This is a genomic window from Flavobacterium sp. CSZ, assembly GCF_015350725.1.
Taxonomy (GTDB): domain Bacteria; phylum Bacteroidota; class Bacteroidia; order Flavobacteriales; family Flavobacteriaceae; genus Flavobacterium.
Window position 1 is genome coordinate 115,344 of sequence record NZ_JADKPQ010000015.1, and the last position, 50,813, is coordinate 166,156.

Below are 50,813 nucleotides of genomic sequence, written 5' to 3' on the forward strand. Positions count from 1 at the left end.
ATGGCGGAAATTCGTGGCTGACCTCTCAGATTTATTTGCAACGCAACAATACCTCAGATTTGCTTTGCAGCGGAAGAAGTATTACCAGAAAAGTTTTGAATACCATGACTTCGGACACAGATAAACCAAAGACAGAATTGGATAAAATCGATGTAAAAATAGACTTTGATCCAGAGGGAAATAATAAAACCATTATTACTGAATTATCGAACAGATTATTATTCAAAGTAAATGATTCCATGCAAAAGGATATGGAGAATTTACTGAAATATGATTTTGACCCAAAAGAAGCACACGCCAATTTTGCCGTAATACGACTTTTTGATTATATCACGAAACTGCCCGAATATCAATTAATTTAGAAAGCTACAGCTATGAACAGAAGGAATTTTCTAACGCTTACAGGAACTTTTACCGGCGGAATGCTGGTGCTTCCTGATTTTTTACATGCTTTTGGTTCGCAAAATAATTTGGTTATCGGGGAGCAATGTATTGTGTTTGTTCAGTTGAATGGAGGAAATGACGGATTGAATACTTTTATTCCGTACGACAATCCGTTGTATTATGATTTACGGACTAAAATTGCTTTGAATAAAGATGTCGTTATCGGAAAAAATAACGGAATGGCATTTCATCCTTCGTTAAAAGATTTTGCTCAAATGCAGCAAAACGGAGATTTAACCGTGATTCAGAATGTTGGATATCCGGAACCAATTCGGTCGCATTTTCGCAGTCAGGAAATTTGGCAAACCGCAGCTGATTCGAATAAATACATCAACGAAGGCTGGTTGGGACGTTATCTCGATTTGCAATGCAACGGGCATCAGGCAACGGCAGGAATCAATCTGGATTCGATCGATAATCTTGCATTAAGAGGATTAGAGCCTAATTCGATAACGGTAAAAGATCCAAACCGATTCAAAGTAAAATCAGAAAAAGAAGAAAATGTAACCTTATCAGATAATCCGCAATTAGATTTTGTTCGAAAAATAGCCAATTCCGTTACCGAAGGATCAGATGAAATTCAGAAAGCCCTGGCGAAATCAAAATCAGAAATCAGTTATCCTAAAACCGAGTTATCTAAAAACTTAGAATGGATTGGCCGATTGATCAAAGGAAATCTAAATTCAAAAGTCTATTACACTTCGCTTAGCGGATTTGATACACATGACAATCAACTTGCGATTCACGAGAAAAAATTAGCCGATTTAAATAATGCCTTGTACAGTTTTTACCAAGATTTAAAACAAGCACAATTGCTTCAAAATGTTACAATAGTAGTATTCTCTGAATTTGGGCGACGAGTAAAAGACAACGGAAACGGAACCGATCACGGAACTGCTGCGCCAATGTTTATAATTGGAGGAAATAACAAAGGAACAATTTTAGGTAATAATCCGGATTTATCTAATCTTGATAATGGTGATTTAAAATATGAAATTGATTTCAGAAGTGTGTATGCTTCATTATTGCAACAAAAAATGAATTTCGATTATTCTAAAATTGGTATTTCGAATAAACCTGTTTCGGGACTCTTTTGAGTAAGAGCTAGCCACGAATTCACGAATTATTTGAATCTATAATTTGTGAAATTTGAATTAAATAACCACAATGATTTGCGCTAATTCGTGAATTCGTGGCGAAAAAAATGTGCTTTCTTATTAAACTCAATGCATCGTAATTTTTGTTAAATTTGTTACATTGATAATATTAGTAATACTGAAAATATGGAAATCAAAAATTTATCTAAATATAGTAATGCTGAAAAAATTGTTTTGGCAGAACAATTGTGGGATAGTGTTTCTAAAGAGAATTTAGAAGTTTCTGATGATGTGAAGAGAGAATTTGATATTCGTATTGAAAATTTAGAAGAGGGAAAAACTGAATTATATACTTGGGATGAGCTTAAGGCTCATTTAAGATCGATTAGATAATGCATAGAATTAGGTTTGTCAAAGAAGCATTATTTGATGTTGAAGATGTTATTATTTGGTATGAAAAACAAAGAATAGGACTTTCGTATGATTTTGAACTTTGTCTGGAAGCGGGACTTGATGAAATTTCAAGAAACCCGAATGCTTTTCAGAAAAAATATAAAAATGTAAAAATGTAAAAATTAGATTTATATCAAGATTCCCTTATGGAATTCATTATCGGTTTGAAAAAGATGAAATAATTGTTATCGGTGTTTTTCATACTTCTCGTTATCCTAAAAATTGGACAAAAGATTAAGCGATAAGTGAAAAACTTAAAAACTTAGCGACTCAGAATCTTAGCATCTTAGAAAACCCCATTGTAAATATCTCATTTTAAGTCCATATTTTTATATTATCATACAAAACCTGCTAAATTTGTTAAGAAATCCTTTTTTGTTTCATAAAATGCAATATTTTTTTTGGTGCACTGAAATTAATTTATACATTCGCAGAGAATTTATTGAAAAACACAAACAAAATGTCTAATAACCGTTTTTATTTTAGCAACTCTTTTTATTTCTTCTTTAGTAGAAGTGAGGATTGTGCTATGGTTATTTGAGAAAATTTAAAAGACAAATAAAACTAATATACAATCCTGATGAAAATCAGGATTTTTTTTTGAATATATGACAACTAAAATTGCAATACAAGGTATTAAAGGTTCTTTTCATCATCAGGTAGTGAAAGAGTATTTCTCTGAAAATGTGGCTATTGATGAGTGTTTGTCTTTTGAAGAATTGGTTGATAGCCTGCTTTCAGGAAAATCTGATCAGGCAGTAATGGCGATAGAAAATTCGATTGCAGGGCCAATTATTCCGAATTATGCCTTGATTGATAAGAATAATTTACACATCATTGGAGAGCATTATCTAAATATTAGTCAAAATTTAATGACGCTGAAAGGGCAGAAAATTGAAGATGTAAAAGAAGTTCATTCGCATCCAATGGCAATTTTACAATGTATGGATTTCTTAAAACAATATCCGAACATTAAGTTGGTTGAAGACAAAGATACCGCTGAAACAGCAAGAAGAATTCAGGAAAAACAATTAACCGGAATTGCTGCCATTGGAAGTAAAGTAGCTTCAGAAATGTATGATCTTGATATTATTGCGCCGGAAATTCAAACGATCAAAAACAATATGACCCGTTTTGTGATTATCAAAAAGCAAAATTCATTTTTGCCTGAAAACGAAATCAACAGAGCGTCAATCAAATTTGAATTGGATCACAAAAGAGGAAGTTTAGCAGCAGTTTTGAATGTCATGAGCGATTGTAAACTGAATTTGACAAAAATTCAATCATTACCAAAAATTGAAACTCCCTGGAAATATTCATTTTTCGTAGATGTGACATTTGAGAAATACGAAGATTTTGCAAAAGCCAAATCGTTATTGAATATTATGGCAGAATATTTTAAAGTATTAGGAGAATATAAGAATACTAAGCCTTAAAAAAAGGAAATTCCAATTGTCAGGCTGAGCGAAGTCGAAGCCCGAAAAGTTATAAAATAAAAAAAAGCCTAAAGCATACAGCTTAAAGCCTAAAGCAAATTTAAAAATGATTACAACAGCAAAAAGATTAGATACAGTTGAAGAATACTACTTCTCCTCAAAATTGAGAGAAGTTCGTCAACTGCAGTCTGAAGGAAAATCTATCATCAATATGGGAATTGGAAGCCCTGATTTGAGTCCGTCGAAAGCAGTAATTGAAGCGGTTGCCGCAGCAATTCAGGATGAAAACGGGCATGGTTATCAGAGCTATCAGGGATTACCGGAATTGAGAAAAGGGATGGCAGATTTTTATCAGAATCAGTTTGGTGTTGAATTAAATCCGAATAATGAGATTTTGCCTTTAATGGGTTCGAAAGAAGGAATCATGCATATTTCGCTTGCATTTTTAAATGAAGGTGATCACGTTTTAATTCCGAATCCGGGTTATCCAACGTATACTTCGGTAACTAATTTGGTGGGAGCAGTTCCGGTTTATTATGATCTGAAAGAAACAAATGCCTGGGAACCGGATTTTGAAGCTCTGGAAAAATTAGAGCTCGAGAAAGTAAAAATTATGTGGCTGGGATATCCGCACATGCCAACAGGAGCAAGAGGAAGTTTAGCGTTATTTGAAAAATTGGTTGCTTTTGCTAAAAAACACAACATATTATTGGTTAATGATAATCCGTATAGTTTTGTTTTGAATGATAACCCAATGAGTTTATTGCAGGTTGAAGGCGCAAAAGAAGTGGCTTTAGAATTGAATTCACTTAGTAAAACGTTCAACATGGCTGGCTGGAGAGTGGGAATGGTTTTAGGAAATCCTGAAATTATCGATGCAGTTCTAAAAGTAAAAAGCAACATGGACAGCGGAATGTTCTACGGAATTCAGAAAGGTGCTGTTGCAGCGTTGAATTGTGATAAATCATGGTTCGAAGACCAAAACAAAATTTACAGACGCCGCAGAGAATTAACAGAAAAATTAGCAGAAAAATTAGGCTGCGAAGTTTATAAAGAAGGAGTCGGGCTTTTTGTCTGGGCAAAATTGCCGGAAGGAATTGAATCAGCAGAAAAGTTCATTGACGAAATATTATACGAGAAACATATCTTCATAACACCGGGAACAATCTTCGGAAGTAATGGTGAAGGATATATCAGATTCTCGTTGTGTGTGAAAGAAGAAAAAGTACAAGAAGCGATTGACCGATTTTAAATTTTAGATTTTAGAATGTCAGGCTGAGCGAAGTCGAAGCCCGTTCCAATTGGAATTTGGAATTTTAAAATTTTGGAATTTATAAAGAAGCTTTACTTCTAATAAAAAGAATTATGAAAGTATACGTAATAGGAATAGGGTTAATAGGCGGTTCGATGGTGCTGGACATCAAAGACCAACATCCTGATGCCACTATTTTTGGAATAGACAATAATGAAAAACACTTGCAGGAAGCAATTGATTTAGGTGTTATTGATCAGGCAGGAAGTTTTGAAGAATTGGCCGATGCTGATTTTGTAATTGTTTCGGTTCCTGTGGATGTGGCGCTGGTGGTTTTACCTAAAGTGTTGGATTTAGTTGGAGATAAAACAATTGTTTTTGAAGTAGGTTCGACTAAAAAAACAATTTGTGATGCTGTTGCCAGTCACCCAAAAAGAAGAAATTTTATTGCAACGCATCCTATAGCAGGAACGGAGTTCTCAGGACCTTCGGCAGCGATAAGAGGTTTGTTTAAAGGAAAGACAAACATTATTTGTGAGGTGGAAAAAACCACTTTTAAATTGCAGGAAAAGGCGTTAAAGCTTTTTAGCGAAATAGGAATGAGGATTCGATATATGGACCCAACTTCGCACGACAAACATATTGCTTACGTTTCGCATTTGTCGCATATTAGTTCGTTTATGCTCGGGAAAACGGTAATGAACAAAGAAAAAGACGAGCAGGATATTTTTGATATGGCCGGAAGTGGATTTGAAAGCACGGTTCGTTTAGCAAAAAGTTCGCCGGCAATGTGGACACCAATTTTTAAGCAAAACAAAGAACATGTTATCGAAACATTAGAAGAATATATATCAAATCTGAGTCGGTTTAGGGATTTGTTAAAAGACGAAAATTACAATGCCATTTTTGAAGAAATGGAAAGCACGAATAAAATCAAAGAAATATTAAACGGATTAACAACAACTAAGAAATAAATTAAAATTAAGATGGAAAATAAGAAAGAAATGAGAAAGTGGTTAGAAGATTTCAATTTAAATCACCCACTTGTGATAGCAGGACCATGTAGTGCAGAAACAGAAGATCAGGTATTGAAAATTGCTCATGAATTGAAAGATTCAAAAGTTAGTGTATTCAGAGCTGGAATCTGGAAACCAAGAACGCGTCCGGGAGGATTTGAAGGTGTTGGAGAAATTGGTTTGAAATGGTTACAAAAAGCTAAAGCTGAAACTGGTTTATTAATGGGTACTGAGGTTGCAACTGCAGCGCACTGTAAACTGGCTTTAGAACATGATATCGACGTTTTATGGGTTGGTGCCCGTACAACTGCAAACCCTTTCGCAGTTCAGGAAATTGCTGATACTTTGAAAGGAACTGATAAAATCGTTTTGGTTAAAAACCCTGTAAACCCTGATTTAGCTTTATGGTTAGGTGGTGTTGAGCGTTTACACATGGCTGGAATCGAGAAATTAGGAGTTATTCACAGAGGTTTCTCTACTTACGAGAAAACAAAATACAGAAACATTCCGGAATGGCAAATTGCTATCGAATTGCAAAATAAATTCCCTGATTTACCATTAATTATCGATCCATCTCACATTACAGGAGATCGTAAAATGATTTTCGAAGTAACACAAGAGGCTTTAGATTTGAACTACGATGGTATGATTATCGAAACGCACTACGATCCGGACAACGCTTGGTCTGATGCTGCTCAACAAGTTACTCCTGATGCTTTGAAACAAATCATTAAAGATTTGACGATTAGAAAAACAGATGATACTACAGATGAGTACAGTTCAAAAATGACTAAACTAAGAGCTAATATCGACGTTCTTGATGCTAACTTATTAGAGTTATTAGGAAAACGTATGAAAGTAGCTGACGAAATTGGTCAGGTGAAAAAAGATGCAAACGTAGCGATTCTTCAAAACAACCGTTGGAACGAAATCTTAGGAAAAATGATTCTTGAAGGGGAGAAAAAAGGTCTTACTGAAGAGTTCGTTTTAAGAATGTTCAAAGCAATTCACCAGGAAAGTATTGGTCACCAGGAGAAAATTTTCAATGCATAATTTTTTCTAAACCATATAAGTGATATAAGTTAATTTAAGTTTTATTAAAACTTTTTTAAAATTTTCTTATAGCATTATTTAAAAATAGATTGTTTTTTTTAAGAATCTCCGGCACTTTGTACAAAAAGTGTTGGAGATTTTTTATTTTTTTTAAAAGTTGTAAATCAGTATTTTATATATAAACATAGCCCCCGGTTTCAACCGTGGGGACGCAATGCATGTTCGCAATCTTTTGTGAGCGCATTGCATATTGATAATCTTTGTCACCACGGTTGAAACCCGTGGGCTATATTTTACAAGGTTTTTAATTTTAATCTTAGGCTAATATTTTCTTATATAACTTATATGGTTTAAATTTTTTATAACCCATTCCAACCTTTTTAGATTTTATGTTCTCTATACAATTATAGAACCTTAACTCTCGTGTTATGAAATCAAAATTATATTTATCTCAGCCAGGAATTTTTCAAGTAAACTTGAAAATGTTATTTTATTTGATATTGTTTTTAGGAACAAAATCCTTTGCACAAAGCCCCGAACTTAAAGTAAAAGGTGATGAAGCTGAAAAGGTTAGAATGAATAAACTAATTGTGAATGTAAAAGTGGTGGGAAATATTGCTTACACCACTGCCGAAATGCATTTCTTTAATTCAGGAGCCCGCCAGATGGAAGCGGAACTTATTTTTCCGTTGCCCGAAAATGTTTCGGTTTCTAGATATGCTATTGATATTAATGGTAAAATGCGTGAAGCCGTTCCGGTAAATAAAAACAAAGGGAAACAGGTTTTTGAAGCGATCGAGCATCGTCGTGTCGACCCGGGATTACTGGAGAAAGTAGACGGAAATAATTTCAGAACCAGAATTTATCCGTTGATGCCGAACGGAGAACGAACTGTAATCATTGGCTACGAAGAAGAACTTTCTGCTTTTGATAAAGAGAATCTGGCGTATCAATTAGTGAGTCGTTATCCTAAAAAACTGGATAATTTCGAAATGAATGTTTCGGTTTTAGCAACTGCAGCATCACCAACAGTGGCCGAGAATTCCGGTGATGAAATTGCTTTTTCAAAATGGAATCAATCTTTTCAGACTTCCATCAAAAAAGAAAATTATCAGCCTTCTGAAAAATTAGTTTTTAAAATTCCAATTCAACAAAATACGCCAAGTGTTATCATGCAGAATGTTGGCGGACAGCATTATTTTTACGGAAATACTTTTATCGAAGGAAATAAAATAGCCAAGAAAAATCCAGCTTCGATTGGTTTAATTTGGGATAATTCACTGAGTTGTAAAACACGAGATTTCAAAAAGGAATTGGCTTTGCTTGATGCTTATTTTCAGAAAATAAAAAACACAAAAGTTACTTTGTATTTTTTAAATTATGGTTTTGAAAAGCAAAATGAATACGTAATTACCAACGGAAACTGGGGAGCATTAAAAGCTGTTTTAGAAAATACCAAATACGATGGAGGAACTCGTTTTTCACAAATAAACTTTACAAATAACGACGAATATTTGTTTTTTTCTGACGGATTTTCGTCTTTAAGTGACAACGTTTTGCCAAAAACTAAAAAGCCTCTTTATACTATTACTTCATCCGTTTCTGCTGATTTTTCTTTCTTGAACTATTCATCAATGCAAACAGGCGGTAATTTTATCAACTTAAATCAGGTAAATCAAGAAAATGCTTTAGATAAATTGGTAAATACAAATTTGAAGTTTTTAGGAATAAAAGAAAACTATACTGTGAGCGATTTGTTTCCTATTGAAGGGACTTCGGTTTCAGAAAGTTTTAGTTTTTCAGGAATTTCTTTGAATCCAAAAAATGAAGTCACCTTATTATTTGGTTATAATAATGAAGCTGTTTTAGAGCGAAAAATAACGCTGGATGCTGCTGTTCAAAATACAAATGATGTGAATGTTGAAAAACTTTGGGCGCAGAAAAAAATAGCCAATCTTGATTTTCAGTATGCTAAAAATGCTGATGAAATTGAACTTTTAGGAAAGAAATATGGCATTATAACCAAGAATACCTCGTTGATTGTTCTGGAAGATATTCGGGATTATATTTCTTACGATATTATACCGCCGGCCGAATTGCGTGCTGAATTTGACAGAATTAAAAAACAGGAAAACGTTAATAATCTGGCGCAACAAAAGAATAATTGGGAAAGTATTGAAAGTTATTTTGAAGGTTTAAATAATTGGTGGAAAAAAGATATCAAATATTCAATTCCAAAACCGTTGCCAAAGCCCAAAGTTCAAAAAAATAGAAGATTAGTTAATAATACGTTAAGCAGAAATTCACGCAGAAGTGCAAGTCCAGTTTCAACCAGAAGTACAAATGTTGCAGCGGGTAAAGTTGAAGGGACTGTTTTAGATCAGCAAGGAATACCTTTGCCGGGTGTAACTGTAACATTAAGAGGAGAAAGAGAAGGAGTTTATACTGATTTTGATGGTAAATTTGTAATTATAGCAGCCGAAAATAGTACGCTTAACTTTAGTTATATTGGTTTTGACTCTTATCAGTTGAATACAGGAATGAATAATAAGTTTACAGTAGTATTGCGAGAGAATTCAGTACAATTAGAATCTGTTGTTGTAACGTCATCCAGAAGTATTAAAGGCGATGCTGATGCTGTGATGACAGTTGATGAGCCAGTTGGTTCAGGACCTGTAATGAATATAGTGGAAGAAGCTTCGGCAGCTGTAGAGTCTTCAGACAAAAAAGCAGAATCTGAGTTAAAAGAAGTGACTGTTGTAGGTTATGGAACGGTTAAAAAAGCTGAGGTCTCTTATTCTGTACAAACAATTTCGTCTGAGAATATTTCTAAAAACACCAATGTATCCCAGGCGCTTGCGGGTAAAGTTGCAGGAGTTCAAATAAGTCAAGCGACAGAAGGTGATACAACTTTAAATAAAGAAATTTTATTAAGTGAAGATGCTAAAAAAGATTTGATTGTAGAAAGTAGCGATTCTAATGTAATCGAAAATCAGCCTAAAACCTGGAATCCGGATCGATTATATCTTAAAGCTTTAGCATCGGCACCAAAAGATAAACAGTACGAATTGTATTTTGAATTAAGAAAAACGCAGGAAAGAAACCCGAGTTTTTATTTTGATGTAGCACATTTTTTCTACAATCAGGGAGACACTAAAAAAGCATTGCAGGTAATTAGTAATATTGCCGATTTAGGTTTGGAAAATCATCAGCTTTATAAAACGCTTACCTATACTTTACGTCAATGGAAATCTTATGAGGATGCATTATATACAGCAAAACAAATTGCTAAATGGAGAGCGCACGAACCACAGAGTCTAAGAGATTATGCATTGGCTCTGGAAGATGCAGGAAAGTATCAGGATGCTTTTGATGAATTGATTAAAGCACTGGAAGTAAATTATTACGGAGAAATGAGGGGGCAGTACGAAGATCTAGAAGATATTATTATAATGGATATTAATCGATTAACAATCCAACACAAAGGTTTGAAAACAGGTAAACTTGATGAAAAATATTTGGAGAAAATGCCGGTTGATATCAGAATAATTATGAGCTGGAACCAAATGGATGTCGATCTTGATTTACATGTTATTGAACCAAATGGAGAAGAATGTTACTACAGTCATACCGAAACAGAAGCAGGAGCAAGATTCTCAAAAGATTTTACAGAAGGTTATGGGCCGGAACAATATTTAATTCGAAATGCTCTTAAAGGAAAATATCAAGTTAAAACTAATTATTTTGGCGAAAGAGAGTTAACCGAAAGTGGTCCTGCAAGCGTTATGGTAGAAATTTATACTACAAGAGCAGGGAAGATTACAAAAGCTTTAAAGACAATTCAGTTAGGAAAAATCAAAGAAAATGAAATTTTAGCCGAAATTGTTTGGTAAATGAGTCAGTTTTAGAGTCAGTTTTTTAATTTTAAAAGGCGAAGTTGCGTTGTTCAATTCTAAAAACGTAATTTTGCCTTTTATTTTTTAGTTCGAAGAGCAATCTAAAATCTAAAATCAAAAACCTAAAATTAAAGAATGACAGGACTCGTATATAAATCTACAGGAAGTTGGTACACTGTAAAATCTGAAAATGGCGATTTTATAGAATGCCGTATGAAAGGGAAGTTTAGGATGAAAGGTATCAAGAGCACCAATCCCATTGCTGTAGGCGATATTGTCGATTATGAACTCGAAGAAACCTCTGATGCCTTGACCGGAACGATTTTTAATATTCACGAAAGAAAGAATTATATCGTTCGTAAATCGGTTAATTTATCACATCAAATGCATATTATCGCGTCGAATATTGATCGTGTATTCTTATTGATTACGATAAATAATCCGCCCACAACTTTCAACTTTATAGATCGTTTTTTGGTAACTGCTGAAGCCTATAATATCGAAACAATTTTGGTTTTTAATAAAATAGATACTTTTGATGAGCCAACGCTAGAAGATCAATTGTATATGCAATACGTGTATCAGCAAATTGGGTATAAATGTCTTCGTGTTTCTTCTACCGAAATGAAAGGTGTTGAGGAATTAAAAGAAATGATGATTGGTAAGGTAAGCATGTTCTCCGGACATTCAGGTGTTGGAAAATCGACTTTGGTAAATGCGATGGAGCCATCTTTACATCTTAAAACCAAAACCATTTCAGAAGCCAGTAAACAAGGTCAGCACACGACTACTTTTGCCGAAATGTATGATTTATCTTTTAATGCCAAAATTATCGATACACCGGGAATCAAAGGTTTTGGAATCGTCGATATGGAGAAAGAAGAAATCAGTGGTTATTTCCCTGAATTTTTCAAATTAAAAGATCAGTGTAAATTCAATAACTGTCTGCATAAAGAAGAACCTCATTGCGCTATAAAAGCTGCTTTAGAGAGAGACGAGATCGCCTGGTCACGTTACAATAGTTACTTAAAGATCTTAGAAGGCGACGACGAAAATTATCGTACAGATTCGTATGATGAAGATCGTAAAGCGAGTGATGAATTGAGGAAATAAAAAATAAATTCCAATTTCTTAAAATTGCTTCGCCTGTTCGTTAACGCTCGGGTCCAAATTCCAAATCAAAAATTATCGACAAAGTTTGAATGTAGAGATACACAGCAGTGCATCTAACACTAAGAATTTAAAATCTTTAATCCGTGTAATCTGTGGCTAAATAATTCACAATTTATAATTCACAATTCATATGAAAGTTGTTCTTCAAAGAGTTTCTCAGGCATCAGTTACAGTTGATGAAAAAAAAGTAGCTGATATTCAAAAAGGTTTATTGGTTTTGGTGGGAATTGAAGATCTGGATACTCAGGAAGATATTGATTGGCTGGTGGGGAAAATCATTAAAATGAGAATTTTTGGCGATGAAAACGATGTCATGAACTGCTCGGTTCAGGATATCGACGGCGATATTATCGTGGTGAGTCAATTTACGCTTCACGCTTCTACAAAAAAAGGAAACCGACCGTCTTACATCAAAGCAGCAAAACCTGAATTTTCGATTCCAATGTATGAGAATTTCGTAAAATCTTTAGAAAAAGAATTCAAGAAAAAAGTACAAACCGGAATTTTTGGTGCCGATATGAAGGTTAGTCTCTTAAATGACGGGCCTGTAACGATTTTAATTGACAGCAAAAACAAAGATTAAAAAATCATTAGACGAGTGTTAAAAATTTCTAAAAATAATATATATTTGGCGAAATTACTTACTAATGAAATTTACTTTTTCGGGATTATTTTTTTTCTTATTTACCCTTATTCTTTCAGCTCAAAAGAGCGAATATGCTGTAACAGCGATTTCTGATAGTCTTAAAGAGAATGCCAATGCTGTTGTTCGTTTGGATCAAATGGACATTGCTATTGTTTCGCAGAGAAGCATGAATATCAAAGTACAGCGAGTTGTGACGGTTTTAAATGAAAAAGGCCTAAGCAATATTGGTGCTTATCAGCACTATGATAAATCAACAGGAGTAAAAAGTATCGAAGCAGTTGTTTATGATATATCGGGCAAAGAAATCAAAAAAATAAAACGAAAAGATTTTAAGGATCAAAGTGCGGTAAGCGGTAGTACTCTTTTTTCGGATAACCGTGTACTTTATTTAGATTATACTCCAATTTCATATCCTTTTACTGTTGTTTATACCAGCGAAATCGAAAGTTCAACTACTGCTTTTATACCCCGATGGTATTTTTTAAGTGATTATAATCTGAGTGTGGAGAAATGTATTTTAAATGTTTCTTTTCCAAATGATCTTGGATTTAAAAAGAAGGAGTTTTCTTTTTCTGACTTTAATATAAAGAAAACTATTGATACCGATACAAAACTAAGTTATCTTGCTCTTAATATTTTAGCCAGAAAAGTAGAAGATTACAGTCCGTCTACTGATGATCTTTTTCCGAAAGTAATGATGGGCTTAGAAAAATTTCATTTAGAAGGTGTTGATGGTACTGCCACAACATGGGAAGCATTTGGTAAATGGTATGGTGATAAAATCTTAACAGGAACAACTACTTTGCCTGAAGAAACAAAAACTAAAATAAAAGCACTAGTTGGAGATGAAAAAGATCCTATAAAAAAAGCAAAGATCATTTACGATTATGTACAAAAAAAATCAAGATATGTAAATATTGCTGTAGGTATTGGTGGTTGGAAACCAATGCTTGCCAGTGATGTAGATCGTTTAGGTTACGGAGATTGTAAGGCATTATCTAATTATACAAAAGCGCTTTTACAGGTTGTAGATGTTCCGTCGTACAATACTATTTTATTTGGAGATCGCTACAAATCAAATATTCAGTCTGATTTTGTTTCGATGCAGGGAAATCACATGATTTTGGCTGTTCCAAATGGAAATCATTATACATGGTTAGAATGTACAAGTCAGGATGATCCTTTTGGATATCAGGGAACTTTTACAGATGATCGTGATGTTTTGATTATTAAACCGGAAGGCGGAGAAATCGTGAGAACCAAAGTGTATGAAGATATTGGAAATACCCAGATAGATAAAGGAACTTATACGATAGACGAAAACGGCAATTTTTTCGGCTCGATTATAATAACTTCAGAAGGTTCTCAATACAGTTCGAAAACTAAAATCGAAACATTACAGCCAACAGAAAAGGAATCTCATTATAAAGACTATTGGAGTAATATCAATAATTTGAAATTGGGAGAAATAACTTTTAGCAATAACAAAGAAAATGTACAATTTACTGAAAATGTACAAGTAAGTGCAATAAACTATGCGTCAATTTCTGCTAATAAAATGATTTTTACGGTAGACGCTTTCAATCAAACTTCCGGGAATATAAAGAGAATCCGCAATAGAAAAAATCCATTTCAAATTCAGCGTGGATATTTAGATACAGATGAAATCGAAATTAATTTACCAGCAGGTTTTTCGATAGAATTTTTGCCTTCAAATTTTGAATTGAAAGGAAAATTTGGAGAATACAAAACCGAAATCATCAAAAAAGAAAACAATAAACTGATGTACAAACGCTCTATGTTTTTAAATAAAGGGAAATATTCTAATAAAGAATACGATGAATACCGTCTTTTTATGGAGCAGGTTTCAAGAAACGATAACGCCAAAATTATTTTAACTAAAAACTAATTAAAACCAGAACCAACCAATGAAAATTACCAAACTTTTTAGTCTTTCACTTCTATTGCTGTTTATTACGAATGTAAAAGGGCAGGAATTTAAATTAGGAAAAGTATCTATTGCAGAATTAGAGCAAAAGGTACATCCCAAAGATTCATCGGCAGTCGCCGCAATTTTGTATAAAAAGGGAAAAACCAGAATAGAATATGATGTAAATAATGGTTTTGTGACCGTAGCAGAAGTAGAGACCAGAATTAAAATTTATAAAAAGGAGGGTTACGACTGGGCAAATCAAAATGTTTGGTATTACAACCAGTCTGATTTTAAAGAGAAAGTGAATTTCTCTGATGCGGTTACTTATAATTTAGTTGATGGTAAAATTGAAAAGACAAAACTAAAGAGCGAAGGAGTTTTTGATGAAGTTGTAGATAAATTTAGAGGTCAGAAAAAAATAACAATGCCTAATGTCAAAGAAGGTTCTGTTATTGAATTTAGCTATACGATAAAAAGCCCAAATGGTCAGATGATTAGAGAGTGGAATTTTCAAACCAGTATTCCGGTGAATTATTCTGAGTTTTCAACTTATATTCCAGAATATTATGTCTTTAATGCAAGACAAAAGGGATATGCTTTTCCTAAGAAAACTGAAGTTACAAATCAAAGATCTATTGTTTTTACAAATAAAGATAGAGATAGTGAGTATATACATACCAAAACAACATTTTCTACAAGTAAAGTAGATTATAAAGAAACGCAGACTACATATCTTGCTGTAGATTTCCCGGCGATGAAAGAGGAAGCTTATGTGAATAATATTGATAATTATACCTCAAGTATTCAGCATGAATTATCACTAACAAAATTTCCACAGGCAGAGGTGAAAATGTATTCTGTAGATTGGGAGTCAGTGGTGCATACAATTTATAAGGATATTGGTTCTGAGTTGAATAAGACCGGATATTTTGAGGAGGATTTGAAAAAGAAATTAGAAGGGAAAAATACAAGCGAAGAAAGAATATTGGTGGTTTTAGATCATGTAAAAGCAAATGTAAAATGGAATGAATATTTAGGATATAGCTGTGATAATGGTGTTAAAAAAGCATACAAAGAAAAAACAGGAAACATTGCTGATATCAATCTAATGCTAACCGCTATGTTGCGTTACGCAGGCTTAACCGCAAATCCGGTTTTGGTAAGTACACGTTCTAACGGAATCTCAATTTTCCCAAACAGAACTGCTTTTAATTATGTTATTGCGGCGGTTGAAACTCCAAATGGAAGTATTTTATTAGATGCCTCTGATAAATTTTCAACGCCTAACATTTTGCCACTTAGAGCTTTAAATTGGTATGGTCGATTAATTAGAAAAGACGGAAGCTCTGAAGAGGTGGATTTGATGCCTAAAAAATCATCAAACGACGTTGTTTTTATGAGTTATAGTATTGATCCAGAGGGAAAGATAACAGGAAAAACCAGAAGGCAATGTACCGATTATAATGCTATGATCACAAGAAAAAACATTAATGGATTTAAAGAAGAAGAGTATTTAGAAAAACTAGAAAATAGTAATAACAAAATAGAAATTAGCGACTATTCAAGAACAAACGAAAAAGAATTATTGTTGCCTACAATGGAAACATACTCATTTACTGGAAATAATTTGTGCGATGTTATTGGTGGGAAAATTTATGTAAATCCTATGTTGTTTTTTACAAACGAAAAAAATCCTTTCAAGCAAGATGTGAGAGAATACCCGGTCGATTTTGGATTTCCTTTTACAGACAAATACAACATAACTCTTCAAATTCCTGAAGGTTTTACAGCAGAAGTTTTACCTGCGCCAGCGATTATTAATATGGAGGATAATTTAGGGAGTTTTAGGTTTAATATTGCTCCAGCAGGAAACTCATTGCAAATAATTATTCAGCATCAAATTAACGAGGCAATTGTATCTACTGAAAAGTATGAAATGCTTAAAGAATATTATAAAAGCATGATTGCAAAGGAAACGGAGAAAATTGTTCTAAAAAGAATCTAATATGAAGTTTCAAAGCTTATTGATAATTGTTTTTCTACTTCTGGGAATTTCAAAAAGCAGCGCTCAAAATTATGAGTTGGGAAAAGTTACTGTTGCTGAATTAAAGGAAAAAATAAACCCAAAAGATACAACTGCGCCTGCTGCCATTTTGTTTAAAAAAGGAAAAACATTTTTTACGTTTACTAAAGACAAAGGTTTTTCTGCCAATCATGTTTATGAATTTAAAATTAAAATTTATAAAAAGGAAGGACTAAATTGGGCGGATCAAAAGGTGCGTTTTTATATTGGTTATGAAAATTTAAGCGAAGACCGATTAGAGTTTTCAAACGCAGTAACTTATAATTTAGAAAATGAAGCAATTGTTAAGACAAAACTAGGCAATCAGGGAGCTTTTACGAAAAAAGTAAATAAATTTTGGGACGAAAAAATAATAACGCTTCCTAATGTAAAAGTAGGATCGATTATAGAATACAAGTACATTTTAAAATCGGATAATATTGTAAAACTACCCGATTTTGATTTTCAATATGATATTCCGGTAAATTACTTCGAGTATAAAACAGATATTCCGGAATATTACATTTATAAACCAATTTTGGTAGGAGGTCATAAAGTTGAAACAGATTCAAAATTGACCAACGGCAGTCAAAGTTTTGAAGATGATTATAACAAGACAAAAAGCATATCCTATAAACAAATAAGCGCTTTTTATACAGGAAATGATATTCCGGCACTGGCGAAAGAGCCATATATCGATAATATTGATAATTATAAAGGATCTATTCAGCACGAATTAGAGAGAGTACGTTATCCGGATCAGCCTGTAAAAGACTATACGATAACCTGGGAAGGTGTTGCAAATACTATTTTTAAAGATAAAAGTTTTGGAAAAGAACTTAATGACAGGGATTTTTTACTCGAAGATGTTAAAAAATTATTGACTAATGTTGAATCACAAAAAGAGCGATTGAACATCATTTTTAAATTCGTTCAGAACAAAATGAACTGGAATGAAGAGAATGATTATTATACTCAGAAAGGGGTAAAAAAAGCTTACGCAGATCAAACCGGGAATGTGGCAGAGATTAATTTTATATTAATCAGTATGCTAAAATTGGCAGGAATAGAAGCGAACCCAGTATTGGTCAGTACTACACAAAATGGAATTCCGGTTTATCCCACAAGAACAGGTTTTAACTATGTAGTAGCTGCTGCTCAAATTGAAGACAAACAAATTTTACTAGACGCAACACATAAATTTACATCGCCCGGAATTTTGCCTTTAAATGTTTTGAACTGGAAAGGAAGATTAATAAAAGATGATGGAACTTCAGCAGAAATTGATTTAGTACCCAGCACAATGTCAAAAGAATACTCCAGTTTGATGGTCAAAATAGATAATCTTGGGAAAATAGAAGGTAAGATCAGAATTCAAAGAACAGATTATGATGCCTATCTTTTCAGAGTTGAAAATGCCAATAAGAATCAGGAAAATTATCTTGAAAAATTAGAAGAACAATTTGGAGATTCGAAAATTTCAAATTACACCATCGATAATAAAAAAACGAATATTCAGGAACCTGTTCTTGAAACATTTTCTTTAAATGCAGACAATAGGGTAGAAATTATTGAAGGTAAAATGTTTATCAATCCATTGTTGTTTTTTACCAGATCTAAAAATCCGTTTACTCAGGAAGTTAGACAAATGCCAGTTTATTTTGGTTACCCGACTCAGGAGAAATTTAATTTGAATATCGAAATCCCTGAAGGATATGAAATAGAATCTTTGCCCACTCCTGTTAAGATTTCGTCAGAAAATAAAGAGATCGTTTATATGTTAAATACATCTGGCGAAGGAAACAAAATTCGAATAATTAGTTCAAAAGAAATTAACAATAGTATTTTTGCAGCAGATCAGTACAATGGATTAAAAGATCTTTTCCAGAAGATGATTGCCAGTCAAAATGAAAAAATTGTTCTTAAAAAAATATAACTATGGACTTGAAAAATGCACAACTTGATGTAGATACCTGGATTAAAGAACACGGTGTTCGCTACTTTAATGAACTGACAAATATGGCGCAACTTACGGAAGAAGTAGGGGAAGTAGCCAGAATTATTGCCCGTCGTTACGGGGAACAATCAGAAAAAGAAAGTGATAAAAACAAAGATCTTGGCGAAGAATTGGCAGATGTTGTTTTTGTAGTTTTATGCCTTGCCAACCAAACCGGAATAGATTTGCAAGCCGCTTTTGATAAAAAAATGGACTTAAAATCGGTTAGAGATAAAGATCGTCACAAAAACAACGATAAATTGAAATAATTGTGAAATATCACTCATAAGTTTTGAATTATGAGTTTTGAATTTTGAATTATGAGTGGGGAGTGGTAAATTGCGTGGCGAATTACGTTTCTAACCATTCATAATTCATAATTTCAATTTACCATTAAAAAAATGAATTTACTACTTCAAACAACTCAACATAATTTACAAGGACAAATTGCAGTAACAGGATCAAAAAGCGAAACCAATCGCTTATTGTTGTTAAAAGCATTGTTCCCAAATGTTACACTGGCGAATACATCAAACTCCGATGATAGCGAGGTAATGCAAAAAGCCCTGATTGGTAATGACGAAATTGTAGACATTCATCATGCAGGAACAGCAATGCGTTTTTTAACTGCGTATTTTGCGGTAAACGAAGGCCGTGAAGTGGTAATGACTGGTTCAAGCAGAATGCAGGAACGTCCGATTAAAATTTTAGTTGAAGCTTTGGGACAATTGGGAGTGGAAATCTCTTATGAAAAAGAAGAAGGTTATCCACCAATCAGAATCAAAGGAAAAAAAGTAACTGCTTCAAAAGTTACTTTGGCAGCAAATGTAAGCAGCCAGTATATTTCGGCACTTTTACTTATAGCTTCAAAATTAGAAAATGGTTTAGAGTTGACTTTAGAAGGAGAGATTACTTCGATTCCATATATCAAAATGACTTTGGCTTTGCTAAACGATTTAGATATTCAGACTAGTTTTGAAAGAAATGTGATTAAGGTTTATCCAAATGCTGAAGTAGCTTCGAAAGAAATGGTTGTAGAATCAGATTGGAGTTCAGCATCGTACTTTTTTAGTTTAGTGGCTTTGGCCGATACAGCTTCCATCACATTGAGTAGTTATAAAGAAAATAGTTTACAAGGAGATTCTGAATTGGTTTCGCTTTATGAAAAGTTAGGAGTTCAGACTACGTTTCAGGACAATAAAATGACGTTGGTAAAACAAGAGAATTTTAAATACGAAACCGTAAACTTCGAGTTAAACAATACGCCAGACATTGCACAAACCATTGTTGTAACCTGTTTAGGTCTGGGAATTGGTTGCCATTTGACTGGTCTTCATACGTTGAAAATTAAAGAAACAGACAGACTTGAAGCACTTAGAATTGAATTGACAAAATTAGGTGCCAATATCTCGGTAACGAACGATAGTCTGACTTTGGTAGCTTCAGAAAATATCAATCATAATATAAAAATAGGAACTTACAATGATCACCGTATGGCAATGGCATTTGCACCTTTAGCCTTAAAAGTGCCGATTATTATTGAAGATGCTGAAGTCGTTTCTAAATCGTATCCTGATTTCTGGAATGACCTGAAAGAATTAAACTTCGAAATTTCAGAATTGTAATAGAAAAAGATAGCCACAAATTCACGAATTATTTTTAAGTTTCATTTTCAAATTAATTCGTGAATTCGTGGCGAAAAAAATACATAGCCTCCAGTTTTAACCGGAGGTTTTTTTATGCGCAAACTTCTTGGCTTTAGCCAAATAAAAACACCAGCAATTTTTAAAGATTCCTGATTTAAATGAACTTATATCACTTATATGGTGAAATCTCATTTTTTTATGTCACCAAAACACCACTAAATCAGCGACTTTTGAAAATAAACATCAAAACACTTGACAACGCCTATCTCACAATCGTATATTTGCACACGATTAAAAATCAGGTATTCAAATAATCCTGATCGAAATCTATAACTCATAACTTTCTCAAATGAAATTATCACATTTTCAATTTAATTTACCGAAAGAACTTTTAGCAGAATTCCCGGCAGAAAACAGAGACGAATCTCGTTTAATGGTAATCGATCGTCAAAAACAAACTATAGAGCACAAAATGTTTAAAGATGTTATCAATTATTTTGATGACGGAGACGTTTTGATTCTTAACAATACAAAAGTTTTCCCTGCACGTTTGTATGGAAACAAAGAAAAAACAGGAGCAAGAATTGAAGTTTTCTTATTAAGAGAATTAAATTCTGAGCAACGTCTTTGGGATGTTTTAGTTGATCCGGCTAGAAAAATCCGTATCGGAAACAAACTTTATTTTGGTGATGACGATTCGTTAGTTGCTGAGGTAATCGACAATACAACTTCTCGTGGTAGAACTTTACGTTTTTTATATGACGGTTCTTACGAAGAATTCAGAAATAAATTGACAGAACTTGGAGAAACTCCAATTCCTAAATACATCAGTAGAGAAGTAACAGCTGAAGATGCTGAAAGATACCAAACTATTTATGCAAAAGAAGAAGGAGCTGTAGCTGCACCAACTGCTGGTTTACACTTCTCAAAACACCTTTTGAAAAAATTAGAAATCAAAGGAATCAATTTTGCTGAAGTTACACTTCACGTTGGTTTAGGAACTTTTAACCCGGTTGAGGTGGAAGATTTGTCTAAACACAAAATGGATTCTGAAGAATTGATCATCAAACAAGAGGCTTGTGATATTGTAAACGAGGCAAAAGCAAAGAAAAAACGCATTTGTGCTGTTGGAACAACTTCGATGCGTGCTATCGAAAGTTCAGTTTCATCTCAAAATACTTTGAATCCTTACGAAGGATGGACAAATAAATTTATTTTCCCTCCTCACGATTTTAGTATTGCAAACTGTATGATCACCAATTTCCACACACCAAAATCAACATTATTAATGATGATTTCTGCTTTCTGTGGACATGATTTAATGAAACGTGCATACGATGAAGCAATCAAAGAAGAATACAAATTCTATTCTTACGGAGATGCAATGTTGATTATCTAATTTTTCAGATATAGAAATAAAATATAAAACCTATCAGAAATGATGGGTTTTTTTATTTACAATTGGTTTCAAGTTTCAGGTTTGATATTAGTTGCGGCCTTTGCGGTTAAATCTCCAATTTATGTCAACACAAAACTTGAAACATGAAACAAAGCAAACAAAATTTGTTATTTTAGCAGACAAAACAAAACACAATGACTTTTCAAAATACACGCGAATTCGCACGAGAGTTTGATTCGCAAGACACATTAAATCAGTATCAGGATCAATTTATTTTTCCTAAGGTAAATGATAAAAGAGTAATTTATTTTACAGGAAACTCCCTGGGCTTACAGCCAAAACGTACCAAAGCATATATAGATGAAGTAATGAATGACTGGGCAGATCTTGCTGTCGAAGGTCATTTTTATGCTGAGAAACCGTGGTGGGATTATCAGGAAAGATTCGCAGAGCCATTAAGTAAAATTGTCGGCGCCTTACCATCAGAAGTTACGGTAATGAATACTCTGACAGTGAATCTTCATTTATTGATGGTTTCTTTCTATCAGCCAAAAGGCAAACGTTATAAAATTATCTGCGAAGAAAAAGCATTTCCATCAGATCAGTATATGTTTCAGAGCCAGGTGCATTTTCATGGATACAAAACAGAAGATGCTATTGTAGAAATAAAACGTCGCGAGGGAGAACACAATATTCGTCTGGAAGATGTTCTCGCTAAAATTCAAGAAGTTGGAGATGAGTTGGCTTTAGTTTTAATTGGTGGTGTTAATTATTATACCGGACAGGTTTTCGATATTAAAACAATTACCGAAGCCGGACAAAAAGCAGGGGCAAAGGTAGGTTGGGATTTGGCACACGCTGCCGGAAACATCAAACTGGAGCTTCATGACTGGAATGTAGATTTTGCTGCCTGGTGCAGTTATAAATATATGAACTCAGGACCAGGAAATGCATCTGGCTGTTTTGTACACGAAAAACATCATAACAACCCCGACTTGCCTAGATTTGCAGGTTGGTGGGGACACAATAAAGAACGTCGTTTTAAAATGGAACCCACTTTCGATCCGGTTCATGGAGCCGATGGTTGGCAGATTAGTAATCTACCGGTACTTTCTTTAGCGCCTTATTTAGCATCTGTAGAAATGTTTGCTGAGGTTGGAATGGATGCCTTAATTAAAAAAAGAGATCATATTACCTCATACTTAGAATTTATCTTGCATGAAATAGATAAAGAGGTAAAAGGTAATTTCGAAATCATTACGCCTTCTAATCCTGAAGAAAGAGCATCGCAATTGTCTGTCTTTTTACACGGAGAAGGAAGAAGTCTATTCGATTATTTAATGAAAAACGGAGTCATTACAGATTGGCGTGAACCTAATGTAATTCGTCTGGCGCCAGTTCCTCTGTATTGCTCTTACGAAGATATGTACGACTTTGGACAAATCCTTAAAAAAGGAATTTTAGGAAAGTAAAAGTGAATTAATCTCGCAAAGTCGACAAGTTTTTAATAAAAATAGAAATTATCGTACTGTTTGTCATTTCGACGAAAGGAGAAATCTTCGCAAGTAACTCCGCAACGAGAATCAAATCTTTGTCGAGCTTCTCGTGAAGATTTCTCCTTTCGTCGAAATGACATAAAATGAGAAAAACTTTGCGACTGCGACTTTGCGAAATTTTTTTATATACAATACTTAAAAAGAAATCCGTTCTAAATCCACGACTTGCTGTAGCAATCCGTTTCATCTGCGTCTCACTTATGAGACAATCTTTAAATTCTGTAACCATTAGCCTAAATTATGTAACTTCAACAAAACGAATGTTCTTTAATTTGTAGTGTAATAATTTTAAAAAACAAAATCATGAAAGCCTTATATATTTTATTCGCCGCTTTATCAATTGTTTCTTGTCAGAACCAAGGAAAAGAAGACATTAATAAAGCTAAACAAGCTAGCATTGATTCGATGAAAGTTGAAATTGATAAACAAAGAGTTATTGATTCAATGAAAACTGAAATGGCAGACCTTAAAGAACAGCAAAAGGTAGAGCAACAAAAAGTAGAAACTCAAAAAGTTGTAGTAGTACATCAACAACAAGCAGACGGAACTGCCACTACCACAACTACCAAAAAGAAAAAAGGATGGAGTGCTACTGCTAAAGGTGCCGTAATTGGTGCCGGAGTTGGTGCTGCAACCGGAGCAATTGTGAGTAAGAAAAAAGGCGAAGGAGCCATTATTGGTGGTCTGGCCGGTGCTGCTTTAGGAACCGGAACTGGTGCTGTTATCGATAGCAAAAATAAAAAAGAGTAGAACAATTTCTATATAAATAAAAACCCCGATTTAATTCTAAATCGGGGTTTTTGAGTTTAAGCTAATTCTAAGGTCGGTATTTTTATGTTAGATAATTCGGATTTATAAAAATCAAAATCTTTTTTAATTTTACTTAAATCCTGTTTGAAATATAAAGCAGGAGAAAGTAATGTATTATAATATTCTATTCCTTCAAGAATGTTGGTTTTAAACGTATTCAACTTTTTTAGCTGTGCATTGGTAATATCTCCGGAAATATTGTCTATTTCATTTCTAAAATAATCCACATACATTTTTAATTCCTTCACAAATAAATTCGGCCTGTTGTCGTTTCTTAGAATCGATTTATTTCCATAAATATGGCCCAACATATCAGACAAGGAAACTTCTTGGTCAAAATAGGCCATATTTGGCCCAGGACAGATTACAACTCCCTGCGCTTGCCCTTTTATTTTAATGTCATTTTCTAAATACGACGCATTTGCCAAACCAACACATAAACATGATTTTTCGGTAATCGCAAATTTTGCTTTTTCAAAAGCTTTAGATGACATGGTGTCTTTTACGTTTTCTAATTCTTCAAGCTTATGGTCCTGAAATTTTTTCGAAGCAGTACAAATTCCGTGCGGATCATATTCTTTACTTAAAGCCAGGAATTTTTTCGGGCAGGAACTTCCGGCTTTATTCTGGTCGATTCTTTTTTGTTTTAAAATCTCGTTGGTAGTTCCTCTTAAAGTATTAAACGGAACTCCCAAAGGCGAAATGTGGCTTAGATATAAATCTTCTTCTTTTGCATCCATCAATAACTCACGAGTAGCTTTATCTACAGAAGTAGCTTCCGGAACCAATAAAAATGGAGATCCCCAGCCTACAGAATCTACTTTGTAATTATCTAATAAAAATTCATGTTCTTCAGCAGTTCCTACGCCGCCCTGAACTGTAATTTTAAGCGGTAAAGGATGTTCAGGAGCGTAAATTTGTTTTTGCTGTAATACTTTTGTCATCAACTCATGTGCAGATTGAACAAGCTGATCCTTTTTTTGTTTAAATTCTTCTAATATTGGCCCTAATAAAAGACCGTCTGTAGCAAAAGCGTGTCCACCGCAATTCAATCCGGATTCGATTCTGTACTCAGAAACCCACAGTCCTTTTTTGGCTAGAAAGTTGCCCTGAATCATCGCTGATCTAAAGTCGCTTACTTTTAAGGTGATTTTCTTTTTTAGCTCATTATTTAGATTCGGCAAAAAATCTGAAAAATTCTCAAAATAGCTGAATAATCTTGGATTCATTCCGGCAGAAAGTACTACAGAAGATTCAAGATTACTTCTAGCAAAGCCTCTTAAAGCTGCGTGAGCATCATTAAATTCAATAGGAAGCTGTTCGTTTTTATCAAAATTATCCTTATCCAGTTTGGTCATGATATTCACATCGATTTCTCCGGGATAAAGATGCGATTCGATATAATTCTGAATGTTTTCTTTAAAAGAAATTCCATCATCTAATAAATTCTGAAATCCCTTTTTTATGTCTGATGTATTGGGTAACATCGCCATATAATTTTCTAAAGCAGTTTTGCTTTCGATTAATTCAGTTTTAAAATTGTCGAATTTTTCTTTTACAATTTTGTCAACTAAATTAAGGTATGACGTAATTCTTTCGGCTCTGTAGTCGTGAAACTTCTGACTTATTTCCTCATAAGGAAAATTGAATTTTGTGCTATAAAAATTACGCATCTTTTCAATTAAATCATCATCGGCTATAGAAACTACAGATGAAATTCCATATTGCGCTACTCGAATTGGGCTGTCGATTGTATAGGCGAGTCCCATTACAGGAATATGAAAAGTGTGTAAAGGTGGCTTTGTCATTTGTTTTTAAATTAAAAATAAAAGCAAATGTTGGAAAATTTATCCTTAAAAAAACTGATAATTGTCAGGTTTTAAAATGGTTGAAAATTATATGATGACTAAAAAGTTTGCCACGAATTTCACGAATTTCCACTAATTATTATTAAGCAATTAATTACGTTACTTAACATTTTTTTTATTCCGGGAATACATACTGCTTAGCTAGCTTTGTCAAAGTTTTGCACAATCCTATAGACTTCAATATTACGAGGAATTATGTATATATTAATTCGTGCTAATTCGTGAAATTCGTGGCTAAAAAAAATCGTAATATAAAAATATCAAATCAAAATCTTCTTCAAAGATTCCGCTATACTTCTCCAGAGAAAATTATAAAATGACTTTTCCTGAATTCTTTCTAGCTCAACATCGGCGGTTTTTGGTTTTTCTTCTGAGTCATCTTTAACCAATAAATTAACAATTGCTGATTTTAATTTGGCTTCTTTTTCAGGATTTTTCTTTTTGTATAATTTTACTTTTAGATCGTCATAATCCAATGAGGCATTTCCTTTAGCTATATTGTCATTTCCATAAAAATTAAAACGATACTTGTTAAATACTCCTGTAAATGAAGCATTCATGTAAGGTTTGCTAAATCTTCCCATAGCGGTAACATCAAAGTTGGATATTGTTCCCTGAATATGAAAACTGTCTTTTTTATCTAACACATTAAAACTCCAAACTACATCCAGAGGAGAATTTTTCATGAAAATACAATTTACTTTAATCTTAACATCGGCAGTTTTTTTTAATCCAAAACCACTTTTTACGTTAGTCACCTGCATATTAAAACGATCAAAGTTTAGAATACCCGGGCCTTTCTCAAATTCTTTTTCCTCTTCGTAAACTAATTTCGATTTTAAAATTTGTATAGTATCAATTTGTAGCGGAAATTTAATGTTGCGTAGTAAATGATTGTAAAGGTATTTTTTGCTCAAATCATCTTTAGGCATTTTGCCGCGATAAATATTCGCATCAAAATGATTTACTATCAAAGAATTTGCTTTGAAGTAAAAGCGGTCGTTTTTGAAGCCCCAATCCATTTTTTCGACGTGAGCCGAATCAAATTTTAGAGTGTTAATGTCTTTTTCTTTCTCCAGATGTTTTACAAATTCTTTGCGGCTAAGTTGCGGAATGTAGGAGAAATTATTAATTTTTAGAAAGCTTTTTTCAGTACTTATTTTTCCAATATTCATATGGTAAAAAGCGCTCTCACGATAAAACAAGCTGTCGATTACTAACGCGTAGCTTTTATAACGAAGGGGAATTTTTTCTTTTAATGTCACGTCAGTTAATAATATACCTTCAAGTTTCAGTATTATTTTTTTAATGCTTAAAATTGGTTTTTCACTATCCAGAGAAACGACATCTACAGTTCCGTTGTTTAAATAGATATTCGAAACCGAAATTATTTTTCTAAAAGGTTCAACGATTTCATTATTTATGCTTTTGCTGTCGTTTATAAGTTTTTCTCCTTTTTTGTATAAAATTACACGAGGTTTATTGATGATAATACTTTCGGCCTGAATAATATCATTAAAAGCCAGATCCCAAATATTAAAATGCTGGATCGTTATGGATTCTATTTTAGAGAAAATCCCGTTTTTGCTATCTTTTGGTTGATTTTTAGGGCTTACTAATAATGTCGTGGCATGAATATTTCGTGAAATTAGCGAAACTTCAATTTTTTCATAATGAATGTTGTATGCGGTTTTGTTTTTCTCGTTTACAATTATGGGTAATTGTTTTTTTATCCAATAGTTAAGACCAATATTGGCTAAAATCACAAAAAGAAACAAAGAAATTACTCCGATCGCTATTTTTTTATAGATTGACATTTATAGTATTGATTTTAAATACATAAATTTAGAGTTTTAAAAGCGATGTTTTTTACAGGATTCTGTCTTAAAGTTACATCATTACCCAATCATTTATCCTAATACTTTTTTTGAATATGAGAAAAATTAAAAAAATTCTACTGGTTTTATTCGTATTGATTGTTGTTCTTGGAATTGGTTTATGTGCTTATATTTTTCATCTGAAACCCAAATATGAAGGTGAAGTACAATTGAAAAACCTCCAGAAAGAAACCACGGTTTATTTTGATGATTTTGGAGTGCCTCATATTTATGCCAATTCTGAAAAAGATGCCATGACGGCTTTAGGATACGTTCATGCGCAGGAACGATTATGGCAAATGGAATTACTTCGCCGTATTGCTCCCGGAAGATTATCAGAAATCTTTGGATCTGTGGCGCTTAAAAATGATAAATTTTTCTCCGGAATTGGTATTGAAGAAGCTTCGGCGAAAGCCATTGCCAAATTAGATAAAAACAGTCAGAGTTATAAAATGACATTGGCTTATTTAGATGGAATCAATCAATATCTGGAAGAAGGCACAACGCCAATTGAGTTTACTTTGGTAGGCGTTAAAAAAGAAAAATTTACGATAAAAGATGTTTATAATATTTTTGGATATATGTCTTTTAGTTTTGCGATGGCGCAAAAAACAGATCCTTTGTTAACAGATATTCGAAATAAATATGGAGCAGAATATTTGAAAGATCTGGGAATTGAAGGAGAGTTTAATACCACACAAATTAAGAGTTCTAAAGAAGATATTGAAGAATATACGACAATTGCAAAATCGGTAGCGACATTGTTGGATAACTCTCCAATTCCGCCTTTTGTGGGAAGTAACAGTTGGGTGGCTGGGCCAAATAAAACCAAAAGCGGAAAGGTGATTTTTGCCAATGACCCACATATTGGTTTTTCGCAGCCGGCAACCTGGTACGAAGCGCATTTAATTACTCCGGAATTTGAATTATACGGTTGCTATCTCGCCGGAACTCCGTACCCATTATTGGCACACAATCGTGATTACGCCTACGGATTAACCATGTTCGAAAATGATGATATCGATTTTTATCAGGAAAAAAATAAAGCGGGAGATGCAAACCAATATCAGACTCCAACAGGCTTTGCAGCGTATGAAACCAGAAAAAAAACAATTAAAGTAAAAGATACATCGGATGTGGTGCTTACGTTAAAATCAAGCCGACACGGACCCATTATGAATGATTTATTGGAACGTTTAGACCGAAAAAATCCTATTGCCATGTCCTGGATTTATACCCAACAGCCTATTCAGATTCTGGATGCGGTTTATGGACTTTCTCATGCTAAAAGCAAAGAAGATTTCAGGAAAGCAGTTCAATTGGTTGCAGCGCCGGGACTGAATGTAATGTATGGTGATGCCAAAGGAAATGTGGCCTGGTGGGCAACAGGAACACTTTATAAACATGATAAAGGCGTGAATTCGTTTCTTATTTTGGATGGAGCAAGTGGGAAAGACGATATCAAAGAATATCTTGATTTTTCTAAAAATCCATCGGCCGAAAATCCAAAATGGGGTTATGTTTATTCAGCCAATAATCAGCCGGAAGCTATCGATGGTTATTTGTATCCCGGATATTATTTGCCGGAAGATCGCGCTAAAAGAATCTCCGCTTTAATGGATGCAAAATCAGATTGGGATAAAGAAGCAATCAGTAAAATGATTTTTGACAATACTTCTCCAATCGCTCCGGGAGTAGTTCAGAGTTTAATTTCGAATGTAAATATTGCTTCGCTTTCGCCAAAAGAAAAAGAAGTAATTACGGCTTTGAAATCATGGAAAGGAACGAATAATCTCGAAGATGTTGGATCGACGATTTACAATAAATGGATTTATTTATATCTAAAAAATACTTTTGAAGATGAAATGGGAGAAGATAATTTTAATCTGTTTTTAGGAACCAGTTTAGGGAAACAAATTATTGCCAGACAAATTGAGAATGAAAATTCGGTTTGGTGGGATGATATTAAAACCAAAAATGTAAAAGAAACCAGAGCCGAAATTGTTTCAAAAGCGTTTCATCAATCTGTAAAAGAACTTCAGGAACAATTAGGCGATCAGGTTGCCGACTGGAATTGGGGAAAAGTACATACGGTAGAACACGAACATCCGTTAGGAAAAATAGCTGCTTTGCGTAAACTTTTTGATGTGGGACCTTTTGCAGCTCCGGGATCAAATGAAGTCATAAACAATCAATTCTTCGGATTTAACAAAGAAGGAAAATATTATGTAAAAGGCGGGCCATCAACCCGAAGAGTCGTTGATTTCTCAGATATAGATAATAGCTGGAGTATCTTGCCAACCGGACAATCCGGAAATCCGTTCAGCAAACATTACGGCGATCAGGCTGAAATGTACAATGCAGGGAAATTCAGAAAAATGAAATTAAATAAAGAGGAGATTATAAAAACGTCGACTAAACTGGTTTTTAAACCAGCGAAGGAATAAGCTTTTTGTTTCAGGTTTCAAGTTTCAGGTTCTCGGCTTGTGTGTTTTGGCTTGTGTGGTTTTACCGCAAAGTGCGCAAAGTTTTTTTACGCAAAGATTCGCAAAGGTTTTTAACCTTTTGTGACTTTGTCATAAAGAACACAAAGCTTTATGTAAATGGTTTGACTGTAAGGATCTTTGTCAAAGTTTTAAACTTTGACAAAGATTTCGACATCTAAGAAACCTTTGTCTCTTTGAGCCTTTGCAACTTTGAACCTTCTTTAAAAAAAACTTAGAACCTTAGCAACTTAGCATCTCAGAATCTAAGAAAAAATCTTTGAGCCTTTATTTATACTTTCCCCGAACAATATCATTCGCAAATATCTCCAGATTATACCCCAGAGCATCATTAGAAATCATAACGTTTGAGGTTTGGTAAGCCGTATCTTGTTTGTATGTTTTTAAGAGTGTTTCTAATTCTATTTCGTTGTAAAACGCGAACATATTATAGACGGCATCCCTGAAATTTTTATAATTGATGGTTTCGGTTATTTCGACTGTTTTCTGATCGTTCCATTTTTCTTTAAGGGCCGCTTCGTTTATGGTTTCCAGGCAAAAATCAACAACATAGTTTTTGTAATGTGCGGCTTCAACAATTTTGTCAATGATAATTTTGTTTTGCTGAGTTGGCATTGGAACTGTTTTGGCAGCTGTTTGAGAATTACCAATGATTGGAATAAACAGGCATAGTAATGATACTAAAAGTTGCATCTTTAATTTTTTCATAGGTTAAATAAATAGTATTTACAGCTTTAAAAGTTGTAAATCAGTTTGATTTGGGTTTTTAAAATTGTTTTTTTTGGGCAGCGCTAAAATAGTTTTTTTATACTAAATACCGAATTGGAAAAACACTTTTAAAATAAAAAAACTCCAATAATTTTGGCTTAAAACCAGAATTATCGGAGTTGGTAAGATAAAGATTACCGCTATTGAGCGTTGGCTCTTTTTGGGTATTATTTTTTCAAAAGTTCTTCTAATGCTTTTTTACCGGCGTCATTGGTAGGATCAAGTTCTAAAGATTTTTTATAGTTTGTAATGGCTAATTTTTTGTTGCCGTCTTTTAGATAAGCTTCGCCCAAACTATCATAAACATTTCCTGATTTTGGATACGTTTCGGCATTTATCCTGAAAACCTCTATGGCTTCTTTAATTTTTCCGTTTTGAAGCAATTCGTATCCCACTCTATTCATTTCTCCTTCAGAAATGGCGTAAAGAGGATCATTTTTAAGTTTGTTATACGTATTTAAACCACTTGCAACTCCTTGTTCTGAGAAGCTATCCAGTAATTCAAATGCTAAAGACATTTTAGGTGCTTTAAACGACTGATTGTATAAAATAGCACGAATAGACTGGCTGATTTCATTTAAAACCGTTCCGCCTGTATTGTTTAATAAAACGATTAGATTTTTATCTCCTGGAATTCGGTAAATGATAGTATTAAATCCGTTAATTCCGCCACCGTGCTCTATAACTTTTACTTTGCCCGATGCTCCGTCAGCTTCTTCGATAAACCATCCGTAACCGTAAGATCCTTTTCCGGCTTTGATATAAGAATTAAATAAAGATTCCATTGATTTTGATGAAAGTAATTTATTGGTATAAAGCGCCTGATCCCAAAGATAAAGATCTTCGACAGTAGAATATAATGAACCCGCAGCATACGGAATACTCATGTCAAGGTAAGGAGCGTTTCTGATTTTTTTACCTCTTTTTTCGTAACCGGCAGCTCTGTTTTTCAAAATAACATCGGCATGATCGTAACCGGAGTTTACCATTTTTAATGGAGTAAGAATGGTTTCCTGTAAATATTGCTCATACGATTTTCCTGAAATTTTTTCTATAATGTATCCCAATAAAAAATAGCCTGAATTACTGTAATTGAATTTCTCACCTGGCGTAAATTCAAGTGCTAAATTCGAAAATGTTTTTACAAATTCTTCAGGAGTATAAGGATTTCGGCTATTATCTTTAAAGAAATTAGGAAGAGAAGTGTAGTTTGGAATACCTGAAGTATGGGTAAGTAAATGTTGAATCGTTATTTTATCACCCGTTGCTTTTGGATAATCAGGTAAATACGTAGTAATAGGAACATCTAATTTTATTTTGCCTTCTTCTGCTAGTTTTACAATCAGGAAAGCTGTAAATTGTTTACTGATAGAGCCTAATCTAAACTTCGTGTCGGGCTCATTAGGAATATTCCATTCCATATTGGCAGAACCAAATCCTTTTTTTAGAATTACTTTTCCATTTTCGGCCACAAGTGCTGAACCGTTAAACTGGCCGTATTGATTGTACTTGCCAATAAGTTCGTCAATTTGTTTTGCTTTGTCTTGCGCAAAAGAAACATTTAGGGCAAAAAATTGAAGCAAAATGCTAAGAACAATTAGTTTGATTGATTTTTTCATAATGATTGATTAGTTAATTATGGTTTAATGATCGATTTTGATTGATGATTGAAACTTTTTAATCACGAGTGATTAAGATGGCGTCTTTGGGTTAGACGACTAATTTTTAATTAAGTTTCAGGATAAACCATTTTTTTTCATTTTAATCAAAATAATGAAGATCAGAGCACAGACCAAAAATTACTTTTTGACAGGTCTATGCTCATAACTAACAATTCTTTTCAATTTCCAGTCCTTATCTTTTAGTTCCCAGATATGAATAAATTTTCCCGTTCCTTCCGGTTTGCCATCAACATAAAAAGTATGTTCGCCTATTTGTACGGCGCCAAAATCGCCCAGCTTGTCGATAGTACAGGAATTTAGTTTTCGGGTTAGTTTTTCGGGTCTGCTGCATTTTGCGTCCAATGATTTTATTTCATTTTCTTTCGAAACGTTCAAACCAAAACGGTCGTCATAAAATTCAACATCGTCAGCTATTATTTTTTTAAATTGTGCAGCATCACATTGGTTAAAGGCAACATCAAAAAGCAAACTGTCCATCTTAATGATTTCACTTTTTAAAAGATCCGTCTTGATAACTTCACTATTCGTTTGGGCCACTGCTTGCCTGCTTAGAAAAAATATAAAAAGCATTATTACATTTATCATCGGGTTGATCGTTGTGTCATTGTTCGTGTCCATTTTACTTCGTTTCAATTTCAATTATTTTCTTTCCGTTTTCGCCCAAATAATGATTCACTATTTTTTCGTAAACTTTGTAACCGTCATCTACATTGGTAAAAATAATTAAGCCTTGTTTTGTTTTTGGTAATAATAAAACAATGGTTTGAACGCCTTGGTCTGCACCGCCATGTGATAGCGCATAATTGTCATTTCCCAGATTATATATTTCGAAACCCAGCCCAAAATATTTGTTTTTCTTGGTTTCAACCTGATGCGATGTCATCTCATCAAACACTTTTTTACTTAACCCATCGCTGTTCATTACGCTGCATAAAAATGTTCCGTAATCTTCAATTGTAGTTAGTAAATCATCGGCGGCATTTGCCGTTTTATTCTTAGTAGGTTCGTAGGCATTTCCTTTGTTGTCGTAACCAATAGCAAATCTTGAAACATCGGTGATATCGTTCCAGACAAATTTAGTATCAGTCATTTTTAGTGGTTTAAAAATTAATTCATCTGCTAATTGTGGTAGCGTTTTGTTGAATTTCTTTTCAAGTGCTTTTCTCAAGTATTCAAATCCTTCTCCGGAATATTGATATTTTGTTCCGGGTTTAAATTTAAAGTCAAGTTTACCGGATTCGTTCATAAATCTCCAATTCGGGAAACCCGTTTGATGGCTTAGAACAATTCTTGCCGTCAATAGTTTTGTGTTGGGTTCATTTGCAATATCGGGATCCGTCCAGTATTTGTACAAAGGCTCGTCTAAATTGAGTTTTCCTGCACTTGCCAGTTTCAAAGCTAGGACTGCTGTTACAGGTTTGGTCAACGAAGCAACATTCCAGATGGTATTGTAAGGAGCTGTAATGCCTTTTTTAAGTTCGCCAAATACTTTTATTTGTTGAAGCTTTCCGTTATTGATAATGCCTATTCCAAGAGTGGGAACATTATTTTGCTTTAACCATTTTTCGGTTGCAGCTTCATTATCAAAAAGATTCGATTTATCTGCGGTAGTGCTAATCATTTTATGATCGTAACTAAGCGATCGTGATAATTTCCACTCTTTATTTTGTAACAACCAGAGATGAGTGAATTTAGCAAAACTTCCTGGTTCTTCTGGTTTACCGGGTGATTTTTCATAAAAACGATGGGATGACATTTGTATTGCACCATATAAAATTCCATTTTTATTGTACAATGGATAAATTTCGGTACTTCCTTCGATTAGTTCCCTGCGGTAATTATATTTTCTTGTTGGTGAACAGATCCCGTTTTTCAGATTGTATAAGAATTTGGTTTTGTCTGAAACACTGTCTTTATCATGATAAAACTCAAAATCGGTAGTATATAAGTCTTCAAATTGTTTTATATCGCAACTATTGAAGCCAACATTAAAAAGAAGGCTGTCTCTTGACATAATAATCTTGTAGAGTTCAGAGTTTTTTTCTTCCTGAGAAAATCCAATATGGAATTGGAGCAGTAGTATCCCAACTAAAATTGCTTTTAACTGGAAAAATGAGTTGTTGATTTTCATTTTTGATTGATTTTGATGATTGATGATTTTGCAATAGTACGGTAAACATTGCTCGTAAAATTGTACAAATGCGAAATCTTATCTTTTTTTTGAAAGAAAATAAGAATCAGAATTGAACATTTTTGGAGTTGTTTTGGTCACGTCTTTAAACTTTTTTATAAAATGTGATTGATCAAAATACTTGTTATAAAGCGCAACATCGGTCAGTTTCAATTTCTCTAAATCAGAATTCACCATTTGATCTACCGATTTTCTGAATTTCAGAATCTGAATATAATTTTTGATGGTAAGCCCGGTCGCTGTTTTAAATTTAATTTGAAGCGACCTTTGCGAAGCATTTAGATTTTTTCCTATTTCCGAAACCGTAATTTCTTCATTTTGAAGTTTGATGATTTCGCAGATCTTTTCGACTGCATTTTTATTGGGATGTGTATCACTTAATTCTTCAAAATAAGAATTAATTGTATTTAATAATACCGAAATATCACTGCTTATATCTGTTTTGATTTTAGTTTGAAAAGGTAATTCGGCAGCATCAATTGTAAAAATAGCATCTGTAAAATTGCTCAGATCGTAATGAGGAAACATCGAAAGTGTCCAGGCGTGCAATTGAATGATGGTAACTTTTGTTTTAGGCTGAATATTAACCAAAACTTTATTGGTCATTTGCGAACAAAAGTAAAAACCTTCGCTCATTGTGTATTTGTTTTTACTTGTATGAACTTCTATAGCGTTGCCGCTTACAATAGCAAGGTTAAAACAGCCATTGGGTAAAACAAGTTTGTTCTCAATCAGGCTTTCGCCGATGCTGTTATCGAGACACCAAATTTTATTGACGAACCTTTCAGTTTTTTGACTTACGTAATGTTCTGAATATAGGTTCATGTGGAGTGATTTATGTTACGTATGAGAATTGATTTACTGGGTTTTATTAAAAGTAGTTTTCTAATATCACATCTAATACGATATATTTTAAAAAGTAACATAAAAGTAGTGGAAAAATGGTTAGTATAAATTGAAACCATCCTTCAATAGAAGTTGCTTCGTCAGATTCTTCATCGTTCCAAACAGAATTATATTTTATTTTGAAATATAAATTCCTACCATTTCTTTTTAAAATGTAATTATCTAGATATTTGTATATTAAAAGAAAAATCAACAAATACAATGACAAAAAAGAAGTTTCTTTTCTATTATGTAACATTTGGTTATTAAAGGTAATTATAGCGAGAATGGGTAATAACATTGAAAAAAAGAAAAGTATTCTGTAAGTCTTTATGTCTCGTAAAATCCTATGTGCTGGAGGATAGATAAGTGTAACATACCAAATAAATGCAAATCCCATTAAAGAAGCAGTTAAGCTTATTGTTTCCATAATTAACGATTTCCTTTTAAAATTTTTAATGCGATTTTGGCTAAAATATTAATTTCTAGTTGAATTCAGAAAAATAATCTCGATTAGTATTCTCCCATTCCTCCAAAATCACACTATAATAAACATCATCTTTACTCTTTCCTTCAGAGTCTACATAATTATTTCTAAAGATTCCTTCTTTTACTGCGCCTAGTTTTTCTATAGCTCTTTGAGATTTTTTGTTTTCCAAATCAGCGCTGAATTGTATTCTTTTAAATTGAATGTTTTCGAAACCAAAATTTAGTAATTCGTATTTGCAGGCTTTGTTTAAACCTGTTCCCTGAAAATCTTTTCCGTACCAGGTCCAGCCAATTTCGCATTTCTGGCTTGCGTGATTGAGGTATCCATAACGTGTGCTTCCGGCAACTTTATTGGTTGCTTTGTCTATAATTAAAAATGGATAACATATTCCGTCTGCTTTTTGTTTTAAGGTGCTTTTGATATAATTGTCGAAATCAGCATCATTTCTAATATACATTCCCATGAATTTCCAAATTTCATCGTCGAAGATAATTTCTTTGAGTTCGATGTTTCTTTCGTTTTCAAAAGGAAGTAATGATACTTTTTCGTTTTCGAGAATGATATCAGATTGTAATAGTTCGCTGTTCATGGTATTTATTTGATTGAAGTAGTTCGTTTATTGCCCACGGATTTTACTGGTTGAACAGATGGACACGGAATTTTTTTTAGTGATGTGCTTTAGGTTTTAATAAAAAAACTGCGAAAATCCGTTCAACCCGTCAAATCTGTGGGCTTAATTTTTTTCTCATCAAGCGAAAGTAGGCTTTTTCGGATTTCTAATAAATCTATAAAAACGCAAATTTGTTATGAAAACTAATGCTGCATGAGGATAGGAGCGGTATCTCCCGATTTAGAAAAACAAGGCTTTTTAGCGGTAGTTTTGTTAATTGGGAATATAGCGGATAGCCCGACCCGCTTTTTTTCGGCAGGTCATACCTAGAATAATTATAACGAATAAGTCTAAATATTTGGTTTATTTTAAAGCTTTTTGTGTATTTATTACTTATTTTTACGATCTTATATTTAGATTTTTCTTGATGCAAACTCCACTAAAAATTGCTGTTGTAGGTTCTGGATTGGTAGGATCACTATTGGCAATTTATCTCAAAAAAGCAGGTCACACCGTTCATGTTTATGATCGCAGTCCTGATATTCGCAAAATTAATTTTTCGGGTCGTTCTATAAATCTTGCTATGTCTAACCGTGGCTGGAAAGCTCTTGATGGCGTTGGTGTTGGCGATTCGGTTCGTGAAATCGCGATTCCGATGGACAAACGTGCGATTCATTTGGTTGATAAACTCAATTTTCAGAACTACGGCCAGGAAGGCGAGTCGATTTATTCAATTTCCAGAGGAGCTTTAAACCGGAAAATGATTGATCTTGCTGAACAAGCAGGAGCCGAATTTTTGTTTGAGCAGAAAATCTGGGATGTAACGCTAAGTGATGCGACTTTGCATATTGGGGAAACCGAAAGAGGCGAGTGGGAGGAGAAAAAATACGATATGGTTTTTGGTGCCGATGGTGCTTTTTCAAGAATTCGTCATAGAATGCAACGCCAGAGCATGTTTAATTATTCGCAGGAATTTTTGAATATGGGATACAAGGAATTGAATATTCCGGCAAATGCCGATGCGACGCATAAACTGGATAAAAACTCTTTTCATATTTGGCCTCGTGGTGAATATATGCTGATTGCGCTTCCTAATCTTGACGGAAGTTTTACCTGTACGTTATTCATGCCGTTTGAAGGTGAAAATTCTTTTGCATCGCTCACAGATCGTAAAATGGTCGAGGATTTCTTTGAGAAAAACTTCCCAGATTCGATTGAAGTGATTCCGAAACTGGCAGAAGATTTCTTTAAAAATCCAACCAGTACTTTGGTAACTATGAAATGTTTTCCCTGGACATATGAAGATAAAATTGCCTTAATTGGCGATGCCTGTCATGCGATTGTTCCGTTTTACGGACAAGGAATGAATGCCGGTTTTGAAGATATTACGGTTCTAAACGAAATGATCGAAAAGTACGAAGACAACTGGAAGAAGATTTTCTCTGAATATCAAATTTCACGTAAGCCAAACGCTGATGCCATTGCAGAGCTATCTTATCGAAATTTCATGGAAATGAGTACCAAAACAGCTGATGAAAAATTCTTATTACAAAAGAAAATAGAAAAAGCATTTTCTGATAAACATCCTGATAAATGGATTCCGCTTTACAGCCGCGTAACTTTTAGTGATCGCCCATATGCCGAAGCTTTGGCCATTGGGGATTTTCAAAACGCAATTATGGAAGAAATCCTAAAACTGGATAATATTGAAAATATCTGGAACACGCCCGAAATAGACAATAAGATTTTAGAGTTACTGCAGAAGTAATATCAAAAATCAATTACAATATCAATCTCAAATTTTAAATTGATTTTTAATATTGTAATTGCTATTGATTTTTGCTATTCTAATTGAGTTTTGATATCGTAATTGAATTTACTTTTTAAACATTTTTGATAAAACTCCAAAAACACCTCTGATAAAAGTAGCGCTCGTTACCACTTTTAAAACTGATTTTGTCACTACACTTGTGGTGCTTGGTTCAGCTTTTGATGATTTTGTTGGCGATTGTTGTTCTTGTTGTGCTCTGGCCTGAGCTGCATCGGCAATTTTTTTGTTTAGTATTTCATAGGCACTTTCGCGGTCAACTTCTTCGGCATATTTTTTTACTAGCTTTGATTTGCTGTTAATGACTTCGATTTCATCAGAAGTCAGAACGTCCATTCGGCTCATTGGTGCGCGCATCATAGTAGCAACAAGCGGGGTTGGAATTCCTTTTTCGTTAAGTGCTGTAACCAGAGCCTCTCCAATTCCTAAGCTCGTTAGCAATTCATCTGTTTTATAATATTGTGAAGTAGGGTAATTGTCTGCTGTTTTTTTAATTGCCTGACGATCGTTTGCAGTAAAAGCTCTTAAAGCATGTTGGATTTTTAAACCTAATTGTGCCAAAACACCGCTAGGAACATCCATGGGGTTTTGAGTAACAAAATAAATACCAACACCTTTAGAGCGTATCAGTTTTACAATCGTTTCAATTTGTTCTAATAAAACTTTACTGGCCTCATTAAATATCAAATGCGCTTCATCAATAAATATAACCAATTCTGGCTGCGAAACATCTCCCTTCTCCGGCATTTGCTGGTAAATCTCGGCCAATAAACTCAACATAAAAGTCGAAAACAGTTTTGGTTTGTCTTGAATATCAGTCAATCGAATGATGTTTACGTATCCTTTTCCGTTTTCATCAATTCGCATTAAATCATCAATTTCAAAAGATAGTTCCCCAAAAAAGATATCGCCTCCCTGTTGTTCTAATTCTATTATTTTTCTTAAAATAGTTCCTGTTGTTGCCGTCGAAATTTTGCCATAATTGGCAGAGATTTCGTCTTTGCCTTCTTCGGTAATATAATTGATTACTTTTTTGATGTCTTTTAAGTCCAGCAACGGCATGTTGTTGTCATCGCAATATTTAAAAATAACCGCAACAACGCCCGCCTGAGTATCGTTAAGATCTAAAATTCGGGAAAATAAAACAGGGCCAAATTCGGAAACTGTAGCCCTTAAACGAACTCCGTTTTGTTTGGATAAAGACATTAATTCAACCGGAAAAGAAGCAACATTATAAGGGATATTTATTTTAGCATGTCGCTCTGTAATAAAACCTTCTTCCTTTCCTTCTTCTGCAATTCCGCTAAAATCCCCTTTTATATCCATCATTAAAACAGGAATTCCGGCATTTGACAATTGCTCAGAAAAAACCTGAATAGTCTTTGTTTTTCCGGTTCCGGTTGCGCCGGCTATAAGTCCGTGACGATTTAAAGTTTTTAGCGGGATTTTGACATGAGCTTCAGCAAGCGGTTCTCCGTCAAGAATGGCTCCGCCCAGAGTTATACTATCGCCTTTAGAGGAATAACCATTGTTTATATCTTGAATGAAATTGTCTTTTTTATTCATGTTTTATTTGTAATTTAGATGATTATAAGAGTATTGCTTGGTTTTTTAACATTTTGCATTCGTTTTTTTTAGTAAGAAAAAGCTTTTAAGGGTTGAAAATTATATAAAAAATAATTTCGCAACTTTTTAAGAAGATATCAACGGAATGTTTGAATATTTACTAAAACGTTGTAATTTTCCCATTAATAGCCCTGTTTTTTGTTTTATCAAAAAAATGACGGCGGCAATTTAATGAGATATTTTTTAAATTGACGTTAAATTTCATTCAATTAAATTAAAAAAAGTTTTTTTATTTAAACTAAACGTATAAATTTGCTCCTCTACAAGTTAAATATAACTAAAAAATAAAAATTATTTAAAACTATTAAAATTAAAAAAAATGGCAAACGTTAAAGTTAAAAAAGAAAGCACTTCAAATGGAGGAGGAATGATTACAGGAATCATTATTGTAGCGTGTATTTTAGTTGGGGTGTTTATTTGGAAAGTTATCATGGGAGATGCTGCTAACTTCGAAGGAGGTAATCCAGAAACAGGTCACCCGATCAATACATTAGGTCAAGTATATAAAGGAGGTTTTATCGTACCGGTATTATTAGGTATGTTTTTAATGGTTGTTGTGTTTTCTATTGAAAGATTTATCGTTATTGGTAAAGCTGCTGGTAAAGCTAATTTAGATACATTTATGAAAAATGTACAAGGAAACATTAAAGAAGGAAACATCGAGGCTGCAATCGCTTCATGTGACAAACAACAAGGTTCAGTTGCAAATGCAATTAAATCGGCTTTGGTAAAATACCAAGATGTTAAAAAAGAAGGTTTCAACAGTGAAGAGGCTGCAGAAGTAATCCACAAAGAAATCGAAGAGGCAACTTCATTAGAAATGCCAATGTTAGAAAAAAATATGACTATTATCTCTACTTTAGTATCATTAGGAACTTTAGGAGGATTATTAGGAACTGTATCAGGTATGATTAAAGCGTTTGGTGCTTTAGCTTCTGCTGGAACTCCAGACCAGGCTGCTCTTGCAACAGGTATCTCTGAAGCACTTATCAACACTGCAACAGGTATCTCTACTTCAATCTTAGCGATCGTTTCTTATAACTTCTTTACTGCTAAAATTGATGATTTAACTTACTCTATCGATGAGGCTGGTACTACAATTGTAAATACTTACAGAAGATTCAGAGGAAGTTTGAAACAATAATTAATTTTTGATTAGTATTAATTACAATTAATTATATCAAAATAAAATAAAAGATAATGGCTAAAATAAAAATGAAAAAAAAGTCAACATCGACAGATATGACTGCCATGTGTGATGTTGCGTTCCTTTTGCTTACGTTCTTTATTTTGACCGCTACTGCTAAAGTGCCAGAAGCACTTCCTGTAGATATGCCTTCTTCTGTTGCTCAGACTAAATTACCTGATTCAGATTTAGCTATCATTACAATAGGGAAAGGTGCAGATGGAAAAAGCAAAGTGTTTTTTGACCTTAAAGGTAGAGAGATTCGTAAAAGAACTCTTGAAGGAATGGGATCAAAATACGGTGTAACTTTTTCAGAAGACGATAAAACTAAATTTGCTTTAATGGATGACTTTGGTGTGCCATTGACAAATTTGAAGCAAATCATCGATATGAAAGCGGCTGACAGAACAAAAGCAAATCAACCTGGAATTCCAATAGATTCATTAGATAATCAATTAAAAGACTGGCTTTTGGTTTCAAGAAGAGCTTCGATTGATCTTGATGATAAAGAATTGAAAATTGCAATAAAAGGTGATGCTAAAGAACAATATCCACAAATCAAAAAGATAATGGATATTCTACAAGATCAGAAAATCAATTCCTTTAACTTAGTTACAGGTACGAGAGGAAGAGACTTTTAATTAAAAAATATACACTAAAATGGCTGAATTAAATACCGGCGACGGTGGTGGCGGAAAAGGTGGTAAAGTAAGAAGTAAAAAGCAGAATTCTAAGGTCGATTTAACGGCAATGGTGGATTTGGCATTCTTATTGATCACGTTCTTTATGTTAACCACATCGTTGTCAAAACCTCAAGCGATGGATTTGTCTCTGCCAGATAAAGATCCAGATCCTACTAAGAAAACGGAGGATACAAAAGTAGATGAAAATCGTACGATGACTGTAATGCTTGGTGCCGATAATAAAATGGTTTATTATATGGGATTGCTTGCAACTCCTAAAGTAGGTCCAAAGGATATTGCCTATGGTAAAGACGGAATTCGTAAAGAATTATTAACTCAGAAAAAAGCAGTTTTAGCTTATTCTACAGCTTTAGGGAAACCTAAAAATGGAATTATAGTTATTATCAAGCCAACTAAAAAATCAAATTACCGTAATTTGGTTGATATTTTGGATGAAATGGCTATCTCAGGTGTAGAGACTTACGCAATTGTTCCTGAGTTTAGTCCAGAAGAAACGAAATTGATAGATAAAAAATAAGAGCAATCTTGTTTTAATCCTTAATAATCAAGAAATATGAAATTAGATATAATTAAAAATCAGTGGCTTGATATCGTATTCGAAGGGCGTAATAAGATATATGGTGCATATGAGTTAAGAAAATCTAACGGTAAGACTACTGTAAAAGCTCTTATCATTGGTTCGCTTATCTTTAGCGTTGCTGTTGCAGCTCCTCTTATTGCAAGCTTTTTGCCAGATTCTGAAGAAGAAGTGGTGAACAACGATATTAAAATCGCGACAGTAAAATTACCTCCTAAAAAAGAGGAAATTAAGCCAAATCAACCACCACCACCACCACCACCACCAAAAGTGGATCAGGTTAAGTTTGTGAAACCGGTAGTTGCTAAAGCAAATGAAATTACTGAAGACCCACCAAAAATTGTGGATCTTAAAGATAAAAAAGTAGGTAACGAAACTATCAAAGGAGATCCGGATGCAGTTTTAACTGTTGATGAGCCAGTTGGTAAAGGGCCAGTTACTGAGATCATTCAGGAAGATAACAATGTTTATAATACTGCAGGTATCGAAGTAAAACCAGATTTCCCTGGAGGAATTGAGAAGTTCTACAAATTCGTAGGTAATAATTACAAGACTCCGGAAGAAGAAGGTTTAAAAGGTAAAGTTTATGTTACTTTTGTAGTTGAAAAAGACGGTTCATTAACCGACATTAAAGTTTTAAGGGATATCGGTTACGGTACAGGGGCAGAAGCAATTCGTGTTCTTAAAAAATGTCCAAAATGGACTCCCGGCGAACAAAATGGTAAAAAAGTTAGGGTACTTTACTCGCTTCCTATTACTATTCAATCTGCAGAATAATGTTAAAGGATAAGCTTAATAATATTCAGAAGAAATCGCTCAAAGAGCGATTTCTTCTTGTTTTAGGAATAATGTTTTTTTTAATATATCTTGTACTGGGTTTAATGATTATGTTCTGGAAGAAACTTCCTTTGGATATGGAACCTAAATACAGATATGCTTTTGGCGGATTATTGATTGTATATTCAGGAATTCGTTTTTTAAGATTAATCAATTCAAACGCAGAATAATTATGTTCAAATATGGTAAAATTGTAGGTTTGGTAGTTTTTGTTTTTTTGTTTGCCATGTGTAACCAAAAAAGTAAAAATGAAGCTGAGAATGAAACAATTTTAAAAGGATCAATAGATATTACTGTCGATGAAACAATAAAACCTATTGTAGAAGATATGGTGGCTGTTTTTGAAGGTACTTACTATGATGCTAAGATTTCACTAAAGCCTAAATCTGAAGCTGAGCTTATAAATGATTTGCTAAATCAAAAAGCAAAAGTTGTTGTTACCACCAGAGATTTGACTCAGGAAGAGAAAACAAGATTTGAAAAAAGCAAGATTAATCCTAGAGTAACGCCTTTTGCATCAGATGCAATTGCTTTTGTTACTAATAAAAGCAATAATGATACATTAATTGCGTTGAAAACTGTGATTGATTTTTTGCAGGGTAAATCAGATTCTGGAATTAAAGGACTTGTTTTTGATAATCCAAATTCAAGTACGGTTCGATACATGAAAGAATTGGCAAAGGTGAAAGATATTCCATCAAAAAACGTTTTTTCTTTTAAAACTAACGACGAAGTTATTAAATTCGTGTCTGAGAATGATGGTATGATTGGAGTAGTTGGAGTAAATTGGTTGTATCAGCCATCTCCAAATATGCTAGACATCGTTAAAAAGATCAATGTGATGAGTGTAAAAGGTCTGAATGGTGACGGATATTATAGTCCTACCCAAAATGATCTTGGTGAAAAGAAATATCCTTTGGCACGTGATTTGTTTATTATAAATTGTCAGGGTTATACTGGTTTAGGAATGGGGTTTGCTTCATTCATTTCAGGAGATATCGGACAACGTATTGTTTTAAAATCAGGATTATTGCCTGTGAGAACTCCGGGAAGAAATCTTAAGATTAGAAGTCAAATTATTAAAGATAAAGAATAAATTAATTACAATTAAAGATGAATAAATTTAAAATTTTTAGTCTTGCCTTAGTTGCTTCAGCTACTGTTGCAAAAGCGCAAGACATCAAAGAAGCTAAAAAGGCAATCGATGCTGAGCAATTTCAAAAAGCAAAGTCTTTGCTTAAAACAATCATCAAGGCAAAACCTTCTGACGGAGAAGCTAATTTTGTTTTAGGTAATATATATTTAAATCAAAGTATTGTTGATTCAGCGAAAATTTATTACGCAAACGGATTACAGGCATCTGATAAGAAAAATTTAAATTATATCGGATTAGGTCAGATAGATCTTGATGATAAGAATGCTGCTGCTGCTCAGGCTAACTTTGGTTTAGCGACAAAAGATATGAAACGTAAAGATGTAGAAGAGTTTATTTACATCGGTAGAGCTTATATTAACTCTAATAATCCTGATTATCCAGCTGCAATTGCTGTTTTGAAACGTGCTTTATTAATCGAGCCTCAAAATGCAAACGCTCTTTTGACAATTGGTGATGCTTATTACGGTTCAAACAATCAAAATGATGCATACAAAGCTTACCGTGATGCATTTACTGCTGATCCAACTCTTTTAAGAGCAAAAATGCAATTAGGAGTTTTATTAAAAGGAGCTAAATCATACGAAGAAGCAATTAAATCTTTTAATGAAGTTATTGCGATCAACCCTAACTACGGTCCGGTTTACAGAGAATTAGCTGAAACATATTACAAATGGGGAAGAAACAAAACATCTACCGCTAAAGTGAATATGCAAAATGCAATTACAAACTATGAGAAATACTTAAGTCTAACAGATTACTCTTTAGATTCTAAAATGCGTCACGCAGATTTCTTGATCTTAGTAAAAGATTACAAAACTTTGGAGACTGTAGCAAACAAAATGATTGCTGAGGATAAAGTAAACCCAAGAATCTACAGATATTTAGGGTATGCTGCTTATGAAAACGGAAATGTTGATGTAGCAATTAAATCTATCGAAGATTTTATCAAAGTACCTTCAAACAAAGTAATTGGTAGAGATTATTTGTATTTAGGATTATCAAAAATTAAAAAAGGAACAAATGCTGAAGGAGTTGTAGATCAAGCTGCTTTTGATGCTGGTATTGCTGATATTAAAAAAGCAATTGAATTAGAGCCTTTGGTAGTTGAAGAACTTGCTGATTTAGGGAAAGCATTGTTTGGTAAAAAACAATTTGCACAAGCTGCAACTGTTTTTGAACTAGCAGTTAATAACAAAGAATCTAAAAATTATTTAGATGACAATGTGTATTATGGTATTTCACTTTATTATGCTAACGCAAATAAAAAAGATGGTGCTCCGGATGCTGCTGCTTTAGCAAAAGCTGAAAGTGCTTTTGATAGAGTTTTAGAGGCTTCTCCAACTTATGATGAAGCATACTTATACAAAGGAAGAATCAATAACTTACTTGAGAAAGATGATTTGATTATCAAAAACTACGAAGAGTATGTAACTAAAACAACTGCAAAAGGTCCTGAGGAATTAGCAAAACCTGCTACAGTTAAAAAAGTAGTAGAAGCTTACAATAGTATTGGTGCTAGTTATGCAAATACTGATAAAGCTAAAGCAATTGAATATTTCAATAAAACTTTAGTTTTAGATCCTGCAAATGCTTACGCTGCACAATCTGTAAAAGCTTTAAAATAATATAAGATCTTTTATTGAAATATAAAACCGGTAGTTCTTTGAACTATCGGTTTTTTTTGTTCCGTATTTAATTGACTATCTTTGCACTTTAAAATGAAATAATGTTATCAAAAGAAATACAATTAGAAGTAAATAAAGGAGCTATGTTACCTTTGATGGAAGAGTTTTATACCATTCAGGGAGAAGGTTTTCATACAGGAACGGCCGCTTACTTTATACGAATTGGAGGTTGTGATGTTGGTTGTCACTGGTGTGATGTGAAGGAGAGCTGGAATGCAGAATTACATCCGCCAACTAGTGTTGATTTAATTGTAAATAATGCCGCAACTCATGCAGACACTGTTGTAATAACTGGTGGAGAACCTTTGACCTGGGATATGAGTTTGTTGACTCAGGAATTAAAAAACAGAAATTTAAAAGTTCATATCGAAACCTCAGGAGCCTATCCATTAACAGGTACTTGGGATTGGATTTGTCTTTCGCCTAAAAAAAATAAATTACCAACACAGACTGTGTATGATAATGCGCATGAATTAAAAGTGATTATCTACAATAAACACGATTTTATTTTTGCAGAAGAACAAGCAGTACTGGTAAATGACAATGCAATTTTGTTTCTTCAGCCGGAATGGAGTAAAAAAGAGGAGATGACGCCATTGATTGTAGATTATGTAATGAATAATCCAAAGTGGAGAGTTTCACTTCAAACGCATAAATATTTGAATATTCCTTAAAGAACATAAAAAAATCTCTTCAACCGAAGAGATTTTTTATTTAGGATAAATAATATACAGTGTGTAAAAATGAAACAATTATTTATTTCCAGTTTTTATCTTTTTTTAAAGTAGTAATATGTGCCAAGTGATGATTTCCGTGCCAGGCGTATGTGGCTATTAATAGTTTTATTTTATATTCCGAATTGTTTTCAGGATGAATAAAAGATTTTTCCAGATCTTCATAAGACAAATTCTTCATAATAAAAGCCAGTCTGAAATGTAAACCTTCCAACAGTGTTAATGTGGGTTCAATAGGCATCTTTAAATTATCGGGCAAGTGCGACCATAAATTTTCATCATATGGTTTTATTACCGGATTATTTTCTGTCAAAGCCCATTTTATTCTGATGTAACAATTCATATGGCTTTCGGCACAATGATGAATCACCTGTCGAATGGTCCATCCATCGGGACGATATGGCGTATCCAATTGTTCATCTGTTAAATGAATCGTTTCTTTTTTTAATCTCTCAGGAAAAGATTCGATCTCATGAATTTTATCGGAAATGTATTCAGGGCTAAATTCCGTTGGAAACTCAAATTTTCCTATCGGATATTTTAATTTTTCTAAATCTAATGCTTCCATGATCCTTAATTTTTATTTTAAATCGAAAGTTTAGCCAAATAATCATAATGTTCACCTTCTAAAATAAGCTCACAATTTAATCCATTTGCGGCAGCTGCATTTTGAAGTGTGTTGTAATCCAAATACAACCAGTCAAAAGGTTCTTCTTTTTCTCCTTTATACGAAATATTGAAAACAAGTTCTCCGTAATAATCATTATTAGACAAAATCCATTTTCCCCCGTCTTCATCTTCATCAAACATATAAATGATATCAGAGCTATCCAGTAAAATTTGTCCGCCCGGATTCAAAAGTGATTTTAGCTTAGATAAAAATGTATTGCAATTTTCCAGTTTACCAAAAATACCAACGCCATTCATCAATAAAATAATGGTATCAAATTTTTCACCTTCAAAATCTAGTATATTTTGAACTTTTGCATTCTTAACGCCGCGAAGTTTGCAAGTTTCAATAGCTTTTGCTGAAATGTCTATAGATGTCACGTCTAAATTGCGATCATTTTGCAGGGATAAACTATGGCTTCCTGCGCCGCACCCAACATCTAATACTTTACCACTTGCCAATTGCAGTGCTTTTTGCTCGAGTTTAGGCATTTGGTTATAAGAACGGAATAAATAATCTACACTCATTTCGTCTTCTTCAGAAATGGTAGTTTCTGTAATGATATCTTCAGGCGAATTATTGGTTTGAAAGTCGAACATCGCCTTCCCAAATAGATCTTTCATCGTATTTTAGTTCAAAGTTTAGGGTTTCAAGTTTAAAGTTGTTTAATTTTGCACATCAACTTTAAAAAGTAAACTTGAAACAAATTTTAAATAACTTAAATAAGTTAGCCAAAGATAAGCATATCGAAAACAAAAAGTATTTCGATAAGCTGAAAAAGAAACAACCTAAGAATTTAGATTATGTAATGCAGGATTTGCATGACGCCGAATTTAAAAAGACAGATTGTTTGCAATGCGCCAATTGTTGCAAAACAACCGGGCCATTATTTACTCTGGCAGATATCGAACGAATCTCGAAATCATTCAGGCAGAAACCACAGCAATTCATTGAGCAATATCTTCGAGTAGATGAAGACAAAGATTATGTGCTAAAAAGTGTTCCCTGTACTTTTCTGGATAGCGAGAACTATTGTATGATTTATGATGTTCGGCCAAAGGCTTGTAGAGAATTTCCGCATACAGATCGAAAAAAGTTTCATCAAATTGCGGATCTTACCTTGAAAAATGTTGCCATTTGTCCTGCGGCATTTAATATAGTAGAAGAGATGAAAAAGAAACTTCCGTTATAAGGGTTTAAAACTTTTGTAATTGTTTTTAGAAGCCATTCAATTTTACTTTTTAAAATGTATTTTTGATTCGGATCAATAAAGTCCAATGATAATTAATAAAAGACAACCAAAATTTGAGTTTAGAATATTTCATTGCCAGAAGACTTATTACTGCCAAAGACTATAAAAGCAGTATATCAGCGCCAATTATAAAAATTGCCATTTCGGCCATTGCCATTGGTATTATTATGATGATAGTTTCAGTTGCTACCGGAATCGGGTTGCAGCAAAAAATACGTGATAAAGTTTCAGCTTTCAATGGCCAGATTATAATATCAAATTTTGATAATAACAATTCTGAGGTCACTTTGACGCCAATTTCAAAAAAACAGGATTTTTATCCCAATTTCAAATCAGTTCCGGAGGTAAGCCATATTCAGGCCATCGCAAGTAAAGCCGGAATTATTAGAACCGAAAATGCTTTTGAAGGAATTGTTTTCAAAGGAGTAGGAGCAGATTACGATTGGAATAATATAAAAGAATATATTGTCGATGGTAAAGTGCCTGATTTTTCTAAAACTCTAAACGAAGAAGTTTTAATTTCCAGACTTCTCGCAGATCGTCTTAATTTAAAAGTAGGAGATAATTTCAATACTTTCTTTATTAAAGAAGAACAGGGCAAAATGCCAAACAGCCGTCGATTCAAAATTGCGGGTATTTTCAATTCGGGATTTCAGCAATTCGATGCCACCTATATAATAGGAGATATTCGTCATATTCAGCGAATCAATAAATGGACTCCGGATCAGGTGGGAGCTTTTGAAGTATTTATCAAAGACTTCGATAATATCAAAACAACAGGAATTCAGGTATACGATCAAACATCATCGAATTTAGACACAAAAACCATCATCGAAAAATACAGCTATATTTTTGATTGGCTACAATTGTTCGATTTCAATATCGTCGTTATTCTCGGGGTTATGATCTTAGTAGCTACTATAAATATGGTTGTCGCATTATTAGTGCTTATATTAGAGCGCACCCAAATGATCGGAATCCTAAAGGCAATGGGCGCAAACAACTGGACAGTTCGCAAAATATTTTTATATAACGCATTCTATCTTATTATACGAGGATTGTTTTGGGGTAACCTAATTGGCATCGCAATATTGTTGATTCAGCAGCAATTTGGAGTGGTTCAGTTAAATCCTGAAAACTACTACGTCAACCAGGCACCGGTCTATCTAAACTGGGGATATATCGCCTTGCTAAATTTACTTACCATTACAGTTTGTTTTGTTGTCCTATTAATTCCGTCCTATATAATAACGAAAATCTCACCAGTCAAAGCCATTCGTTTTGATTAGTAATTCATAAAATTCATAACCCGTCACTTTAGTTGATGGGTTTTTTATTTCATTCTATATAAGAACAAGCAATTTTGGAATTTGGAGTTTCGGATTTGTAATTTGATTTTGGTTTAGGAGCTATTTCCCGCTATCCGTTCCGATCTTTTGTGTCCGCCGCGGCGGACACAAAAGGATTTCCACTACTATCGGGGCTAGGGCAATAGTTTTCATAAGAGCATGTGGTTTAAAGGATGATAAAAATGCTCCAAAAGGAAAAACTTGGCACCTTTGCTTCCGAGCGATCGGGATTGCACGATTAAAAAAAAGGAATTCGAGCTTAGTATCTTGATGAGAACTAATAAATCTCGAAAACAAGCTTCGTGTCTTAGTGTTCTTGTGGTAATCCAACCCAAAACGGGCTTATTAAAAACAAGTCATTAAATACCCGTTAAAGCAAAGAAGTCTTTAAAAATGGGTGTTTATTGGATATGATTATTGCGAAAAGTATATCTGGTTAAGGAAAATTCCTAGAAAGCATAAAAAA

43 protein-coding genes (1 of these 43 only partly in view) are annotated in these 50,813 nt (G+C 33.6%); 31 read left to right on the forward strand and 12 right to left on the reverse strand.

What is annotated here, in order from left to right:
• From IRZ78_RS17535 to IRZ78_RS17630, 19 genes are all read left to right on the forward strand, one after another.
• A protein-coding gene (locus IRZ78_RS17535) for a DUF1800 domain-containing protein (RefSeq protein ID WP_194617773.1) crosses the window boundary here: on the forward strand, positions 1–362 show its end. The gene continues 1,036 nt to the left of window position 1, outside the view; 362 of the gene's 1,398 nt are visible here — the last part of the coding sequence; its start codon lies off the left edge, out of view; it ends in the stop codon at positions 360–362.
• A gap of 12 nt (positions 363–374) precedes the next feature.
• Complete coding sequence (locus tag IRZ78_RS17540) at positions 375–1,541, forward strand: DUF1501 domain-containing protein (protein WP_194617774.1); 1,167 nt, start codon at positions 375–377, stop codon at positions 1,539–1,541.
• A 186-nt stretch (positions 1,542–1,727) separates the two neighbouring features.
• Entirely contained in the window at positions 1,728–1,934 is a 207-nt protein-coding gene (locus tag IRZ78_RS17545) for an addiction module protein (RefSeq protein ID WP_194617775.1), read from the forward strand.
• On the forward strand, positions 1,934–2,113 hold the full coding sequence (locus IRZ78_RS17550; protein WP_194617776.1) for a type II toxin-antitoxin system RelE/ParE family toxin: 180 nt from the start codon (positions 1,934–1,936) through the stop codon (positions 2,111–2,113). Before IRZ78_RS17545 ends, IRZ78_RS17550 begins: the two co-directional genes overlap by 1 nt.
• A 489-nt stretch (positions 2,114–2,602) precedes the next feature.
• Positions 2,603–3,430, forward strand: a complete 828-nt coding sequence (locus tag IRZ78_RS17555; RefSeq protein ID WP_194617777.1) for a prephenate dehydratase — start codon at positions 2,603–2,605, stop codon at positions 3,428–3,430.
• Between the two features lie 106 nt (positions 3,431–3,536).
• Positions 3,537–4,682, forward strand: coding sequence for an aminotransferase class I/II-fold pyridoxal phosphate-dependent enzyme (locus tag IRZ78_RS17560; protein WP_194617778.1), 1,146 nt, complete (start codon positions 3,537–3,539; stop codon positions 4,680–4,682).
• A 113-nt stretch (positions 4,683–4,795) separates the two neighbouring features.
• The gene (locus IRZ78_RS17565) at positions 4,796–5,656 is read left to right on the forward strand and encodes a prephenate dehydrogenase (RefSeq protein WP_194617779.1); all 861 of its coding nucleotides are present in this window, start codon (positions 4,796–4,798) and stop codon (positions 5,654–5,656) included.
• Between the two features lie 12 nt (positions 5,657–5,668).
• Positions 5,669–6,751, forward strand: coding sequence for a bifunctional 3-deoxy-7-phosphoheptulonate synthase/chorismate mutase type II (locus IRZ78_RS17570; protein WP_029270594.1), 1,083 nt, complete (start codon positions 5,669–5,671; stop codon positions 6,749–6,751).
• A 428-nt stretch (positions 6,752–7,179) separates the two neighbouring features.
• On the forward strand, positions 7,180–10,644 hold the full coding sequence (locus tag IRZ78_RS26215) for a VIT domain-containing protein (protein ID WP_228520517.1): 3,465 nt from the start codon (positions 7,180–7,182) through the stop codon (positions 10,642–10,644).
• 138 nt (positions 10,645–10,782) lie between these two features.
• Positions 10,783–11,760: a ribosome small subunit-dependent GTPase A gene (rsgA, locus tag IRZ78_RS17585; RefSeq protein WP_056248857.1), complete on the forward strand. Its 978-nt coding sequence runs from the start codon at positions 10,783–10,785 to the stop codon at positions 11,758–11,760.
• Between the two features lie 190 nt (positions 11,761–11,950).
• Positions 11,951–12,403, forward strand: a complete 453-nt coding sequence (gene dtd, locus IRZ78_RS17590) for a D-aminoacyl-tRNA deacylase (RefSeq protein ID WP_194617780.1) — start codon at positions 11,951–11,953, stop codon at positions 12,401–12,403.
• A 64-nt stretch (positions 12,404–12,467) separates the two neighbouring features.
• A complete protein-coding gene (locus IRZ78_RS17595; RefSeq protein ID WP_194617781.1) occupies positions 12,468–14,375 on the forward strand; it encodes a DUF3857 domain-containing protein in 1,908 nt (635 codons plus the stop codon).
• A gap of 19 nt (positions 14,376–14,394) precedes the next feature.
• A complete protein-coding gene (locus tag IRZ78_RS17600; protein ID WP_194617782.1) occupies positions 14,395–16,404 on the forward strand; it encodes a DUF3857 domain-containing protein in 2,010 nt (669 codons plus the stop codon).
• A gap of 1 nt (position 16,405) precedes the next feature.
• On the forward strand, positions 16,406–18,397 hold the full coding sequence (locus IRZ78_RS17605; protein WP_194617783.1) for a DUF3857 domain-containing protein: 1,992 nt from the start codon (positions 16,406–16,408) through the stop codon (positions 18,395–18,397).
• Between the two features lie 2 nt (positions 18,398–18,399).
• Positions 18,400–18,726 carry a nucleotide pyrophosphohydrolase gene (locus tag IRZ78_RS17610; protein ID WP_012022600.1) on the forward strand — a complete coding sequence of 109 codons (327 nt, stop codon included), beginning with the start codon at positions 18,400–18,402 and terminating at the stop codon, positions 18,724–18,726.
• A 132-nt stretch (positions 18,727–18,858) separates the two neighbouring features.
• A complete protein-coding gene (aroA, locus tag IRZ78_RS17615; RefSeq protein ID WP_194617784.1) occupies positions 18,859–20,082 on the forward strand; it encodes a 3-phosphoshikimate 1-carboxyvinyltransferase in 1,224 nt (407 codons plus the stop codon).
• Positions 20,083–20,452: 370 nt separating this feature from the next.
• Positions 20,453–21,502, forward strand: coding sequence for a tRNA preQ1(34) S-adenosylmethionine ribosyltransferase-isomerase QueA (queA, locus tag IRZ78_RS17620; protein ID WP_065448560.1), 1,050 nt, complete (start codon positions 20,453–20,455; stop codon positions 21,500–21,502).
• A gap of 194 nt (positions 21,503–21,696) precedes the next feature.
• Positions 21,697–22,974: a kynureninase gene (gene kynU, locus IRZ78_RS17625; protein WP_194617785.1), complete on the forward strand. Its 1,278-nt coding sequence runs from the start codon at positions 21,697–21,699 to the stop codon at positions 22,972–22,974.
• Between the two features lie 387 nt (positions 22,975–23,361).
• Positions 23,362–23,808 carry a YMGG-like glycine zipper-containing protein gene (locus tag IRZ78_RS17630; protein WP_194617786.1) on the forward strand — a complete coding sequence of 149 codons (447 nt, stop codon included), beginning with the start codon at positions 23,362–23,364 and terminating at the stop codon, positions 23,806–23,808.
• Positions 23,809–23,864: 56 nt separating this feature from the next.
• Here IRZ78_RS17630 and IRZ78_RS17635 read toward each other — a convergent pair whose 3' ends face one another.
• Together IRZ78_RS17635 and IRZ78_RS17640 are read right to left on the reverse strand one after the other, a co-directional pair.
• Positions 23,865–25,676, reverse strand: coding sequence for a hypothetical protein (locus tag IRZ78_RS17635; RefSeq protein ID WP_194617787.1), 1,812 nt, complete (start codon positions 25,674–25,676; stop codon positions 23,865–23,867).
• 320 nt (positions 25,677–25,996) lie between these two features.
• A complete protein-coding gene (locus tag IRZ78_RS17640) occupies positions 25,997–27,553 on the reverse strand; it encodes a hypothetical protein (RefSeq protein WP_194617788.1) in 1,557 nt (518 codons plus the stop codon).
• A 116-nt stretch (positions 27,554–27,669) separates the two neighbouring features.
• Between IRZ78_RS17640 and IRZ78_RS17645 the strand changes: the two genes are divergently transcribed.
• A complete protein-coding gene (locus tag IRZ78_RS17645) occupies positions 27,670–30,060 on the forward strand; it encodes a penicillin acylase family protein (RefSeq protein ID WP_194617789.1) in 2,391 nt (796 codons plus the stop codon).
• A 324-nt stretch (positions 30,061–30,384) separates the two neighbouring features.
• Here IRZ78_RS17645 and IRZ78_RS17650 read toward each other — a convergent pair whose 3' ends face one another.
• The 7 genes from IRZ78_RS17650 to IRZ78_RS17680 form a co-directional block, all read right to left on the reverse strand.
• Positions 30,385–30,825 carry a hypothetical protein gene (locus tag IRZ78_RS17650; protein ID WP_194617790.1) on the reverse strand — a complete coding sequence of 147 codons (441 nt, stop codon included), beginning with the start codon at positions 30,823–30,825 and terminating at the stop codon, positions 30,385–30,387.
• 227 nt (positions 30,826–31,052) lie between these two features.
• A complete protein-coding gene (locus tag IRZ78_RS17655) occupies positions 31,053–32,504 on the reverse strand; it encodes a serine hydrolase (protein WP_194617791.1) in 1,452 nt (483 codons plus the stop codon).
• A 180-nt stretch (positions 32,505–32,684) separates the two neighbouring features.
• Positions 32,685–33,185, reverse strand: coding sequence for a nuclear transport factor 2 family protein (locus IRZ78_RS17660; RefSeq protein ID WP_194617792.1), 501 nt, complete (start codon positions 33,183–33,185; stop codon positions 32,685–32,687).
• Between the two features lies 1 nt (position 33,186).
• Positions 33,187–34,698 carry a serine hydrolase gene (locus IRZ78_RS17665; RefSeq protein WP_194617793.1) on the reverse strand — a complete coding sequence of 504 codons (1,512 nt, stop codon included), beginning with the start codon at positions 34,696–34,698 and terminating at the stop codon, positions 33,187–33,189.
• A 78-nt stretch (positions 34,699–34,776) separates the two neighbouring features.
• Positions 34,777–35,583, reverse strand: coding sequence for a helix-turn-helix transcriptional regulator (locus IRZ78_RS17670; protein WP_194617794.1), 807 nt, complete (start codon positions 35,581–35,583; stop codon positions 34,777–34,779).
• 46 nt (positions 35,584–35,629) lie between these two features.
• Positions 35,630–36,073 carry a hypothetical protein gene (locus IRZ78_RS17675; RefSeq protein WP_194617795.1) on the reverse strand — a complete coding sequence of 148 codons (444 nt, stop codon included), beginning with the start codon at positions 36,071–36,073 and terminating at the stop codon, positions 35,630–35,632.
• Between the two features lie 55 nt (positions 36,074–36,128).
• Complete coding sequence (locus tag IRZ78_RS17680; protein ID WP_194617796.1) at positions 36,129–36,722, reverse strand: GNAT family protein; 594 nt, start codon at positions 36,720–36,722, stop codon at positions 36,129–36,131.
• A gap of 448 nt (positions 36,723–37,170) precedes the next feature.
• On the opposite strand from IRZ78_RS17680, the gene IRZ78_RS17685 reads away from it, so the two are divergent.
• A complete protein-coding gene (locus tag IRZ78_RS17685) occupies positions 37,171–38,511 on the forward strand; it encodes an NAD(P)/FAD-dependent oxidoreductase (protein ID WP_194617797.1) in 1,341 nt (446 codons plus the stop codon).
• A 108-nt stretch (positions 38,512–38,619) separates the two neighbouring features.
• On the opposite strand, the gene IRZ78_RS17690 is transcribed toward IRZ78_RS17685, so the two are convergent.
• Positions 38,620–40,137 carry a helicase HerA-like domain-containing protein gene (locus IRZ78_RS17690; protein ID WP_194617798.1) on the reverse strand — a complete coding sequence of 506 codons (1,518 nt, stop codon included), beginning with the start codon at positions 40,135–40,137 and terminating at the stop codon, positions 38,620–38,622.
• 379 nt (positions 40,138–40,516) lie between these two features.
• On the opposite strand from IRZ78_RS17690, the gene IRZ78_RS17695 reads away from it, so the two are divergent.
• The 8 genes from IRZ78_RS17695 (at position 40,517) to IRZ78_RS17730 (ending at position 47,016) form a co-directional block, all read left to right on the forward strand.
• Positions 40,517–41,341 (forward strand): MotA/TolQ/ExbB proton channel family protein, encoded by an 825-nt coding sequence (locus IRZ78_RS17695; RefSeq protein ID WP_065448545.1) that lies wholly within the window; start codon positions 40,517–40,519, stop codon positions 41,339–41,341.
• 56 nt (positions 41,342–41,397) lie between these two features.
• Positions 41,398–42,024 (forward strand): biopolymer transporter ExbD, encoded by a 627-nt coding sequence (locus IRZ78_RS17700; protein ID WP_194617799.1) that lies wholly within the window; start codon positions 41,398–41,400, stop codon positions 42,022–42,024.
• A gap of 19 nt (positions 42,025–42,043) precedes the next feature.
• Positions 42,044–42,604, forward strand: a complete 561-nt coding sequence (locus IRZ78_RS17705) for a biopolymer transporter ExbD (protein WP_194617800.1) — start codon at positions 42,044–42,046, stop codon at positions 42,602–42,604.
• Between the two features lie 36 nt (positions 42,605–42,640).
• Complete coding sequence (locus IRZ78_RS17710) at positions 42,641–43,441, forward strand: energy transducer TonB (protein WP_194617801.1); 801 nt, start codon at positions 42,641–42,643, stop codon at positions 43,439–43,441.
• Positions 43,441–43,671, forward strand: coding sequence for a hypothetical protein (locus tag IRZ78_RS17715; protein ID WP_194617802.1), 231 nt, complete (start codon positions 43,441–43,443; stop codon positions 43,669–43,671). Before IRZ78_RS17710 ends, IRZ78_RS17715 begins: the two co-directional genes overlap by 1 nt.
• A 2-nt stretch (positions 43,672–43,673) precedes the next feature.
• Complete coding sequence (locus IRZ78_RS17720; RefSeq protein ID WP_194617803.1) at positions 43,674–44,597, forward strand: substrate-binding domain-containing protein; 924 nt, start codon at positions 43,674–43,676, stop codon at positions 44,595–44,597.
• A 17-nt stretch (positions 44,598–44,614) separates the two neighbouring features.
• The gene (locus tag IRZ78_RS17725) at positions 44,615–46,282 is read left to right on the forward strand and encodes a tetratricopeptide repeat protein (RefSeq protein ID WP_194617804.1); all 1,668 of its coding nucleotides are present in this window, start codon (positions 44,615–44,617) and stop codon (positions 46,280–46,282) included.
• 101 nt (positions 46,283–46,383) lie between these two features.
• Positions 46,384–47,016 carry a 7-carboxy-7-deazaguanine synthase QueE gene (locus IRZ78_RS17730; protein WP_194617805.1) on the forward strand — a complete coding sequence of 211 codons (633 nt, stop codon included), beginning with the start codon at positions 46,384–46,386 and terminating at the stop codon, positions 47,014–47,016.
• An 82-nt stretch (positions 47,017–47,098) separates the two neighbouring features.
• Here the strand turns inward: IRZ78_RS17730 and IRZ78_RS17735 are convergent, their stop codons facing one another.
• Both IRZ78_RS17735 and IRZ78_RS17740 read right to left on the reverse strand, forming a co-directional pair.
• Positions 47,099–47,644, reverse strand: coding sequence for a YfiT family bacillithiol transferase (locus tag IRZ78_RS17735; protein ID WP_194617806.1), 546 nt, complete (start codon positions 47,642–47,644; stop codon positions 47,099–47,101).
• 17 nt (positions 47,645–47,661) lie between these two features.
• The gene (locus IRZ78_RS17740; RefSeq protein WP_194617807.1) at positions 47,662–48,369 is read right to left on the reverse strand and encodes a class I SAM-dependent methyltransferase; all 708 of its coding nucleotides are present in this window, start codon (positions 48,367–48,369) and stop codon (positions 47,662–47,664) included.
• 74 nt (positions 48,370–48,443) lie between these two features.
• Here IRZ78_RS17740 and IRZ78_RS17745 point away from each other — a divergent pair, with 74 nt between their 5' ends.
• Positions 48,444–48,938 (forward strand): YkgJ family cysteine cluster protein, encoded by a 495-nt coding sequence (locus IRZ78_RS17745; RefSeq protein ID WP_194617808.1) that lies wholly within the window; start codon positions 48,444–48,446, stop codon positions 48,936–48,938.
• A gap of 113 nt (positions 48,939–49,051) precedes the next feature.
• On the forward strand, positions 49,052–50,287 hold the full coding sequence (locus tag IRZ78_RS17750) for an FtsX-like permease family protein (protein WP_194617809.1): 1,236 nt from the start codon (positions 49,052–49,054) through the stop codon (positions 50,285–50,287).
• Positions 50,288–50,813: the final 526 nt, after the last annotated feature.

Excerpts from the sequence above, each read along its gene's own strand:
- IRZ78_RS17540 (WP_194617774.1), top strand. The coding sequence starts at position 375 with ATGAACAGAAGGAATTTTCTAACGCTTACAGGAACTTTTACCGGCGGA.
- IRZ78_RS17545 (WP_194617775.1), top strand. The coding sequence starts at position 1,728 with ATGGAAATCAAAAATTTATCTAAATATAGTAATGCTGAAAAAATTGTT.
- IRZ78_RS17550 (WP_194617776.1), top strand. The coding sequence starts at position 1,934 with ATGCATAGAATTAGGTTTGTCAAAGAAGCATTATTTGATGTTGAAGAT.
- IRZ78_RS17555 (WP_194617777.1), top strand. The coding sequence starts at position 2,603 with ATGACAACTAAAATTGCAATACAAGGTATTAAAGGTTCTTTTCATCAT.
- IRZ78_RS17560 (WP_194617778.1), top strand. The coding sequence starts at position 3,537 with ATGATTACAACAGCAAAAAGATTAGATACAGTTGAAGAATACTACTTC.
- IRZ78_RS17565 (WP_194617779.1), top strand. The coding sequence starts at position 4,796 with ATGAAAGTATACGTAATAGGAATAGGGTTAATAGGCGGTTCGATGGTG.
- IRZ78_RS17570 (WP_029270594.1), top strand. The coding sequence starts at position 5,669 with ATGGAAAATAAGAAAGAAATGAGAAAGTGGTTAGAAGATTTCAATTTA.
- IRZ78_RS26215 (WP_228520517.1), top strand. The coding sequence starts at position 7,180 with ATGAAATCAAAATTATATTTATCTCAGCCAGGAATTTTTCAAGTAAAC.
- rsgA (WP_056248857.1), top strand. The coding sequence starts at position 10,783 with ATGACAGGACTCGTATATAAATCTACAGGAAGTTGGTACACTGTAAAA.
- dtd (WP_194617780.1), top strand. The coding sequence starts at position 11,951 with ATGAAAGTTGTTCTTCAAAGAGTTTCTCAGGCATCAGTTACAGTTGAT.
- IRZ78_RS17595 (WP_194617781.1), top strand. The coding sequence starts at position 12,468 with ATGAAATTTACTTTTTCGGGATTATTTTTTTTCTTATTTACCCTTATT.
- IRZ78_RS17600 (WP_194617782.1), top strand. The coding sequence starts at position 14,395 with ATGAAAATTACCAAACTTTTTAGTCTTTCACTTCTATTGCTGTTTATT.
- IRZ78_RS17605 (WP_194617783.1), top strand. The coding sequence starts at position 16,406 with ATGAAGTTTCAAAGCTTATTGATAATTGTTTTTCTACTTCTGGGAATT.
- IRZ78_RS17610 (WP_012022600.1), top strand. The coding sequence starts at position 18,400 with ATGGACTTGAAAAATGCACAACTTGATGTAGATACCTGGATTAAAGAA.
- aroA (WP_194617784.1), top strand. The coding sequence starts at position 18,859 with ATGAATTTACTACTTCAAACAACTCAACATAATTTACAAGGACAAATT.
- queA (WP_065448560.1), top strand. The coding sequence starts at position 20,453 with ATGAAATTATCACATTTTCAATTTAATTTACCGAAAGAACTTTTAGCA.
- kynU (WP_194617785.1), top strand. The coding sequence starts at position 21,697 with ATGACTTTTCAAAATACACGCGAATTCGCACGAGAGTTTGATTCGCAA.
- IRZ78_RS17630 (WP_194617786.1), top strand. The coding sequence starts at position 23,362 with ATGAAAGCCTTATATATTTTATTCGCCGCTTTATCAATTGTTTCTTGT.
- IRZ78_RS17635 (WP_194617787.1), bottom strand. The coding sequence starts at position 25,676 with ATGACAAAGCCACCTTTACACACTTTTCATATTCCTGTAATGGGACTC.
- IRZ78_RS17640 (WP_194617788.1), bottom strand. The coding sequence starts at position 27,553 with ATGTCAATCTATAAAAAAATAGCGATCGGAGTAATTTCTTTGTTTCTT.
- IRZ78_RS17645 (WP_194617789.1), top strand. The coding sequence starts at position 27,670 with ATGAGAAAAATTAAAAAAATTCTACTGGTTTTATTCGTATTGATTGTT.
- IRZ78_RS17650 (WP_194617790.1), bottom strand. The coding sequence starts at position 30,825 with ATGAAAAAATTAAAGATGCAACTTTTAGTATCATTACTATGCCTGTTT.
- IRZ78_RS17655 (WP_194617791.1), bottom strand. The coding sequence starts at position 32,504 with ATGAAAAAATCAATCAAACTAATTGTTCTTAGCATTTTGCTTCAATTT.
- IRZ78_RS17660 (WP_194617792.1), bottom strand. The coding sequence starts at position 33,185 with ATGGACACGAACAATGACACAACGATCAACCCGATGATAAATGTAATA.
- IRZ78_RS17665 (WP_194617793.1), bottom strand. The coding sequence starts at position 34,698 with ATGAAAATCAACAACTCATTTTTCCAGTTAAAAGCAATTTTAGTTGGG.
- IRZ78_RS17670 (WP_194617794.1), bottom strand. The coding sequence starts at position 35,583 with ATGAACCTATATTCAGAACATTACGTAAGTCAAAAAACTGAAAGGTTC.
- IRZ78_RS17675 (WP_194617795.1), bottom strand. The coding sequence starts at position 36,073 with ATGGAAACAATAAGCTTAACTGCTTCTTTAATGGGATTTGCATTTATT.
- IRZ78_RS17680 (WP_194617796.1), bottom strand. The coding sequence starts at position 36,722 with ATGAACAGCGAACTATTACAATCTGATATCATTCTCGAAAACGAAAAA.
- IRZ78_RS17685 (WP_194617797.1), top strand. The coding sequence starts at position 37,171 with ATGCAAACTCCACTAAAAATTGCTGTTGTAGGTTCTGGATTGGTAGGA.
- IRZ78_RS17690 (WP_194617798.1), bottom strand. The coding sequence starts at position 40,137 with ATGAATAAAAAAGACAATTTCATTCAAGATATAAACAATGGTTATTCC.
- IRZ78_RS17695 (WP_065448545.1), top strand. The coding sequence starts at position 40,517 with ATGGCAAACGTTAAAGTTAAAAAAGAAAGCACTTCAAATGGAGGAGGA.
- IRZ78_RS17700 (WP_194617799.1), top strand. The coding sequence starts at position 41,398 with ATGGCTAAAATAAAAATGAAAAAAAAGTCAACATCGACAGATATGACT.
- IRZ78_RS17705 (WP_194617800.1), top strand. The coding sequence starts at position 42,044 with ATGGCTGAATTAAATACCGGCGACGGTGGTGGCGGAAAAGGTGGTAAA.
- IRZ78_RS17710 (WP_194617801.1), top strand. The coding sequence starts at position 42,641 with ATGAAATTAGATATAATTAAAAATCAGTGGCTTGATATCGTATTCGAA.
- IRZ78_RS17715 (WP_194617802.1), top strand. The coding sequence starts at position 43,441 with ATGTTAAAGGATAAGCTTAATAATATTCAGAAGAAATCGCTCAAAGAG.
- IRZ78_RS17720 (WP_194617803.1), top strand. The coding sequence starts at position 43,674 with ATGTTCAAATATGGTAAAATTGTAGGTTTGGTAGTTTTTGTTTTTTTG.
- IRZ78_RS17725 (WP_194617804.1), top strand. The coding sequence starts at position 44,615 with ATGAATAAATTTAAAATTTTTAGTCTTGCCTTAGTTGCTTCAGCTACT.
- IRZ78_RS17730 (WP_194617805.1), top strand. The coding sequence starts at position 46,384 with ATGTTATCAAAAGAAATACAATTAGAAGTAAATAAAGGAGCTATGTTA.
- IRZ78_RS17735 (WP_194617806.1), bottom strand. The coding sequence starts at position 47,644 with ATGGAAGCATTAGATTTAGAAAAATTAAAATATCCGATAGGAAAATTT.
- IRZ78_RS17740 (WP_194617807.1), bottom strand. The coding sequence starts at position 48,369 with ATGAAAGATCTATTTGGGAAGGCGATGTTCGACTTTCAAACCAATAAT.